This window comes from Chitinophaga sp., assembly GCF_017745275.1.
In the GTDB taxonomy this organism is placed as follows: domain Bacteria; phylum Bacteroidota; class Bacteroidia; order Chitinophagales; family Chitinophagaceae; genus Chitinophaga.
The window spans coordinates 312,422-370,092 of record NZ_JAGHZS010000007.1 but is presented as its reverse complement, the minus strand read 5'-3'; the positions used below and the strand labels follow the sequence as shown (position 1 = coordinate 370,092).

General features: G+C 45.2%; 54 protein-coding genes (2 of these 54 running past the window's edge). 21 read left to right on the top strand and 33 right to left on the bottom strand.

Going from position 1 to position 57,671, the window contains the following annotated elements:
- Positions 1 to 137, bottom strand: the 5' portion of a protein-coding gene (locus tag J7623_RS20990; RefSeq protein WP_291924058.1) for a hypothetical protein. 112 nt of this gene lie to the left of the window's left edge; the window shows 137 of its 249 coding nt (coding positions 1–137); the start codon lies at positions 135 to 137; its stop codon lies off the left edge, out of view.
- Between the two features lie 70 nt (positions 138 to 207).
- Positions 208 to 405, bottom strand: a complete 198-nt coding sequence (locus J7623_RS20985) for a hypothetical protein (protein WP_291924057.1) — start codon at positions 403 to 405, stop codon at positions 208 to 210.
- A 134-nt stretch (positions 406 to 539) separates the two neighbouring features.
- Here J7623_RS20985 and J7623_RS20980 point away from each other — a divergent pair, with 134 nt between their 5' ends.
- Genes J7623_RS20980 through nfi form a run of 3 tightly spaced genes read left to right on the top strand, consistent with a single transcriptional unit; the run spans position 540 to position 3,148 of the window.
- Positions 540 to 1,205 (top strand): MgtC/SapB family protein, encoded by a 666-nt coding sequence (locus J7623_RS20980; protein ID WP_291924055.1) that lies wholly within the window; start codon positions 540 to 542, stop codon positions 1,203 to 1,205.
- 20 nt (positions 1,206 to 1,225) lie between these two features.
- Positions 1,226 to 2,434 carry a DUF763 domain-containing protein gene (locus J7623_RS20975; protein WP_291924053.1) on the top strand — a complete coding sequence of 403 codons (1,209 nt, stop codon included), beginning with the start codon at positions 1,226 to 1,228 and terminating at the stop codon, positions 2,432 to 2,434.
- A 24-nt stretch (positions 2,435 to 2,458) separates the two neighbouring features.
- Entirely contained in the window at positions 2,459 to 3,148 is a 690-nt protein-coding gene (nfi, locus tag J7623_RS20970; protein ID WP_291924051.1) for a deoxyribonuclease V, read from the top strand.
- 42 nt (positions 3,149 to 3,190) lie between these two features.
- Here the strand turns inward: nfi and J7623_RS20965 are convergent, their stop codons facing one another.
- From J7623_RS20965 to J7623_RS20945, 5 genes are all read right to left on the bottom strand, one after another.
- Complete coding sequence (locus J7623_RS20965) at positions 3,191 to 4,843, bottom strand: hypothetical protein (RefSeq protein ID WP_291924049.1); 1,653 nt, start codon at positions 4,841 to 4,843, stop codon at positions 3,191 to 3,193.
- Positions 4,844 to 4,887: 44 nt separating this feature from the next.
- The gene (locus tag J7623_RS20960) at positions 4,888 to 6,066 is read right to left on the bottom strand and encodes an efflux RND transporter periplasmic adaptor subunit (protein ID WP_291924047.1); all 1,179 of its coding nucleotides are present in this window, start codon (positions 6,064 to 6,066) and stop codon (positions 4,888 to 4,890) included.
- Positions 6,067 to 6,121: 55 nt separating this feature from the next.
- The gene (locus tag J7623_RS20955; RefSeq protein ID WP_291924045.1) at positions 6,122 to 7,354 is read right to left on the bottom strand and encodes a TolC family protein; all 1,233 of its coding nucleotides are present in this window, start codon (positions 7,352 to 7,354) and stop codon (positions 6,122 to 6,124) included.
- Entirely contained in the window at positions 7,351 to 10,455 is a 3,105-nt protein-coding gene (locus J7623_RS20950; protein ID WP_291924043.1) for a CusA/CzcA family heavy metal efflux RND transporter, read from the bottom strand. Before J7623_RS20950 ends, J7623_RS20955 begins: the two co-directional genes overlap by 4 nt.
- Positions 10,456 to 10,581: 126 nt before the next feature.
- Positions 10,582 to 10,899: a DUF6660 family protein gene (locus tag J7623_RS20945; protein WP_291924041.1), complete on the bottom strand. Its 318-nt coding sequence runs from the start codon at positions 10,897 to 10,899 to the stop codon at positions 10,582 to 10,584.
- Between the two features lie 103 nt (positions 10,900 to 11,002).
- Between J7623_RS20945 and J7623_RS20940 the strand changes: the two genes are divergently transcribed.
- From J7623_RS20940 to J7623_RS20925, 4 genes are all read left to right on the top strand, one after another.
- Positions 11,003 to 11,698: a LytTR family DNA-binding domain-containing protein gene (locus J7623_RS20940; RefSeq protein ID WP_291924039.1), complete on the top strand. Its 696-nt coding sequence runs from the start codon at positions 11,003 to 11,005 to the stop codon at positions 11,696 to 11,698.
- A gap of 127 nt (positions 11,699 to 11,825) precedes the next feature.
- Complete coding sequence (locus J7623_RS20935; protein WP_291924037.1) at positions 11,826 to 12,017, top strand: hypothetical protein; 192 nt, start codon at positions 11,826 to 11,828, stop codon at positions 12,015 to 12,017.
- A gap of 154 nt (positions 12,018 to 12,171) precedes the next feature.
- On the top strand, positions 12,172 to 14,364 hold the full coding sequence (locus J7623_RS20930; RefSeq protein WP_291924035.1) for a hybrid sensor histidine kinase/response regulator: 2,193 nt from the start codon (positions 12,172 to 12,174) through the stop codon (positions 14,362 to 14,364).
- 158 nt (positions 14,365 to 14,522) lie between these two features.
- Positions 14,523 to 14,726, top strand: coding sequence for a hypothetical protein (locus J7623_RS20925; protein ID WP_291924033.1), 204 nt, complete (start codon positions 14,523 to 14,525; stop codon positions 14,724 to 14,726).
- 230 nt (positions 14,727 to 14,956) lie between these two features.
- Here J7623_RS20925 and J7623_RS20920 read toward each other — a convergent pair whose 3' ends face one another.
- A complete protein-coding gene (locus J7623_RS20920) occupies positions 14,957 to 16,210 on the bottom strand; it encodes a hypothetical protein (protein ID WP_291924031.1) in 1,254 nt (417 codons plus the stop codon).
- 161 nt (positions 16,211 to 16,371) lie between these two features.
- Entirely contained in the window at positions 16,372 to 18,969 is a 2,598-nt protein-coding gene (gyrA, locus tag J7623_RS20915) for a DNA gyrase subunit A (RefSeq protein ID WP_291924030.1), read from the bottom strand.
- Between the two features lie 421 nt (positions 18,970 to 19,390).
- On the opposite strand from gyrA, the gene J7623_RS20910 reads away from it, so the two are divergent.
- The gene (locus tag J7623_RS20910) at positions 19,391 to 20,713 is read left to right on the top strand and encodes a saccharopine dehydrogenase C-terminal domain-containing protein (RefSeq protein WP_291924028.1); all 1,323 of its coding nucleotides are present in this window, start codon (positions 19,391 to 19,393) and stop codon (positions 20,711 to 20,713) included.
- An 85-nt stretch (positions 20,714 to 20,798) separates the two neighbouring features.
- Here J7623_RS20910 and J7623_RS20905 read toward each other — a convergent pair whose 3' ends face one another.
- From J7623_RS20905 to pdhA, 7 genes are all read right to left on the bottom strand, one after another.
- Positions 20,799 to 21,476 (bottom strand): NAD-dependent deacylase, encoded by a 678-nt coding sequence (locus J7623_RS20905; RefSeq protein ID WP_291924026.1) that lies wholly within the window; start codon positions 21,474 to 21,476, stop codon positions 20,799 to 20,801.
- Positions 21,477 to 21,486: 10 nt separating this feature from the next.
- Positions 21,487 to 22,398, bottom strand: coding sequence for a DUF4349 domain-containing protein (locus tag J7623_RS20900; RefSeq protein WP_291924024.1), 912 nt, complete (start codon positions 22,396 to 22,398; stop codon positions 21,487 to 21,489).
- 123 nt (positions 22,399 to 22,521) lie between these two features.
- Positions 22,522 to 22,935: an EVE domain-containing protein gene (locus tag J7623_RS20895; RefSeq protein ID WP_291924022.1), complete on the bottom strand. Its 414-nt coding sequence runs from the start codon at positions 22,933 to 22,935 to the stop codon at positions 22,522 to 22,524.
- Between the two features lie 48 nt (positions 22,936 to 22,983).
- Positions 22,984 to 23,703, bottom strand: a complete 720-nt coding sequence (locus J7623_RS20890; protein WP_291924021.1) for a (Fe-S)-binding protein — start codon at positions 23,701 to 23,703, stop codon at positions 22,984 to 22,986.
- Positions 23,704 to 23,717: 14 nt separating this feature from the next.
- On the bottom strand, positions 23,718 to 24,218 hold the full coding sequence (ribH, locus tag J7623_RS20885; RefSeq protein WP_291924019.1) for a 6,7-dimethyl-8-ribityllumazine synthase: 501 nt from the start codon (positions 24,216 to 24,218) through the stop codon (positions 23,718 to 23,720).
- Positions 24,219 to 24,298: 80 nt separating this feature from the next.
- The gene (locus tag J7623_RS20880; protein WP_291924017.1) at positions 24,299 to 25,000 is read right to left on the bottom strand and encodes a tetratricopeptide repeat protein; all 702 of its coding nucleotides are present in this window, start codon (positions 24,998 to 25,000) and stop codon (positions 24,299 to 24,301) included.
- A gap of 154 nt (positions 25,001 to 25,154) precedes the next feature.
- Positions 25,155 to 26,147 carry a pyruvate dehydrogenase (acetyl-transferring) E1 component subunit alpha gene (gene pdhA, locus J7623_RS20875; protein WP_291924014.1) on the bottom strand — a complete coding sequence of 331 codons (993 nt, stop codon included), beginning with the start codon at positions 26,145 to 26,147 and terminating at the stop codon, positions 25,155 to 25,157.
- Positions 26,148 to 26,375: 228 nt separating this feature from the next.
- Between pdhA and recF the strand changes: the two genes are divergently transcribed.
- Both recF and J7623_RS20865 read left to right on the top strand, forming a co-directional pair.
- Positions 26,376 to 27,497 carry a DNA replication/repair protein RecF gene (recF, locus tag J7623_RS20870; RefSeq protein ID WP_291924013.1) on the top strand — a complete coding sequence of 374 codons (1,122 nt, stop codon included), beginning with the start codon at positions 26,376 to 26,378 and terminating at the stop codon, positions 27,495 to 27,497.
- 51 nt (positions 27,498 to 27,548) lie between these two features.
- The gene (locus tag J7623_RS20865) at positions 27,549 to 27,836 is read left to right on the top strand and encodes a DUF721 domain-containing protein (protein ID WP_291924012.1); all 288 of its coding nucleotides are present in this window, start codon (positions 27,549 to 27,551) and stop codon (positions 27,834 to 27,836) included.
- A 6-nt stretch (positions 27,837 to 27,842) separates the two neighbouring features.
- On the opposite strand, the gene J7623_RS20860 is transcribed toward J7623_RS20865, so the two are convergent.
- From J7623_RS20860 to J7623_RS20835, 6 genes are all read right to left on the bottom strand, one after another.
- The gene (locus J7623_RS20860; RefSeq protein WP_291924010.1) at positions 27,843 to 28,352 is read right to left on the bottom strand and encodes a DUF4252 domain-containing protein; all 510 of its coding nucleotides are present in this window, start codon (positions 28,350 to 28,352) and stop codon (positions 27,843 to 27,845) included.
- A gap of 17 nt (positions 28,353 to 28,369) precedes the next feature.
- The gene (locus J7623_RS20855) at positions 28,370 to 28,891 is read right to left on the bottom strand and encodes a DUF4252 domain-containing protein (protein WP_291924009.1); all 522 of its coding nucleotides are present in this window, start codon (positions 28,889 to 28,891) and stop codon (positions 28,370 to 28,372) included.
- A gap of 25 nt (positions 28,892 to 28,916) precedes the next feature.
- Entirely contained in the window at positions 28,917 to 29,393 is a 477-nt protein-coding gene (locus J7623_RS20850; protein WP_291924008.1) for a hypothetical protein, read from the bottom strand.
- Positions 29,383 to 29,898 carry an RNA polymerase sigma factor gene (locus tag J7623_RS20845; protein ID WP_291924007.1) on the bottom strand — a complete coding sequence of 172 codons (516 nt, stop codon included), beginning with the start codon at positions 29,896 to 29,898 and terminating at the stop codon, positions 29,383 to 29,385. The genes J7623_RS20850 and J7623_RS20845 overlap by 11 nt, the downstream gene beginning before the upstream one ends.
- An 88-nt stretch (positions 29,899 to 29,986) precedes the next feature.
- Positions 29,987 to 31,042 (bottom strand): ABC transporter permease, encoded by a 1,056-nt coding sequence (locus J7623_RS20840; RefSeq protein ID WP_291924005.1) that lies wholly within the window; start codon positions 31,040 to 31,042, stop codon positions 29,987 to 29,989.
- A gap of 51 nt (positions 31,043 to 31,093) precedes the next feature.
- Positions 31,094 to 32,173: a BT_3928 family protein gene (locus tag J7623_RS20835; RefSeq protein ID WP_291924004.1), complete on the bottom strand. Its 1,080-nt coding sequence runs from the start codon at positions 32,171 to 32,173 to the stop codon at positions 31,094 to 31,096.
- A gap of 256 nt (positions 32,174 to 32,429) precedes the next feature.
- Here J7623_RS20835 and folP point away from each other — a divergent pair, with 256 nt between their 5' ends.
- The gene (gene folP, locus J7623_RS20830) at positions 32,430 to 33,290 is read left to right on the top strand and encodes a dihydropteroate synthase (protein WP_291924002.1); all 861 of its coding nucleotides are present in this window, start codon (positions 32,430 to 32,432) and stop codon (positions 33,288 to 33,290) included.
- 24 nt (positions 33,291 to 33,314) lie between these two features.
- The gene (locus tag J7623_RS20825) at positions 33,315 to 34,127 is read left to right on the top strand and encodes a diadenylate cyclase (RefSeq protein WP_291924001.1); all 813 of its coding nucleotides are present in this window, start codon (positions 33,315 to 33,317) and stop codon (positions 34,125 to 34,127) included.
- Between the two features lie 187 nt (positions 34,128 to 34,314).
- On the opposite strand, the gene J7623_RS20820 is transcribed toward J7623_RS20825, so the two are convergent.
- Both J7623_RS20820 and J7623_RS20815 read right to left on the bottom strand, forming a co-directional pair.
- Positions 34,315 to 35,202, bottom strand: coding sequence for an FKBP-type peptidyl-prolyl cis-trans isomerase (locus tag J7623_RS20820; protein WP_291924000.1), 888 nt, complete (start codon positions 35,200 to 35,202; stop codon positions 34,315 to 34,317).
- 38 nt (positions 35,203 to 35,240) lie between these two features.
- Entirely contained in the window at positions 35,241 to 36,245 is a 1,005-nt protein-coding gene (locus J7623_RS20815; RefSeq protein WP_291923999.1) for a DHH family phosphoesterase, read from the bottom strand.
- A gap of 165 nt (positions 36,246 to 36,410) precedes the next feature.
- Between J7623_RS20815 and J7623_RS20810 the strand changes: the two genes are divergently transcribed.
- Together J7623_RS20810 and xerD are read left to right on the top strand one after the other, a co-directional pair.
- Positions 36,411 to 36,827, top strand: coding sequence for a nucleoside-diphosphate kinase (locus J7623_RS20810; RefSeq protein WP_079471943.1), 417 nt, complete (start codon positions 36,411 to 36,413; stop codon positions 36,825 to 36,827).
- A gap of 400 nt (positions 36,828 to 37,227) precedes the next feature.
- On the top strand, positions 37,228 to 38,127 hold the full coding sequence (gene xerD, locus J7623_RS20805; protein ID WP_291923994.1) for a site-specific tyrosine recombinase XerD: 900 nt from the start codon (positions 37,228 to 37,230) through the stop codon (positions 38,125 to 38,127).
- Between the two features lie 133 nt (positions 38,128 to 38,260).
- Here the strand turns inward: xerD and J7623_RS20800 are convergent, their stop codons facing one another.
- A complete protein-coding gene (locus J7623_RS20800; protein WP_291923992.1) occupies positions 38,261 to 39,157 on the bottom strand; it encodes a hypothetical protein in 897 nt (298 codons plus the stop codon).
- 623 nt (positions 39,158 to 39,780) lie between these two features.
- On the opposite strand from J7623_RS20800, the gene J7623_RS20795 reads away from it, so the two are divergent.
- From J7623_RS20795 to J7623_RS20780, 4 genes are all read left to right on the top strand, one after another.
- Complete coding sequence (locus tag J7623_RS20795) at positions 39,781 to 40,203, top strand: hypothetical protein (RefSeq protein ID WP_291923990.1); 423 nt, start codon at positions 39,781 to 39,783, stop codon at positions 40,201 to 40,203.
- Between the two features lie 705 nt (positions 40,204 to 40,908).
- Positions 40,909 to 41,679 (top strand): histidine kinase, encoded by a 771-nt coding sequence (locus J7623_RS20790; RefSeq protein ID WP_291923988.1) that lies wholly within the window; start codon positions 40,909 to 40,911, stop codon positions 41,677 to 41,679.
- 109 nt (positions 41,680 to 41,788) lie between these two features.
- Positions 41,789 to 42,445, top strand: coding sequence for a response regulator transcription factor (locus J7623_RS20785; protein WP_291923986.1), 657 nt, complete (start codon positions 41,789 to 41,791; stop codon positions 42,443 to 42,445).
- Positions 42,446 to 42,465: 20 nt separating this feature from the next.
- Positions 42,466 to 43,317 carry a DUF2911 domain-containing protein gene (locus J7623_RS20780; RefSeq protein ID WP_291923984.1) on the top strand — a complete coding sequence of 284 codons (852 nt, stop codon included), beginning with the start codon at positions 42,466 to 42,468 and terminating at the stop codon, positions 43,315 to 43,317.
- A gap of 196 nt (positions 43,318 to 43,513) precedes the next feature.
- Here the strand turns inward: J7623_RS20780 and J7623_RS20775 are convergent, their stop codons facing one another.
- Together J7623_RS20775 and J7623_RS20770 are read right to left on the bottom strand one after the other, a co-directional pair.
- Positions 43,514 to 44,293, bottom strand: a complete 780-nt coding sequence (locus tag J7623_RS20775; protein WP_291923982.1) for an acyl-CoA desaturase — start codon at positions 44,291 to 44,293, stop codon at positions 43,514 to 43,516.
- A 113-nt stretch (positions 44,294 to 44,406) separates the two neighbouring features.
- Positions 44,407 to 46,050, bottom strand: coding sequence for an ABC transporter substrate-binding protein (locus tag J7623_RS20770; protein WP_291923980.1), 1,644 nt, complete (start codon positions 46,048 to 46,050; stop codon positions 44,407 to 44,409).
- Positions 46,051 to 46,095: 45 nt separating this feature from the next.
- Between J7623_RS20770 and J7623_RS20765 the strand changes: the two genes are divergently transcribed.
- The gene (locus J7623_RS20765; RefSeq protein WP_291923979.1) at positions 46,096 to 47,730 is read left to right on the top strand and encodes a M1 family metallopeptidase; all 1,635 of its coding nucleotides are present in this window, start codon (positions 46,096 to 46,098) and stop codon (positions 47,728 to 47,730) included.
- A gap of 65 nt (positions 47,731 to 47,795) precedes the next feature.
- Here the strand turns inward: J7623_RS20765 and J7623_RS20760 are convergent, their stop codons facing one another.
- Together J7623_RS20760 and J7623_RS20755 are read right to left on the bottom strand one after the other, a co-directional pair.
- Positions 47,796 to 48,455 carry an NAD(P)-binding domain-containing protein gene (locus J7623_RS20760; protein ID WP_291923977.1) on the bottom strand — a complete coding sequence of 220 codons (660 nt, stop codon included), beginning with the start codon at positions 48,453 to 48,455 and terminating at the stop codon, positions 47,796 to 47,798.
- A 166-nt stretch (positions 48,456 to 48,621) separates the two neighbouring features.
- Positions 48,622 to 49,374, bottom strand: coding sequence for a menaquinone biosynthetic enzyme MqnA/MqnD family protein (locus J7623_RS20755; protein WP_291923975.1), 753 nt, complete (start codon positions 49,372 to 49,374; stop codon positions 48,622 to 48,624).
- Positions 49,375 to 49,515: 141 nt separating this feature from the next.
- Between J7623_RS20755 and purB the strand changes: the two genes are divergently transcribed.
- Positions 49,516 to 50,853 carry an adenylosuccinate lyase gene (gene purB, locus J7623_RS20750; protein ID WP_291923973.1) on the top strand — a complete coding sequence of 446 codons (1,338 nt, stop codon included), beginning with the start codon at positions 49,516 to 49,518 and terminating at the stop codon, positions 50,851 to 50,853.
- A 155-nt stretch (positions 50,854 to 51,008) separates the two neighbouring features.
- On the opposite strand, the gene J7623_RS20745 is transcribed toward purB, so the two are convergent.
- Positions 51,009 to 52,190, bottom strand: a complete 1,182-nt coding sequence (locus J7623_RS20745; protein ID WP_291923971.1) for an epoxide hydrolase family protein — start codon at positions 52,188 to 52,190, stop codon at positions 51,009 to 51,011.
- 846 nt (positions 52,191 to 53,036) lie between these two features.
- The gene (locus tag J7623_RS20740) at positions 53,037 to 53,387 is read right to left on the bottom strand and encodes a YraN family protein (RefSeq protein ID WP_291923969.1); all 351 of its coding nucleotides are present in this window, start codon (positions 53,385 to 53,387) and stop codon (positions 53,037 to 53,039) included.
- Positions 53,388 to 53,548: 161 nt separating this feature from the next.
- Between J7623_RS20740 and manA the strand changes: the two genes are divergently transcribed.
- Positions 53,549 to 54,751: a mannose-6-phosphate isomerase, class I gene (manA, locus tag J7623_RS20735; protein WP_291923967.1), complete on the top strand. Its 1,203-nt coding sequence runs from the start codon at positions 53,549 to 53,551 to the stop codon at positions 54,749 to 54,751.
- Positions 54,752 to 54,796: 45 nt separating this feature from the next.
- On the opposite strand, the gene J7623_RS20730 is transcribed toward manA, so the two are convergent.
- Positions 54,797 to 55,750 (bottom strand): NADP-dependent oxidoreductase, encoded by a 954-nt coding sequence (locus tag J7623_RS20730; RefSeq protein ID WP_291923965.1) that lies wholly within the window; start codon positions 55,748 to 55,750, stop codon positions 54,797 to 54,799.
- A 45-nt stretch (positions 55,751 to 55,795) separates the two neighbouring features.
- Positions 55,796 to 57,671, bottom strand: partial view of a polynucleotide kinase-phosphatase gene (locus J7623_RS20725; protein ID WP_291923963.1) — the 3' portion only. Its footprint extends 728 nt past the window's final position; the window shows 1,876 of its 2,604 coding nt (coding positions 729–2,604); the start codon falls outside the window, past its right edge; its stop codon occupies positions 55,796 to 55,798.

Here is a 57,671-nt window from a genome sequence, read left to right as displayed (position 1 = left end):
TCGGGTACCAGGGGCGTAGCCGCTGTGTCCATTGTATTGACCGTAGAATCTGAATTCGGGTGTCTCCCGTTGCCGCATGCCGCCAGTAATAAGATACCTGCTCCGGCCAACATGAAGATGTTCGTGACTTTTTTCATAATACCATTGTTTAAGGGTGAAGTAATCAGGTTAGCGTAGTTAACAAACTCACTCCTTAAACAGGCTCACTTATAAATGGGCGGTATCGGGTTTTGTTTTGGTGGTATCCACCGGGATTACGCTGGTGCTATCCACTTTAGGCATGGACACAGCCGCTGAATCAGCTTCACGACCAGCTTCTTTTGAACCACTGCATGAAAAAAGAAAGATACTCAATACACCGGCGATGCATAACACGATACAGGTTTTATAAAAAATGGGTTCCATGGCGAAAGAAATTTATGATTACTAAACGTTGTATTTTATCTTTTTCGTACAAACACTTTAATTGCTTGTTATTTTTTTGTTACTGGAAAGAATTGTGCCAACCCTTACATTTGTAACAATATATTTTCCGCCGCATGAAACATGTTTTGCAAATCATAGAAGAAGATCAATTGCTGAAAATATTGATCGCATTGGTGATGGGAGCATTACTTGGACTTGAAAGGGAATACAAGCGGAAGGCTGCCGGTATGCGCACCATGACGCTGATATGTATGAGTAGTGCCGTATTTACAATCCTTTCTGCAGAACTGGGTTTTCCAAATTCTGCAGACCGGGTAGCCTCCAATATCCTTACTGGTGTGGGATTCATTGGCGCGGGCGTCATTTTCAAAGGCGACTATACCATAGATGGAATTACCACTGCAGCAGCCATCTGGATTGCGGCAGCCATTGGCATGGCGGTAGGTATGAGTCAATACTGGCTGGCAGCGGCAGCGCTGGCGGGCTCACTGATGGTACTGTTTCTGCTGGAGTTTGTTGAAAGTAGTATTGCCAATGCAAATGATAAACGACAGTATACTATATATTTTTATGAAGAGAAATTTCCACACACCGATGTTGAAAATATCCTACAGGGTTTTCAACTGAAGTACCGGAAATTACTGGTGGTGAGAAAGGAAAACATGATTGAGGTAAATTATGCCGTGCGGGGCCGGCGCAGCAACATGGAACTACTGGACGACTTTTTGCTGCACAACAAAAGTATCTTCCAATACCAGGTGCAGTCGAATCCATTATAAAGATCTTTTAATGAAATAATATGCCATCATATGCAGATCTGCCTTTACATTATGGCCAGGTACCACCCTGGCTGACAAAGCGCATGAGCCTTTTAGGCGGCGCCATTGTAGAGGCTATTGTAACCGATTATGGAAAAGGTGAAGTGATAAAGCGGCTGAGTGATCCCTGTTGGTTTCAGGCATTGGGCTGTGTATTGGGAATGGACTGGCATTCCTCCGGTATCACCACCAGCGTCATGGGCGCACTTAAAAAGGCCATCAATCCCCGCTCTTCCGAACTGGGTATTTATATCTGTGGTGGCAAAGGCCGCCATAGTAAACAAACCCCGGCAGAACTGACCGCCATCGCACACAAAACCGGCCTTCCCGGTGATCAGCTGGTGTATAGCAGTAAGCTCACCGCAAAGGTTGATAACACCGCTATCCAGGATGGCTTCCAGTTGTACCTCCATTCTTTTATTTTATCTGACGAAGGCGAATGGGCCGTGGTACAACAAGGCATGAATGACGCCAGTAGCATGGCGAGGCGCTATCACTGGCATTCTGCCTCGTTTAGTTCTTTTACCACCGCACCGCACACTTTTATCTACGGGCGTAACCAGGGACAAATCCTCAACCTGACAGACCTCCTGGCCGACAGCACCAAAGCAGGGATACTACAACTCACCAGCGAGAAGCCTGCACACCTGCTGCCGGAGATTAAACACCTTATTATGCCTTCTCACCATGAGGTGAGAGCAGAGAATGTTAATCTGAAACGACTGGGCAGCGTGCTTGCATTGGCGCATGATACCCATCCGGCCGACTTTGAAGCCCTCCTGCTGCTGGAAGGCGTAGGTCCGAGAACGTTACAATCATTAACCCTCGTTAGTGAAGTTATTCATGGCACCCCTTCCCGCTTTGAAGACCCGGCCCGGTTTTCGTTTGCCCATGGAGGTAAGGATGGTCATCCTTTTCCGGTGCCCACGCGCATTTATGATGAAACCATCCAAACACTCAAAGATGCCCTGCACAAGGCTAAAGTGGGTGAGTCAGAAAAGAAAGATGCTATCCGGAAATTATCTGTGCTCTCCCGGCAAATAGAAGCAGACTTTGAGCCGAATACCAATTTTGAAAAAGTCATTGAACAGGAACGTCAAAACTCCTGGCAATATGGTGGCAGAACCGTTTTTGGGAAAGCTGTAAAACCTGCTGCACCTAAAGGCGGAGATCAGCTTACCCTATTCTGAGTAGCCTCTTAAATAACGGTATCCATGATTAACTACAATGAACTCACTGTACCGGAAGCCACGCGCATTCAACGGGAGATGCAAAACGAGATACAGATAGTTCCGCATACTGACCCTGTTAATTATATCGCCGGCGCGGATATTTCTTTCAATAAATTCAGTACTACTGTATACGCCGGTATTGTGTTGTTACAATTCCCTTCGCTGCTGCCAGTGGGTTACAGTCTCGTAAAAAAGGAAGTGCTGTTTCCCTATGTGCCGGGCTTTCTGGCCTTCCGCGAGGTCCCTGCCCTACTGGATGCCTGGGAGCAACTTCCCATCAAACCAGATATCCTGGTGGTAGATGGCCATGGCATTGCGCATCCGCGCCGACTGGGTATTGCCACGCATTTCGGGGTGTTAACAAACCAGCCCACTATTGGCAGCGCCAAGAAAAAACTGTTTGGCAATTATGAAGAACCGGCACCGGAGAGAGGCAGCTATACACCTCTCACCGATAAACAGGGACAAGTGCTGGGAAGTGTATTGAGAAGTAAAAATAACGTGAAACCAATTTTTGTATCACCCGGTCATCTCACCGATGTTCCGGGGAGCTTACATATTATACAACAATGCCTGAAGGGTTATCGTTTGCCAGAGCCTACACGGCTGGCGCATAATGCAGTGAACCAGTTCCGCCTGGGAGAAATACCAGTGGGATGGAGTGAGTTGTAACCACTCCTGCACCACCATATCAGGCAACGCAGGAGTGGTCCGTTAAAATTTTATCCAGGCAATTTGGGCGGTTCTCTCTGTTCCTTTACGGGACACCAATACGGTAGCATAACTACCGCTCCGGGCGTTATAATCGGCCGCTCCCATCATACAGGCATAGCCCTTTGTTACTTCCGGCATGCCAAACAAATAAAGCCTTTCCATTTTACCATTATAAAAACGATAACATACAAAGTTAGCATCTGTGGCAAATTTCAGCGGTTTACGCACCCTGTCCGAGCCGCCGGTATCCAGGTATTGCAGGTAGTCATTAAACAGCACAAAAGAAGCAGATGGTCGCGAAATATAATCATACGACAACCAGGTATTGGTATTCAGCGCTGCAATTTTGTTGCGGAATATCCATTCACTCTTGGCCCGGCGTTGCAGTTGAAACGGCTCACAAACACCGGTAATTACCTGGTACTTGGAAACCGCCATGGTCGTATTTTCCCGGCCCGCGGTATCCAACTGGGCAATGCCGATATCACCAAGGTTGGTATGGAGCTTATTGATCTGTGAATTACCCTGTTTAAAGAAAGAAAGATTTTCCATGAGCAGGGTACTGCTGCCATCTTCGTTTAGGAGTAACCGTTGTGGTGTGCCTTTATATGGCTCTTTATAGCCCAGGTTGATTTCCATATTGCGGGCCAGTTCCGGGAAAGTCAGCTGCACATGCTTCTTCAGCTTACCATTGGCAGCCTGAAAAGTATTGAGGATAATACCGCTGCCCCCCTCTTTCTGCTTCGCAGGAATATAAAGTAACATACGCACCAATGCAGCGTCAGGTACGGTTTGAATGTATCCACCTACGTTGCCAGCGCCGGCCGTGTAATCCAGCACATGATGGGAAAAGCTGGCAGAATCCGGGGAGAGTATGGAAAACAGCACTTTGGGACCTGCTATGCCATCGCCATGTTTGACGTTGAAAGCAACCGTTCCCAGGTATACATGCTCCCTGCCGGTAACAGCCATATGGATATAACTGAAATAGCTATACGAAGTATCAGCTACATACAACCAGCCCTGGTGAATCATCTCGTGAGCAGGTGAGAAATGCAGCACTTGTATACGTTCGTGGATACTGTCGTTTTTTTGAATAGCCGCGCCGGAAAACAGGGCTACGGCGTAATAGTCACTGTTGGGATCTTTCTCTACATAAATATCATGTGAGGCCAGGTTATCATCTACAAACACACTACGATGTTGTACAGAAGGCAGTTCCCCCAGTTTATCTTCCCGCAGCAATTTGCCCGTTTCTGCATCGAGTACCAACCGGTATAAAACCGGGTTATACTTTACTAATTGCTGCAGGAAGATCACTGGTTGCCCGTTTATTTCATAGATGCCATCTATTTCGGTGGACTCAAGATCGCCGCTATTCCACTGTTGCGTATGCACAGTATCGGTGACTATTAACTCACGCTGTGCATTATACATGGCCACCGACAGCCCACCTTTCTTAGAGAAATGCAGGTACACGGTATTGCCATTCTTCAACTGCATTAACTTGTCCCAACCATCACCCGGCTCTTCAAACGCAGGTCCGAGTGTTACTACAGGCACCTGGGCCACCGCAAACCGGCAGCACAACAGTGTAACTACCAGTATAGGCCATCTTAAATAGGTCATCTTCTTATCAATTAATAATTTCAAATATATGAAATTATTTAAATTTTAAGAAGATGGAACCCTGCGTATTAATGACCTTCGTGTTCCCCGCTATTTTTCATCTTGGCCAACAGGTCATAGGCCCCTGTTACTACTATTGTTGCATCTAACGCATCGGCAGGTAATGTCACTTCCGTGTATCCTTGTTCTGTGTTGCCTTTCTGCACTTCCTGCATCTTGAAATGGAACGTGCTGTCGTTCCCCGGTTGTTTTAAAAATACGTAGGACTTGTTCTCAAAGGTCACGATAGCAGCATCGGGTAACGCTTTTACATTACCACCACCAGTTTCAATCAGCGCCTGTAAATAAGTACCCGGTAATAACTGGGTATCTTCCTGCTCCAGGTGGCAATGTACGCGCACAGTTCTTTCCAGGCTGATTTCCCGGCCAATCAGGTGGATAGTGGCCTCCCGCTGCTTCGTTTCATTGGCCAGCGTAAAACGCACCAACTGCCCTATTTTAAGCTTGGGAATATCTTTTTCAAACACCGTCAGCTCAGCATGTAAATGTTCCGTATTCACAATACGAAACAGGATATCCGCCGGCGTTACAAACTGGCCCAGGTTTACATTTACCTGGGTAACGTAGCCACTGATGGGACTTGGCACATTCACCGTCCGCTGAATATTCCCCTTTTCAAGTGCAGGCATGTTCACGTTCAGCATGGCCAGTTTTTGCCTTAGTCCATTTTCTTTTGCCTGCAGGGTTTGCCAGGTGGCCCTGGCCTGTTGAAAGGTTTTCAGCGCGTTTACGTTTTCCTTCGACAGCTCCTGTTGACGCTCATATTCCCTGGTGGCATATTCCAACTGGCTTTTGGTTTCGAGGTAATCCTGCTGTAACTGTATATAATCCAGGTTCTCCAGTACGGCTATCACTTGTCCCTGCTTTACCCGCATTCCCTGCAAAAGCTCCGTCTGTTTTACAAATCCGCCCATTGGTACAGCAATACTCACCTGTTGCTGCGGAGGAACATCCAGCAGGCCATTCACTTTCAGTGCACCGCTGATCTGGCGGTTTTCCGGTTTACCGTAGGTAATTCCCACGGTCTTAAATTGCTCAGCGGTCAGCTCAACCACACCGCTTTCCTCTTCGTGATCATGCCCATCAGCGACTTCGCCGGCAGAGGGCTTACTGCCACAGGAAACTACCAGCATAGCTGCGGCTAAGGTGATGACAGGGAGGACGATATATTTCTTTACTAATTGCATAATGGATCGTTTTAATAAATGGAACATGGCCCTTAAAGACCTTATTCAGCAAGGTTTACGGCTGTCCCGCCAGGAAAGCCATGTATAATTCTGCTTGTTTTACATCGTTCCTGGCCAGCAGGTACCCTTGCTGTGCAGCGAGGGCCTGTTCCAGGTTCAGAAAATATTCGGCATAGCCAATGTCGCCGCTGCTGTACGATTTTTCTGATTGCTTCAGTAATAATTCCACATTCGGCAAAGAAGTACGCTGATAAAACTCCAGGCTGTTGCGGTTTTTGATGAACTGCTGGACGGCCTGCTCATACTGCGACCGGAGCTGCGTGGCATTATTTTCATAATGCAGGCTGGCCGCCTGTTGCAGCTTTTCTTCTGCCTTTACTTTAGCCTTCATAGGTCCCATCCACAGCGGAAGCGCCAGTCCTACCTGGAATCCCTGGAAACGGTTGCTATTGGTTGCCAATGGTGAGCCGGATGCATTTAACGGGTTACCAATAAATGATTGGTTAAAATAACCCACTGTAATATCCGGTAGTATCGCTGCCTTGAACACTTTCTGTTGCTTCTCCGCAATGGCAATTTCCTGTTTCAGGTATTGCAACTGCGGATTGGCAGTTACCGCTGCAGAGTCGCTGCTCAACAACAGGCTGGCTTCTGGAATCGAGCGTTCCGTAATAGTCAGCGGTGTGGTGGTGCCCAACAACGCCTGTAAACGTGCCATATAGATCTTTGTATCTGCTTCATTCTGCCGCAGGGAATTACGCACTTCGTTTAAACGTCCCTCTGCTGCTATCTTTTCGAGCATCCTGCTTTCCCCTGTTCTGTAACGGAGATCAGCGGTACGTACGAAATTGGCAAACAGGCTATCCTGGTGTACCATTAACGCCCTCACTTCCTGCAGATACAGCAATTGTACATATACCTGCTTTACCTGGTAGATCAGCTCATTCTGTGTAGCTGCTTTCAGCCACACGGCTTTATCCACCTGCGCATTGTTGAGTTGGCGCTTTGCACCAAACAGGGAAGGAAACGGAATCGTTTGGGACACCGTGTAGTTATTGTCGTAAGACACATAACTATTGGTTTGCCCATATTGCAGGCTCACTTCCGTTTTCGGCAACTCACCGCTGGTGCTCACCAGTTTACGGTAATAATCAATGGAGGCGCCGGCAGATTTCAATCCTTTGTTTTGCTGCAACGCCTGCTGCACAGCCGTTTCCATCGTGAGTGGCGATGTTTGCGCCCACACAGAAAACGGCAGCAGTAAAAAGAAAAATATTCTGATCATCATAATTTTTGTTTTGAAAAACCTTTTTCAAAATAGAGGTATAAACAAGGCAATACCAGTAAAGTGAGCAAGGTAGAAGTAATCAATCCCCCAATTACCACGGTGGCCAGCGGACGCTGTACCTCCGCACCCGCACTGGTGGCCAGCGCCATCGGCAGAAAGCCAAGCGAGGCTACGAAGGCGGTCATCAATACCGGTCGTAAGCGTGTAGCCGTTCCATTTAGTACAATACTGTTCAGATCAGCCAAACCGGATTGCTTCAACCGGTTAAACTCTCCTATCAATACAATACCATTCAATACCGCTACGCCAAACAAGGCAATGAAGCCCACCCCTGCGGATATACTGAATGGCAATCCTCTCAGGTAAAGCGCAAACACCCCGCCTATGGCCGACATAGGGATGGCTGTAAAAATGAGTAACGATTGTTTTATAGAATGGAAAGTGAAATACAACAGTCCAAAAATCAGCAGCAACGCCACGGGCACGGCCACGGATAAACGCTGATTGGCCACTTTCAGATTTTCGAATTGTCCGCCGTAACGGATGAAGTAACCCGCAGGTAATTTTATTTCTTTGGCAATCGCTTTTTCAATGTCAGCCACCACACTGGTAATATCGCGGCCACGAACGTTAAAGCCCACAATGGTTCTACGTTTGGCATCTTCCCGTTGTACCTGGTTAGGACCAGTGGTCATACTCACATCCGCCACCTCAGCCAATGGTACCTGGTTGCCGGAAGGCGTGGTGATATAAAGATTCTGGACATCCGTCAGTTGTTGACGGCTCTCCTTTTCCAGGCGGAGCACCAGCTCGAAACGTTTCTCGCCTTCATATACCATTCCCGCGCTCTGGCCGGCAAATGCCGTGTTGATAGCCTGGTTGATAGTGGCAATGTCCAGCCCGTAACGGGCTATTTTATCCCTGTTGGCTGTCACCACAATTTGTGGCAACCCATCGGTTTGTTCTACATAAAGGTCCTTGGCGCCAGGTGTACGGCTTACAATGGCACCAATTTTTTCTGCCAGACCTGCCAGCGTGGGCAGATCTTCTCCAAATATCTTGATTCCCACATCCTGCCGCACACCAGAAATCAGCTCATTAAACCGAAGCTGAATAGGCTGGCTAAAGCCAAAGCTCACACCAGGAATCGCTTCCAGCGCTTCCTGCATTTTATTTGCCAGCTCTTCCCGCGAGCGGGCGCTGGTCCATTCCTTTTTTGGCCTGAGTAAAATAGTAAGGTCGCAGGCTTCCATAGGCATAGGATCCGTAGGAATTTCTGCTGCCCCAATCTTACCAATCACCTCTTTTACTTCCGGGAACTTCTTCATTAATATCCCAGAAGCCAGGCTTACTTTATCAACGGTTTCCGACAAAGAGCTACCCGTGAGCAAACGGGTTTCCACGGCGAAATCGCCCTCCTCCAGGGTAGGAATAAATTCTCCCCCCATCTTACTAAATACAAATAACGCTATTACAAACAGCAGGATGGCCGTACCTGTTACTACTGCCTTTGCACGTAAAGCACCCCGGATAACGGGATCGTATATACGCTGAAAGAAGTGCATCATCCGGTCTGAAATCGTTACTTTATCCTTCAGGTTTTTACTAAGGAATAAGGCCGACATCATTGGCACATAAGTAAGCGATAGTATAAAGGCGCCCAGGATGGCGAAAGAAACGGTTTGCGCCATGGGGCGGAACATTTTTCCTTCAATCCCGGTCAAAGCCAGGATAGGCAGGTATACAATGAGGATAATGATTTCGCCGAAAGCCGCCGTACTGCGTATTTTGGTAGCGGAGTCATACACCTCTTCATCCATTTCGGCCTGCGACAATCGCAGCAAGCCCTTTGTTTTATTTCTGCCTGCCAGGTGATGCAGCGTGGCTTCCACTATAATGACCGCTCCGTCTACAATGAGCCCAAAGTCAATGGCACCAAGGCTCATCAGGTTACCGGATACACCAAACAGGTACATCATGGAAATGGCAAACAACATCGATAAAGGAATAACAGAAGCTACAATCAGCCCTGCCCGCAGGTTACCGAGGAATAGTACCAACACAAAAATCACGATCAGCGCACCTTCTACCAGGTTCTTCTGTACGGTACCCACCGCCCTGCCCACAAATTCACTCCGGTCCAGGAAAGGCTCAACCACTACACCGGGAGGCAACGTTTTCTGGATTTGTGCGATACGCACTTTCACAGCCTCCACTACTTCCTTGGAGTTCTTTCCCTTCAGCATCATCACAATGCCGCCTACTGCTTCTCCACTGGCATTACGGGTAAGCGCCCCGTAACGCACGGCATCACCGATTTGTACCGTGGCCACATCTCTCACCAATACCGGCAGCCCATTAGGGATATTTTTAATGACAATCTTTTCTATGTCTGCCAGGCTTCCAATTAGTCCTTCGCTGCGAATAAAATAAGCGTTCGGCTTTTTATCAATATAAGCACCACCGGTATTCTGGTTATTGCGCTCCAGCGCATTAAAGACATCGGTAATACTCAACTGGTAGCTACGCAGTTTGTCCGGGTTCAGGGTTACCTGGTATTGTTTCAGCAAGCCGCCGAAACTGTTGACTTCCGCTACACCCGGTGTACCGAGCAACTGCCGCCGTACGTACCAGTCCTGTATTGTACGCAGGTCCCGGGCATTGAATTTATCTTCATAGCCTTTCTGCGGGTGCAGTACATACTGGTATACTTCTCCCAATCCACTGGAAATCGGCGACATTTCAGGTGTGCCTATCCCCGGCGGAATATTACTTTTAGCTTCTCCTAGTTTTTCGTTGACCTGTTGCCTGGCCCAATAAATATCTACGTCGTCGTGAAATACGATCGTCACCACCGACAGCCCAAACCTGGATATAGAGCGTACTTCCGTCAGCTCCGGGATGACCGCCATCGTTTGTTCAATAGGAAAAGTAATAAGCCTTTCTACTTCCTGCGCAGCCAGGGAAGGCGATTGCGTGATGACCTGTACCTGGTTATTGGTGATATCCGGCACTGCATCTACGGGTAGGCGTAACAGTGAGTAGGTACCGCAAGCTGCCAATATGAGCGTAAGGATACCTATAACTAATTTGTTCCTCACAGAGAAACGAATAATCTTATCCAGCATGATTGATTCAATGAGTAATAAAAATGAAGTACCTGAACCATATCTGCATCTGATAACGATGCGGATATGCTCATAGCAAAAACATTCCGTAAAACAGCATTAAACCAGCTGGGGCGGCTGCCAGATCTTATCGAAAGAAGAAGGAAGTGGATTCACCGGCATCACAGGATAATCGATGACGGCCTGTTGTACATGAAAATAAACAGTAAGGGGAGCGCCCGGCGTTACCTGTACATTGCAGCAGCTGCATATACATAAAGGAGAGCAAAAATCCGGTTGTGATGATTCGTGGTTGTGCGAGGTACTCAGTAGTGCGGAAGGCACTCCGGAGCTGCCGGCCATACCGTTGTTGTCGGTGCAGGGCATGCACGACAGCAACAACAGGTAACAGCTAAATATATAAAGCAACCACTTCATGTGTACAAATGTAAAAATTAAAAGTAAAACGCTCCCGAAAAAAACTGCATCATAGTTGCGGCTGAGATGATTTTATATTATGATTTGTACTTAAATTAGCCGCATGAATTGCCTGATAGTAGATGATAATAAGCTGGCCCGCACGGCCATGCGGCAGCTTGCCAGCCATGTAGAGCAACTGCATGTAGTGGGCGAATGCAGCAGTGCCATGGAAGCTTATAATCTTTTGCAGAAAGAAAAAATAGACCTGCTGCTGCTGGATATTGAAATGCCGGGCATGAGTGGCCTGGAACTCACCCGCAATCTTGGCAAAAAACGCCCCGTCATCATTTTTACTACGGTAAAAACGGAATACGCCGTAGAAGCTTTTGAATTAAATGTAGCCGACTACCTGATCAAACCGGTACTACCCGCCCGTTTTATCCAGGCCATCGAAAAAGCCAGGGAACTCACAGATAGCACCAGCCGGGAAATACAGGTATCTGATACCGAGTTTGTTTTTATCCGGGATAACGGCGTGCTAAAGAGGATCCGTACAGAAGATATCCTGTTCCTGGAAGCTATGGGCGATTATGTAAAACTCAATACACCACAGAAATTCCATGCCATCCATACCACTTTAAAGGCGCTGGAGGAAAAGCTGCCAGCTGGCAAGTTTATGCGGGTACACCGCTCTTATATTGTAGCGCTTGACAAAATTGAATCTATAGAAGACGGTACCATTCTTATTCAGAAGCATGCTATCCCCGTGGCGGATGCATACCGTTCTGCACTGAATAATAAATTGAACCTGTTATAGTTCAACGACACTTTCTCCTTTTTGACCGATAGCTGTCGCCTGTTGGGCCATAAGTTATTTAACGGCGGGTTAGGTGGGTGTATCTTTAGGTCGTCAAACAATTGATCACTAATTAAAGTATACAACCATGAAAAAGTTTGGTATTATCATCGCTGCAGCTATGTTGTTTATGAGTGCATCATCTTTTGCCCAGACAACAACACCTAAAAAAGAAGAAAAGAAAGAAGCGGCTGCGAAAGCACCTGCGCATAAAAAACATCATCATCATCACCATGCAGCAAAACCTGCTGCTGCTCCAGCTGCACCAAAAGCAAAATAATCGCAATTCGTTACTGAATTGTTTAGATCTTTAGCCTCAGAGTAGTGATGCTCTGAGGCTAAATGTCTGAAGAACTACGGAATAATTTCCTACTTTTATTCCTTCGTTAATGAACCGGCATTCCTATATCAGCGTTTATATGTACTAAACTGTCATGCAGCCAAAAAGAATCAAATATTACCTACTCGGCCTGTTCATTACCGGAATGGTGTTATTTGTTGTGCTGCAGTTCAATTCTTCCAACAACATCCGCAAGCTGATCAAAGGCAATGAGCAACTCCTGCAGGAGCTGAATGTAAAAAATGAACTGCAGAAGCTGCAAACCAATATGGCCAAGACCGACAGCAAAGTACGCGGGGCCGTTATTTCCCAGGATACTACCCACATTACCGGCATCGAAGCAGAAATTGCTATCATCAAAGCCGACCTCAAAGAGATCAATAAAATCATTAAAAACGACAGCACCGAAAAACTCCTCACCCAACTTAATTACCTGGTGGATGAGAAGAATAACTTTAACCTGATGGTATTGGATACCTTTTACAGCAATGGGAAATGGGCTGCAGAAAGGATGATCAACAACCAGAAAGGAAAACGGCTCGGGGAAGCCATTACCAGTATTATCCGCCAGCTGGATACCACCCGGCAAACCGAAGTAAACCGTACTACCCACCTGATCGACAGTAGCGGCCAAAAAGCGCAAAGCTGGGGAACCGTACTCGTATTTTTTGCCTGCTTAACCAGCCTGCTGGCTTTCCTATATATTACCAGCCGTATTCACCGGCAGGAACAACTCATTGAAGCCCTCGACGCCTCACAGCAACAGGAGAAGAAGCTGGCCGCCGTAAAAGACCAATTCCTCGCCAATATGAGCCATGAAATCCGTACGCCTATGAATGCCGTGCTGGGTTTCACACATCTGTTAAAAGCACAACCCCTCAACGATAAATCGAAAGAATATGTTGGCGCCATCGATAATGCCGGGCAAAGCCTGCTGGAAATTATCAACGACATATTGGATATCTCTAAAATAGAATCTGGTATGATGCGCATAGAAGCTACGTCCTTTAGCTTACGCAGCGTACTGCATGGCGTTAATACCATGTTCAAACCAAAGGCCGAAGAAAAACATCTGCAGCTATCAGTAACTATTGATGAAGAGGTGCCGGATATTTTATACGGAGATGTTATGCGACTGACCCAGGTACTCATTAACCTCACCAGCAACGCCGTAAAATTCACGAGCGAGGGAGAAGTACGCATTCACGTAACGAAGATCTGGGCAGAAGAAAATGCCGTACGTATATTGTTTACCGTTAGTGACACCGGTATTGGTATAGATGCCTCCAAACTGCATAGTATTTTCGACCGCTTTAACCAGGCAGAAGCCTCTACCACGCGCAAATTCGGCGGTACCGGCTTAGGTCTCACCATCGTAAAACAACTCATAGAATTACAGAATGGTTTTATATCAGTAGAAAGCAAACCCGGAGAAGGCGCTACTTTCAAAGTAGAATTACCCTACACTTTAGGAGAATCGCTTTCGGAAGAAGTGAATACCTACTTTACAGATAACGATCAGCTGCCCCTGCACCCGGATGTACGTTTGTTGGTAGCAGAAGATAATAAAATGAACCAGAACCTGCTGCGCCATTTGCTCAGTAGCTGGCAATTACAGTTTAAAATTGTCAATACCGGCAGAGAGGTATTACAGGCCCTTGAAAAGCAACATTTCGACCTGGTGCTCATGGATATTCAAATGCCGGAAATGGACGGCTATTCAGCGGTACAGGCGATTCGCAATGAACTGCATTCCACTATCCCGGTGATTGCTATGACCGCCCACGCCATGGCTGGAGAAAGAGAGAAATGTTTGCAGATGGGAATGAATGAATACATTTCCAAGCCGATTGTAGAAGATGAATTATACCGGATGATCCAGGTATATATCGGTAAACTTCCTCCACGGGAGCTTCCGGTACATACGCATGAAAATGGCACTTCCCAGCAACTGCTGAATATGCACTATCTCCACGATCTTTCAAATGGCAACCTGAACTTCGAAAGAACGATGCTGGAACAATTCATTGCACAACTGCCGGAAGAGCTGTCTCTCCTTAAAAAAGCAGTAGTAGCAGAAGACATCCCCGCTATTCGTGCCAATGCTCATAACTTAAAGACAACAGTGTCTTTTATAGGACTGGAAACCCACCTCTATCCTATCCTGGAGCCACTTGAAAAACTACAGGAAAACAACTACCATCCACAGGTAGTAGCCGGACAGTTTAATACCCTGAAACACCTGTGTATACAGGCCGTACAGGAGGCTATCAATATTCTGCTCTAGCTCTCGGTTTACATATTACCGTACATTTTTCCCTGTTCAACGACAGTAATTCCCGATTCACCGAAACCTCCCGTTAACACCTGCCTGGCTGATGTATTTTTACAACAGAAATTATAACAATAACATTCATCATCTAATCATTTAAAAAGACAATCATCATGAAAAAAAGCCTGATCGCCGCTGTACTGGTAATGAGCATTTCTGCTGCTGCTTTCGCACAAGCACCTGCTGCTAAACCAGCTAAGAAAGAAAAAGCTAAAACTGAAGCTAAAGCTGAAGCAAAACCTGCTGCTGATACTACTAAGAAAGCTGCTAAACCTGCTAAGAAAGCTGAAGCAAAACCTGCTGCTAAAAAAGCATAATTTAAGCCATACAGCGTTTGAGTTATTTGTCCCGTCTGCCTTAGGTAGACGGGATTTTTTTTAGCAGAAAGCATAAGGCACAAAGCTATTTTAGCGAATGATTAAAGCATAGAATAACTATCCGCTCTGATCATTCGCTAAAATAGCTTTGTGCTTTCTGCCTTATGCTTTCTGCTAAAAAAAAGAGTCCACCTTACGGCGGACTCTTTTCAATATGTATAGCGGAGCTACTATTTCAGCGCATCCAGTTTCTTTTTCACTTCTTCTACTTTGGCAGTGTTGTTTTTGATCGCATAGATCTTTTGCAAAGCATACAAGCAGCTTTCGTAGGTTTGTTTATCGCTTTGTTCCAGGCTGCTACCTTTAGATGTAAAACCAGCATCTGCTTTTTCAAAGAAAGGTAATGCCTGGTTCATCAGGCCTTCTACTTTTCCTTGTAATTCTTTGGCTTTAGGAGAAGACTGTTGTTTGCTATCCAGTGCGTTCAGTTCTTTGTTGAACACAACAGCGCGGTTGAAATACAGTGCACCCAGCTGGAAGTTAGCAGTAGCGTCTGAAGCGTTCATTTCGATCGCTTTCTTATAAGCTGCTTCTGCTTTACCGATCAGCTCATCGTAGTTAGCTGGTTTGGGAGCGTCATTACCTTTCTCATCGCGTGGATTAGCCAGGTTATCTACGCGGATAGCGTAGTCCAGTACAGCCGCTTCGTCGTTTGGATTATCAGCGATTTTCTTTTCCAGCATACCGAGTAATTCGTTGGTCTTACCGGTTTTGCTGTAGAACGCCATTTCCATATCGTTAAAACGTTTATCCTTAGGGAATACTGTTTTAGCGGTTTCGATAGTTTTCAGCCAGTTTGCCTGGTCTCCTTTTTCTTCGTACAGTTGGCCCAGGATAACGTAGAGTGCCGGTTCACCTTTGAATTGCAGGTCTGCTGCTTTTTTCAGGTAAGTGAAAGCATCATCTTTTTTGCCTGCCTGGTTAGCGGCGTAACCTACGTAGAAAGTGAGGGCCGTATCGGTAGGAATAGAACCACCTAAGTTTTTGCTGTTGTAGAAGTCAGCTACTTCGAAGGCGTGTTTGAAGTTGATGAGAGAAGAATCCCATTTCTGCTCATTCAGGTTAGCATAACCAGCATTAGCGATGGTAGCATATACGTTGAACAGTGGTTGGTTCATTTCCAGAACCGCCTCTTTCATTTTAGGATCTATTTCCAGTGCTTTTTTGAAAGCGGAAAAAGCTTCACCAGCGAGTGCGGCGCTTTTTTGCTTGGTACCCATTGCCTCGAGGATCTTACCGTCTACCAGCCATGTTTTAGCGTCGTTTTTGGTTTTATCATTCTGTAATGCTGCGTCAATATCCGCTTTGGCTTTTTCCAGATCCTGCTTCTTCAGGTTCTCATCCGCACTGCTAACTTTTGCCCGTTGTGCCATTACCGATACACCGGCCGTGCAAAAGAGAAGAGATACCAATAATTTTTTCATGCTTTTGTTTTTTTAGTTGCTGATTACAATAAGAGTATGGTGCTCCTAATAAATAATAATACAACCAGCAGTTGGGTTACCACTAGAGCCGGCTATATTTTTTATTAGAAACAGGCAACCACTTGTTTATCAAGGTAGGTTGCCTGCTGCTTTTTTTTTAGTTATTCGTTTGTTGCTGCATCATTGCTGTCCGTTTCTTCAGGAGCAGCTTCATTGCCTTCAGATGCCTGATCTTCTGCAGCTACAGCGGCATTTTCGCTACCTTCTTCGCCTTCCAGGATTTCTTCTTCTTCTTCCTGTTCATCCAGACGTGCTACAGCAGCTATTTCATCATTGTTATCCAGTCGGATCAGACGCACACCTTGTGTGGCACGTCCTGCTTCACGGATATCGGCAACCGCCATACGAATGGTGATGCCTGACTTACAGGTGATCATCAGGTCGTGTTTTTCCGTTACATCGAGGATGGCAATCAGGTTACCGGTTTTTTCCGTGATGTTAATGGTTTTCACCCCTTTACCGCCACGGTTGGTAATCCGATATTCTTCGATGTTGGTACGTTTACCGAAACCTTTTTCGGACACTACCAGGATGGTTTTTTGATCGTCGTCTTTATTAACACAAACCATACCAACCACTTCATCATTGTCGCTATCCACCTCAATTCCTCTTACACCAATAGCACCACGACCGGTGTCGCGTACGGTGGCTTCAGGGAAGCGGATGGCGCGACCGCTCTGAATGGCCATCATGATCTGGCTGTCGCCGGTAGTCAGTTTGGCTTCCAGCAGCTGATCGCCTTCATTGATGGTGATAGCATTTACACCATTCTGACGTGGGCGGGAGAATTCTTCCACCAATGTCTTCTTGATGATGCCTTTCTTGGTACAAAGTACAATATAATGATTGTTGATAAAGTCTTTATCGCTCAGATCTTTGATATCAATGATAGCGCGGATTTTATCATCAGCGGGCAATTGAATCATATTCTGAATAGCACGTCCCTTACCGCTCTTTTCTCCATCCGGAATTTCGTATACTTTCAGCCAGTAGCAACGGCCTTTTTCCGTGAAGAACAGCATGGTATGGTGCGTTGAGGCCACAAACAGGTGTTCGATGTAATCCTCATCACGTGTTTTACCACCAATGGCGCCACGTCCGCCACGTTTCTGCTGACGATAGTCATATGCAGAAGTACGTTTGATATAACCCAGGTGAGAAATGGTGATCACCACATCTTCTTCTGCAATGATATCTTCAATTCTCATTTCGCTGGCGAGGTACTGGATTTCGGTTTTACGTTCGTCACCGAATTTCTTCTTTACTTCTTCCAGCTCTTCGCGGATGATCTTCATACGTAAAGACTCATCGTTCAGTACATCTTTCAGGTAAGCAATCAGTCGCATGATATCATCATACTCTGCGCGGATTTTATCGCGTTCCATACCGGTTAAACGTTGTAAACGCAGTTCCAGTATAGCTTTCGCCTGTATTTCAGACAAACCGAATTCGCTCATCAATCCATCTTTTGCTACTTCCGGTGTGGCTGCAGCGCGGATCAGGGCAATGACCTGGTCCAGGTGATCCAGTGCAATCAGGTAGCCGGCGAGGATATGCGCTTTTTCTTCTGCTTTACGCAGGTCAAAACGCGTTCTTCTTACCACTACTTCATGACGGAAATCGATGAATTCCGCAATCATCTCTTTCAGGTTCAGGATACGCGGACGGCCTTTTACCAGCGCCACGTTGTTGATACCGTAAGAGGTTTGCAGTTCTGAATATTTGAATAACTGGTTGATGATTACACTGGAGATAGCTTCTCTCTTCAGATCAATCACCAGTCGCATTCCTTCACGGTCACTTTCATCACGTACATCGGAAATGCCTTCAATAATTTTATCGTTAACCAGTTGTGCAATTTTCTGGTGCAGCACTGCTTTGTTGATCTGGTAAGGCAGTTCGTAAATCACCAGTTTTTCACGGCCGTTTTTAGCTGTTTCTGAGGAGATTTTACCTCTTACCACTACTCTGCCCCTACCGGTCTCAAAACCCTGTTTAACGCCTTCAAAACCGTAAATAACACCACCTGTCGGGAAGTCGGGTGCTTTTACGAATTTGATCAGTTCTTCAACAGTGATTTCTCTGTTTTCGATGTAAGCAATGGCACCATCCACTACCTCGTTGAGGTTATGCGGCATAATGTTGGTGGCCATACCTACGGCGATACCGGAAGCACCATTTACCAACAGGTTTGGAATACGGGTTGGTAATACAGTAGGTTCTTCGAGGGTATCATCGAAGTTATTGGTAAAGTCTACTGTTTCTTTTTCAATGTCTTCCAGCATGGCTTCTGCAATCTTCTGCAGACGGATTTCCGTATAACGCATCGCTGCCGGCATGTCGCCATCCACCGAACCGAAGTTACCCTGACCATCCACCATCGGATAACGCATACTCCAGGGCTGCGCCAAACGTACAATGGTGTCGTAAATGGAAGCATCACCATGCGGGTGATATTTACCCATTACTTCACCCACAATACGCGCTGATTTCTTGTAGGGTTTGTTACTGTGGTTCCCCAGTTCATTCATTCCGAATAAAACACGGCGGTGTACAGGCTTCAAACCATCTCTCACATCGGGTAAGGCACGACCAACGATCACGGACATAGAGTAATCTATGTAAGCCGTTTTCATCTGCTCCTCGATGTTTATCTGGACAATTCTCCCTTCCTGCTGATTTTCCGTATGCTCTGTCATTTTGTGTGTTGATTTACAGTTTTTTCTGCTCAAAACAGATAAAGGCAAATATAGCCATTTCAGCCCTTATTTTGACCTAAAAATCAAGAAATGTGAATAAAAAGGACCATAGGGATTAACGATTATATTGCAAGATCGATATATGATTGATTTACTCAATGAATGACAACCATTTATATTCCATTTACGTTATAGATAATTACCCTGATTTTAATTTATCCGCAATATGTTAAGCCGGTTTAATATATTAGAATATAAATATTGGCAAAGTATTTGTTTCTAACCTACTGAAAATCAATACGTCGAATCAACGGAAAACATATATATAATAAGAATAAATCCGAATGGGCTTTCAAATTCGAACATTAGTATCAAAAAAGCTGTTATTCCCCTGATTCTTAATCACTTTCTAAAGAACACCATGAAGAACATACTGTTGTTTGGCGCCGGAAAATCGGCCACCAGTCTGATTGATTATCTGTTAACAAACGCGCCCAGACAGAAATGGCATGTTACCGTAGCTGATCACGACCTGTCGCTTATCAAGTCCAAAACAGGAAAATCATATTATGCAACGCCTACGGCACTTGATATTAAAGACCATGCTGCCAGGCTACAACTGATCCGGGAAACGGATCTTGTCATTTCCTTACTACCCGCATCCCTGCATATCCTCGTGGCAAAAGATTGCCTGGAAGCTAAAAAAAACCTGCTCACCGCCTCCTATATAGATCCGGAAGTACGTAAACTGCAACCCGAAATAGAAAAAGCCGGATTACTTTTTATGTACGAAATGGGCCTGGATCCCGGTATAGATCACATGTCCGCCATGAAACTCATTCATTCCATTGAGAAAAAAGGCGGCCAGATATTTTCTTTTAAATCTTACTGTGGTGGCCTGATTTCACCAGACAGCAACGACAATCCATGGCAGTATAAAGTGTCCTGGAATGCCCGCAATATTGTACTGGCAGGCAGTTCCGGCGCCACCTATAAGGAAAAAGGAAAGGTGAAAGAGGTAACGTATGAACAGCTCTTTGACCATACCAAAACCATACAGGTACCCGGTTTGGGGAAACTGGCCTTCTACCCTAACCGCGACTCCCTCGGTTATATGGAAGTCTATAAACTGGAAGAACTGGCAACCTTTATGCGTGCCACCCTCCGCTTCCCTGATTTCTGCGAAGGCTGGAATGCCCTGGTAAAGCTGGGCTTAACGGAAGACACTACTAAAATTGTTACCGATCAACTGACCTGGGCCCAATGGACCACCAACCGCATTACAGAACAGGCAGGTACTCCCGAAGAAAGTATTGCCCAGTATCTGAGTGTCAGTACCAAGTCGAAAGTGCTCCGCCAGCTAAAATTTATGGGGTTATTAAGCACAGATGTCATAAATTTAGGGGAACAAACTAATGCGGACATCCTCCAGTTCCTTGTAGAGAACAAATTAAAAATGGAACCTGCCGACAAGGACATGATTGTAATGATGCATGAAATTGAGTTTGAACGCCGCAATATGGCCACCAGGATGCATAGTTACATGATTGCACAGGGAGAAGACAACATACATACTGCCATGGCGAAAACAGTGGGCCTGCCACTCGGTATCATGGCAAAACTTATACTCCAGGAAAAAGTAACACTTACAGGCTTACAAATACCGGTGATGCCGGAAATTTATAACCCCGTTCTAAAAGAATTAGAAGAGTACGATATCAGGTTTGAGGAAAGCTTTGAATAAAGCAAAAGTTATTGTTTTCCTATGATGGACTCTATCGGGCACCAAGGACTTGTGATACCTCCCCAGAGCGGGGAGGTTTTTATTTTTATAAAATGCTGAGCAGTTCCTTCACCCCTTCTGTAGCGGGCTTTTCAATGCGGAACTGGTTCACGCCGGATTCAATCATTGGAATCTTACGGTCAATGAAATAGGTAGGCGTTCTGAACTTCACATATTGTAAAAGATTCGCAGCAGGATACACCTGTAAAGACGTACCAATCACTACAAAAATATCCGCCGCCTGTACTTCAGCTACCGCCTTTTCTATCATCGGAACCGCTTCACCGAACCACACAATATGCGGCCGTAGTTGCCCGCCGTCAGCAGCCAGATCACCCATTTTGATATCACCGCGTATATCGTAGATTAGCTCTTCGTTGATCACACTACGCATTTTGAATATTTCTCCATGTAGGTGTAATACGCTGCTGGAGCCGCCGCGCTCGTGCAGGTCGTCTATATTCTGGGTAATAATCCGTACATCGAATTTTTCTTCCAGTTGCGCCAACCCGGTATGAGCCGCGTTAGGCAGGGCCGCCATCACATCTTTACGGCGGCTGTTATAAAATTCCTGTACCAGTGCCGGGTTGTTTTGCCAGCCTTTGGGGGAGGCCACTTCATATACATCATAGCCTTCCCACAATCCATCTGAGTCGCGGAAGGTCCGGAGGCCGCTTTCTGCACTGATGCCGGCTCCGGTCAGCACCACCAATCTTGGTTTCATGTTAATTCGTTTATAGGTTTACGTTAGTTGGGGTTTGGGCAATGGTCTTTTTCAGGTTCCATTTTCTTATTCCTCGTCTTATAAAAATAATAAGAAAAACAATACCAAGCAGCAAAGGCCATGCACTTAATATACCCAGCGCAAACGATAAAGTACCATTCCAGCCTTCCTGTAACGATAACCACGACTGCCGGAAAAACCCTGGCGCCTGCGGATCGGTATTAGCGATCGTCTGGTAATAAGTGAGCTGTATGCTGCTATAGGCCACATGGTGATCCATGTATTGCAGGCGGCCTTTGGCCGCTTCTATATCTTCCCGGATACTTTTCAACTGCGCTTCTACGGCTAATATATCTTCTACTTTTCTGGCCTGTTGTAATATCTGCAGATAACGTTGTTCTACTGCCATCCGCGCCTTCATACGGGCATCAAGGTCTACATATTCTGCCGTAATATCCTGCGTGGTAATACTCTTCTCATCCATCCGCGATGCGCCGCCTGTCAGCGCTTCCAGGCATTGTTCAAATACCGCCGCAGGGACTTTTATTTCCAGCTCATTGCGTAATTGTAAACGCCCGTTTGCCTGATTTTCGTTGGCAATATAACCACCGTATTTTTTAACGGTATCGGCTATACGACTTCTGCATGCATCAAAATCTTCTGTAGAAAAAGCGAGCTTACCATTTTTTATTATTTTTTGGGAGATGGGTACTGCAGCACTATAGTCTTTATCATCAGGTGCAGCCGGGGCGTTTTCGGCCGGTATTGCTTTTCCTTCATCAGCAGATAAAAGACCTTCAGCTTTGGAGTCGGCGGCAATAACAGGAGGTGTAAAACTAACAACTGGCGTAGTTGCTTTGTGGCCGCATCCGGATAAAATCAACACAGTAGTGCTGAACATGAGCAAAAAGGAATAATTCATATGGCGCAGTTTTGGGATAAGATGTTTGTGAGCTTAAAATTCCATAACCGGCTTCCCTAAAAACACCAAAGGGTATCTTCCTGTAAGAAAGATACCCTTCGTGTTTATAATACTATAAAATACTTACTTTTTCATGCCGCCCATTTCCATGATGGCTTCAAATTCATCCGGCTTCACATCGCATACAGATAAGCGTCCCTGGCGGATCAGCGACAGGTTTGCCAGCCTTTTATCGGCTTTCATTTCAGCCAGTGTAACAAACTTTTTGAAAGCTTTCAGCGGCTTCAGGTCTACTACTACCCAGTTTGGATCAGGCGTGGTGGGATCCTGGTAAGCTTCTTTGGCTACGGTAGCCAGGCCTACGATTTCCATGCCTTCATTACTATGATAAAACAATACCTGGTCGCCCTTCTTCATGCCTCTGAGGTTGTTGCGCGCCTGGTAGTTACGTACGCCATCCCAGAAAGTCACTTTATCTTTTACAAACTGCTCCCAGGAATATTTAAATGGTTCAGACTTCACCAGCCAATAGTTCATATCATTTAGAATTTTCGGGTGATAATAAATAGCGTTTAGCTGTTAACGTTACCAGCCGCTGGCCAGTACATCTGCAATGTGCATTACCTTCACATTGGACCCATGCTTCCGGATATAACCATCCAGGTGCATGAGGCACGACAGATCCGTAGAAATCAGGTAGTCGGCGCCACTGTTCAATGCGTTGTTAACTTTCTGTTCTCCCATACCCATAGAAATGGGTTCAAACTTCACGGAGAAAGTACCGCCAAACCCGCAACACACCTCGCTATCATTCATTTCTTTCAATTCCAGTCCCCGCACCTTTTCCAGTAGTTTACGCGGTCCTTCCTTGATACCACATTCCCGCAGCGCACCACAGGCATCGTGATAAGTGCCTACACCGTTGAGCGTAGCCCCCAGGTCAGTTACATGTAATACGTCTGTAAGGAATTCAGTGAATTCGAAAAGATTTTTCTTTAGCAGTTTTACATCATTGTGAGCAGCAGAATTATCAAACAACTTTCCGTAGTAGTTCCGCACAAAACCAGTGCAGGAGCCACTGGGGGCAACGATGTAATCAAAGGTTTTAAAATCCTTTACAAACTTGGTTGCTATTGTTCTGCACTCGTCCTGGTATCCGGCATTGTAGGCCGGTTGACCACAACAGGTTTGTTCCGTGTTATACATCACATTACAACCCAGTTTCTCCAGTACTTTCACCATATTGAAGGCGGTTTCCGGAAACAACTGGTCTACAAAACACGGTATAAATAGCTGTACATTCATATGGCCTTTAGCTTTTAGCTGTTAGCTAACTTTCTTTGCAATGCAATCATTTTCAACGCTGTGATAGCGGCTTCTTCTCCTTTGTGACCATGAGCGCCTCCGAGTCTGTCCAGTGCCTGCTGTTCATTGTCAACTGTCAGTATGCCAAATATAACAGGAACGGGTAACTGAAGGTTCAATTGAAGAATACCTTCTGTTACGGCTTTGCACACATAATCAAAATGAGGGGTTTCGCCGCGGATCACGCAACCGAAAGCAATAATAGCGCCAGGCTGTTTTCCGGTGCCTTTGGTGGCTTCCCAATATTGTTTGCAGGCGTAAGGTAATTCGAAAGCACCTGGTACGATTACTTTCTCTGTTTTAGTAACACGATACTGGTCGAGGGCTTTATCGCAACCTGCTACCAGTTCATTCACGATGGTATCATTCCATTCGGTATACACCATAACAACACTGGCATCCTCCAGGTTGAGAATGCCAGCGTCATTTAGTAAGCTCTTATTGTGATCGGACATATTCTTTTAGCTTTAAGCTTCCGGCTATTCACCTTTAGCAGTCAGCTAAGCACTCACTGCTAAAGGCTGAAAGCCAACTGCTAGTTCTTTACTTCACCCAGTCTTGCCAGGTACTTGTCCATTTCGCGACCTTCGTTAGTCTGCGGAAATTTCTCTTTAATTTCTTTATAGATAGCGATAGCATCCTGTGCTTTACCTGCTTTTTCCAGGGCCAAACCGGCACGGAACAGGTAAACGGGGGCAGTCAGCTCATTATCATTGTAGTGACCGGCTTTCTTATAAGATTCGATGCCGTCGTTAGTTTTGTTCAGTTCCATGTAAGCATCTCCCATCAAACCATAAGCGGTTGGTTGGAGCAACAAATCGTTGGAGCTAAAGGATTTCAGCATGTCGATACCTTTCTGGAATTCACCCAGGCGGATATAGCATACGCCTGCACTGTATTTAGCCAGGTTACCAGCTTGGGTGCTACCATATTTCTCCGCTACCTGCAAGAAACCATAGTTATTACCATCGCCGTTCAGTGCCAGTTTGAATGAATCTACTGCAAAGTAGTTTTGCGCATGGAAAACCATTTCCTGTGCTTTATTTTCATTAGGCTGTTTAACGAAACGGTTATAGGCGAAGAAACCGCCTACCACTACTACTACTGCTAATACTGCAATAGAAATAACGTTTTTGTTTTTATAGAAGAAGTCTTCTGCCTTGTGCATGGATTTCTCCAGGTCAAAATCATTTTTTGCAGGTTGAGGCACGGTGGCTTTATCTTTAGTTTCTGCCATTGTAAAGGTGTAATTGTGATTGATTGCTTAGTTATTAAATAGGTATCGAAACAGCCGTTAGCCATTAACGTTAGCTTTTAGCTAATGCAGCGAAGAACAGTAGATGTTATTTCTGCTGCATTAGCTAAAAGCTAACTGCTAATGGCTAAAAGCTTTAGTCAACGATGAATGGATAATCTTCCTGAATGTAAACGTCTTTCAGTAATTCATCATCGCTTGGCCATGGAGACTCTTCTGCGAAAGTTACGCACTCATCAACTTCTACTTTTACGCGTTCGTTGATAGCTTCAATTTCAGCTTCGGTAGCCCATTTATTTTTCTGAATCACTCTGAGTACTTCGTTGATTGGATCTTTCTCTTTGTACTCTTCCAGCTCTTCTTTAGTACGATATTTAGCAGGATCACTCATGGAGTGACCACGGTAGCGGTAAGTTTTGATTTCCAGTAAAGTAGGACCGCCTTTTTCACGGGCACGCTTTACAGCTCTTTCCACACCATCATGTACCGCTTCGCAGCTCATACCGTCGATTGAATCGGCAGGCATTTCGTAAGCGTCGGCCAACTTATAGATATCCAATACGTTGGAGGTACGTTCTACGGAAGTACCCATCGCGTACATGTTATTTTCACAAATGAAAATTACAGGGAGCTTCCAGGTCATAGCCATGTTAAAGGTTTCATGGAGCATCCCCTGACGGGCAGCACCATCACCGAAGAAACACAACACTACGTTATCTGTTCCTCTGTATTGCTCCGCAAGCGCCAGTCCGGCACCTGTACCTATCTGAGCTCCAACAATACCATGGCCACCGAAGAACCCATGTTCCTTGGAGAAAAAGTGCATACTGCCTCCCTTTCCTTTCGAACAACCGGTTGCTTTACCATACAGTTCTGCCATACAAGCTTTAGCGGAAATTCCTTTCGCAATTGCCAGCGCATGATCACGATAAGCTGTGATGAATTTATCCTCCGGCTTGGTAGCTGTCATCGCACCTGCAGCAATTGCTTCCTGTCCTATGTACAAATGACAAAAGCCACGGATTTTCTGCATCCCGTACAATTGGCCTGTCTTTTCTTCAAAGCGGCGCAGCAAAAGCATCAATTCATACCAGTACAGATATGTCTCTTTGGTGAATTTCGTCTTCACGTCTGTTTTAGTTTGCACTCTTTCTAAATTTGTTCGCAAATATAACAGGAAAATCCTAAAATATAAATATGAATTCCAATTCCCATTAAATTATGCAAATTCATCAATTTCAAACAGTTTTGCATTTATTTGCAAGGGAATCACAGCGAAGTTCCCATTAGTGCGGTTTTTTATCAGTTATACAATTGATAATTTTCGCATATTATTATTTACAAATAACCTTTTTCTTTGTTTTATATTAATAAAATATCACTCGTTCAATTCAAAAATTACACGCAGGAGACCTTTTCCTTTGGTCACCGCATCGTTGGCATCACCGGCAGAAATGGCGCCGGCAAAACCAACCTGCTGGACGCCATTTATTACCTTTGCTTCACCCGCAGCTATTTTACCAGCAATGAAAGCCAGAATGTACGCTACCAAACCAATGGATTCCGGCTTGAAGGCTATCTCGAAAGAAACCAGCAGGCAGAAAAAATCATTTGCACCGTAAAAGAAGGGAAAAAAGAAATCAGCCTCAACGACGATAAGTACGACCGCTTCTCCCGGCATATCGGGCAGTTCCCCGCCGTGATGATTGCCCCCGATGATGCAGAAATCATCCTGGGCGGCAGTGAAGAAAGACGCAAATGGCTCGATAGCCTGCTCTCCCAACTGTATCCTGACTACCTCGATCATCTCATCATCTACCAAAAAATATTATTACAACGGAATACCCTCCTGAAAAACATGGCAGCCACCGGCCAAAACCAGGATAGCCTCCTCGATGTATTTGATCTGCAACTCGTGATGCACGGGGTGCCCGTATATGAAACCCGGAAAGCCTTCCTCCAGACCTTCATTCCTAAAGTACAGGAGCTATACGATTATATCTCCGGCACCCACGAAGTAGTCAATATACAGTACCAGTGCACGCTGCAGGAAGAAGACTATGCCATACAACTGAATAATGCCCGTTACCGCGACATGCAGTTGCAACGCACAAGTACCGGCATTCACCGCGATGATCTCTCCTTTCTGCTAAACGATCACCTCATGAAAACCAGTGCCTCACAGGGACAGCGTAAGAGTTTCCTGTTTGCCTTGAAGCTGGCCCAATATGATGTGATCAGGCAAAATAAAAAATTCCCCCCGCTCCTGCTGCTCGACGATGTGTTTGAAAAACTGGACCAGGAACGCGTTACCCGATTGATTGCCCTGGTAGCCAGTGAAAACTACGGACAGGTATTTATTACAGATACCCATGCCGATCGCCTGCGGCAAGCCTTTTCGGGTATCGGCCAGGCACTGCAGCTCATTGAAGTGGACAGACACGCAGAAATGCAAAGCAGCAAAGACACTAAGGAATAAAACACCCTTTGCGTCTTTGCTGCTTTGCGTGAAAAAACTTAGCTTTGCCGGATGCGCCACGGAACAACGAGTATTGGAGATGCACTCCGGGAATTTATGAATAAAAGCAGGATGAAACCCCGCCTGATGGAGGTACGCATCCAGGATAACTGGGAACAATTAATGGGTAAAACCATTGCGCGCTACACACAGAGCATCCAGCTTATTGATCATAAACTGATTGTTACCACTACAGTGGCGCCATTAAAACAGGAATTGACTTATTCTAAAGACAAGATCATCAAGTTGGTGAATGAAATGCTTGGAGAGAGCATTGTTAAAGAGGTGATGATCAGGTAAAAGGGATCAGTTGGAGGCAAACTGACGAATCAGGCTATTAACGTCGGACATTTTTAAAGTGGTTTGCAGGTTGACGATCACAAAGTCTGACTGATCCTGCACCAGCATTACTACATCGCCCAACTCATCGTCGTTGCCCCGGTTGAGTACATGTACCAGGTTTCCCTTCTCTCTCACTTCCATCAGCAGATCGAAATGTTCATTGCGTTGCAGGTTGCTTTTCAGTTCTGCAATATCTTCCCCGCTTACCGTATTACCGTTCACGTTAGAGATAGTATAGATCTTTACCTTCCGCACATTTTTCAGCGCATGCTTCACACTTTTAGCATCGGCATCATCATCTGCAAAAGATAAACACCAGCCGGCCAGTTTCAGGCTGACGCCTCCCATAGATACAGTATGCACTTCTGAGCCTGCCCTGTGCTTGTTACGGAATTCACGTAAACATCTGTCTTGTGCACTCACAGCAGAGGCGGATAACAGGAAACAACCGGCAGCAATAATAAATGATTTCATGGCAGTTAATTTTGACATTATTTCTTCTTAATATTTTTCAGCTTATCCATGCCCTGGATATTTACAGATCCGGCAATCAGTGAAATTTCGTTAAGGTCAATATCGCCTACCAGGCTCATTGCCATGAACTCGCTGGAACTACCTACCAGCATCACCAACTCACTGATGGTGCCTTTGGCATTTTCCTTCACCATAAATTTCAGGTCGCTGTCTTTATCGCGCACCGTCATCAGTTCTTCGAAATCGCTGCCGAGAAAAGCAGCGGCTTCCCTGTATAGCCGTGCCCCATCTTTCGTATTTTCTTTGGCCAGGATGCGCAATCCTTTTAATTTCTGAATCACACGCATCATGTTTTTAGCGTCGGCATCCCCGGGATCTACTTTAGCAAACATGCTGAACATTTTGGGGGTAATGCTGACCACCGTGAAATTGCGGTCGCTTTCGTACTTCTGGAAAAAGCGGTCAATCACGCTTCCCTGCTGCGCCGAGAGGTGGAAACTGGCAAAGACCGCCATCAATAATAAAAGGTATCGTTTCATCTTTTCTGTATTTATAATGGTGTGGTTATTCTTTTCCTTCGATCAATGTGGCGGCATCATTGAAATAAGAGAGTTTTTGCATTTTGGCAGTACCCTTGTTCAGGTTCTTTGCCAGCAACTGTAATGCCTTCTTGGTTTCATCCAGTGCTCTTTGCGGATCATTCAGTTCCTCTTGTTTCATGGCAATGGTCACTTGCTCCTGCCGGTGCCCCTGTTGTTTTAAGGCATAGCCAATGCCCACAGCTACCAGTAGTACGGCGGCATATTTCATCCAGTGGCGGAATGGCGAGGCCGACAGTGGGACTACCTTTGCCGGCGGCTCCTCCAAAACCTTTACGGCTTCCTGCTGGAAATACCGGAACATAGGTGCCGCTTCCAGCAACGCTTCCGGTAAATCAGGATGAGGTGTACTGAAAAACTCCCGTAACAATGCTTCTTCCTCCAGGGTGGTTTCTCCCTCCCAGTACTTTTCCACGATGGCAGTGATCCTGTTATAATCCATATACCTGCTGATTTTGTAGTTTCTCCCGTACCGTTTTACGGGCCCGGTGCAAATTCACTTTAACATCATTCATGTCTATATCCAGTATGTCGGCTATTTCCTGGTAAGAATGCCCGTCTATATCCCGCAATTGCAGAATAGTACGGTATTTCTCAGGCAGGCCATTAATGGCCACATGCACTTTTACCATTACATCGTTTTGTTCGGCGGCGGCATGCGGACTTTGTTGCGGTGAGGCGGGCAGCTCCCCTGCCCGGTCCAGCTCATCTGCCAGCCGATACTTCCTGGACTTGATTTTGTCCAGTGCCAGGTTGCGGGTGATTCGCATGCACCAGGCTTCCATATTTTGCAACTCCGCCATTTTCTCTTGCATACCCCACACCTTCATAAGGGCATCCTGGGTGATATCCTGTGCATCTTCCTCATTACCCAACAGGCGGAATGCAAAGCGGTAAAGCTTTTGCCGGACGGGAACCACCTGTGTGAGAAATCGGTCTAGTGACATGCAGAATAGTGCGTTTGAAAAGAAGACGACTGTAAAATGCAGATGTTACAAGAAATTAAAAAAATATTTTGGGGAGATGGGAAAGTGCTTAATCCAGTTTAATTCTCGGATCAATGAGCGTGTAGAGCAGATCCGCCAACAGGTTCACCAATACAAAGATAGCTGCTGTAAGTAATATGGCTCCCATCACTACAGGGAAATCGAATTTGTCGAGGGCATCTACGGTGACCTTACCAATGCCTTTCCAACCAAAAATGTATTCTACGAAGAAAGCGCCTGCCAGTAATTCGGCAAACCACCCGGTAATAGCAGTAACAACAGGATTGAGAGCGTTCGGCAACGCATGCTGCCAGATCACCCTGGATTTAGACAACCCTTTGGCATAAGCTGTCCGGATATAATCCTGGTGCAACACATCCAGCATGGCACTGCGCGTGAGCTGCACAATAATGGCCAGCGGCCGGATGCCCAGGGTAATGGCCGGCAACACCAGGTTGCGCAGGTTTAACACCCGGCCTTTGAACGGATCAATATCAAACAGGCTACCTGTCATATGTAGCCCGGTATAATCGCTCCATACAAAACCAAAGAGATAAGCCAATACAATCCCTGCAAAAAAAGATGGCGCCGAAATACCGGCTACACTGGCGAATACGGCGCCCGTATCCATCCAGGTATTTTGTTTTACGGCCGACAATACGCCAAGTGCCACTCCTATAACAGTAGCAAACAACATTGCCGCCACCGCCAGCAATAAGGTACCGGGCAAAGCTTCCATCAGGATATCTCCAACAGGCTTCTTCCCCTGGTAGGAACGCCTGAGATATGGTGTTTTCAGCACCAGTATTTTCTCTTTTGATATATGCGCTAACGTTACATAATGCAGGTTTTCTGTTGCCTGCGTGGTAGTATGTATCCCGATGGGCAACAAATCATTCAGGTAAAACAGGAATTGCACCCCCACCGGCTGGTCGAGATGCAATTCCTTTCTTACATTTTCCAGTGACGCCACATCGGCCCGCTGCCCAAGCGTCAACCGGGCAGGATCGCCGGGCAACACATTGAACAGGAAGAACACCAGCACTACTACACCGAATAGTACAAGTATGCCATAACCGGATTTGCGTAACAGGAAACGAAGCATAGTTAGCTTTTAGCAGTCAGCGTTTAGCAATCAGCCAATAATTATTGGCTGTTAAGGAATATCGTTATAATGCCATTTTCCTTTGATGGTACCTTTCTCCAGCAGCATAAGGCATGGATTACTTCTGCCTGCTGTTTTAATGGCCACACCATCCATTTGCACGAAAGGAAACTCCAGTCCGTGTTGTTGTTTAAAGGCAGCAATTTCTTCTTTTGTTGAAGCGGTTACACCATATATCACCACTTCCTGGTTTTTCAATTTTTGCTGGAGTGCCTTCATTTTTTCATCCCAGCCACTACCCGCTTTTTGTACATTTTGTACGAGGAACAGGTATACCGGTTTTGTTTCTGAAAGAATGGCCTGCGTTTGATTTACACCATCCAGATCAGTAAGGATGAAATCCTTGATAGCTGGTTCAGCATTACCTTTCTTTATCAGTTTATCTTTACGATCTACAAACTTCCAGGTGCTATCTGACCAGGGATAGTTGTCGGCAGTGAATTCTTTCTTCTGGCCATCTTTTTCATAAATAAACACCATCTCAAATACGTCTGGCGTAGCGCCAGGAGGCAGCTTCATCTTCTCCGGAATATTATTACCTATTTTATAAGGCAGGCAATCAAAAACAGGAAGATGCTGCAGCGTATACCGTTGAACACCGAGGGAGAAGATGGTAGCCAACAGTACTACGATGCCGGCGCCTTTCAGTGGTTCGATCTGCTTGCGGAAAATGAAAATCACGAGGATCATTACCAGCAGGGCTACGTCTTTCCAGAAAGTTTCAGTGGCGGTAAGTTTGATACAGTCGCCGAAGCAGCCGCATTCGCGGATGGTACCGCTGAACAATGCATACCCGGTGAGGAAGGTAAAGAAGATGATGAGCAGTAGCAACAGAACGGAGAAGATACGCATGCGGTATCCTACCAGCAATGCCACACCGGCAATTATTTCGAAGCTATTCATTAATATTGAATATGCCAGGGAATAGGGAGATAGAAAGGTCAGGTGTAATACCTCGAAAAATTCGTCCATCTTATAACTCAGGCCCAACGGATCATTCGCCTTAATAAGGCCAGAGAAGATGAACAACACCCCAACGATTACGCGCAACAGGTTCAGGATAATCTTCATAAAATAGTTTAATGGTTAATGGTAATCTGTGAAGATAAGGACAATCCCGTTCCCTCTTTTGTAAAAGTGATGAACGTGAAACACAGTGCTGTTGCCGTTAAATTGGCAGCCGGATTAAAGCACTAAATTTCTAAATTCGAAAATGATTGATTTAACTTCATAGATTTGCAGGCAAAATAAAGAATTTCGGGTAAAAGGCCTGAACTATATGAGCATCAGGCATAATACCTGCATGCTAACTGCTTAATATCACCAGATGAAACCAGACCATATCCATACATTATCTGCTCCTGCTATTAATTGCAGGGGGCAATTACTATCACTTTCTACGCCTGTGGTAATGGGGATTATTAATGTTACCACCGATTCGTTTTATGAAGGTAACCGTATGCATGAGTTGCACCAGGTAGTAGAAAAAGCCAGACAACACCTGGAAGAAGGCGCTGCCATCCTGGATCTGGGCGCACAAAGCACGCGGCCCGGAGCGGAAGTCGTTGGCGCAGACGAAGAATTACATCGCTTATTACCAGCTATTCATGCTATATTGAACCGCTTTCCAACCGCCATTATTTCTATTGATACGTGGTACGCCGCTGTAGCAGAAAAAACGGTACATGCCGGCGCCGCTATTATTAATGATGTGAGCGCAGGCGATATGGACGAGCAAATGATCCCGGTAGTAGGACAATTGCAGGTACCCTATATTGCGATGCACATGCAGGGAAAGCCTGCAACCATGCAGCAGCAGCCACACTATGAGGATGTTGTCAGTGAAGTACTGGACTATCTAAAACAAAAGCTGGCCGTAGCGCGGGCGGCGGGCATCAAAGACTTCATCGCGGATCCCGGCTTTGGATTCGGAAAAACAATCGATCATAATTATACGCTGCTCAAAAATCTGCATCTTTTTAAAGACCTGCTCGGCATACCTGTACTGACGGGCATTTCCCGTAAGTCGATGATTTATAAACTTCTGAACATCACGCCGGTAGAAGCATTGAATGGCACCACGGTATTGAATACTATTGCCCTGCAACAGGGTACACATATATTAAGGGTACATGACGTTAAAGCTGCTGTAGAAGCAGTAAGGATTATGGAGAAAATGAAAGGCTAATTAAATCTTGCTATTTTTACAACTATGAAGGACGTAATACAATTTTATGGAGTTGAGTTTCGCTGGCTGAATATTTTGGACCTGGTGATTGTTGTTTTTTTAATCATTCAATTATATCGTTTATTAAAAGGTAGTCTTGCCTTCAATATTTTCGTTGGGTTGTTGATGGTATATGCCGCGTATTTCCTGGTCAGGGCATTACAGATGCCAATCCTGACCAGCATCTTACAAAACTTTATCAATGTAGGTATCATTGCGATCATTATCATTTTTCAACCGGAGATACGAAAGTTCCTGTTGGTACTGGGAAAGAAAACCCCGTTGAGTAAGGATAGTTTTCTGACCAAATTGTTCCTGCCTGATAAGTTTAAGAGTTATAAAGAAGAAGAAAATATTATTAATGAACTGATTGTGGCGGTAAGCCGGATGCAGAGTACTTCTACCGGTGCGTTGATCGTAATTGCCACTACTTACCGCCTGAAGTTCGATTCTGCCTCCAGCATTCCTATCGACGGGAATGTGAGCGCCAAGCTGATTGAAAGTATTTTTGAGAAACACAGCCCATTGCATGATGGCGCCCTGATTATAGTAGGTAATAAAATCCTGGCGGCCAAAGTAATACTGCCGGTATCTGAAAATCCTAATCTGCCTACCCGTATTGGTTTACGCCATCGGTCGGCAGTTGGAATTACAGAGCATAGTGATAACCTGGCGATTATTGTGTCGGAAGAACGGGGAACAGTGTCGTATGCGATGGATGGGGTGCTGACACAAGATGTATCGCTGGAAGACCTTAAAGTAAAGTTATATGAAGTGTTGATCGACGGATATGCATGAGGAATAGCTGTTAGCCATTAGCTGTTAGCTTTTAGTAAATGCAGCGGAGATCAATAAAAAAGAAATGTAGAAAAGGAGATCGGGTATTGATCTCCTTTTTTATAATTATTATAAAAAGAAAGGAGACCGGTATTGTACCGGTCTCCTTTTTTTAAAAGCTGATAGCTAAAAGCTAACGGCTGTTTTATTATTTCTTGCCTGGAACAGGAAGTGCAGCAGGAGCAGCAACTTCAGGGGCGCCAGCTTTAATATCTACCAATTGTACGTCAAATACCAGGACAGAGTTTCCAGGAATTACCGGAGGACTACCTTGTAAGCCGTAAGCTAATACAGAAGGAATTACCAGGGTAGCTTTGGAACCTTTTTTCAGACCGGCTAAACCAGCATCCCAACCTCTGATAACGAAACCACGACCGATAGGGAATTTAATTGGTTCTAACGGCATACCTGGGCGCATAGTTGAATCCTGGCTGGAATCAAATACTTTACCGCTGAGCAGTTTACCAGTGTAGTGTACATAAACGGTATCACCTGCATTAGGCACATTACCGGTACCTTCCTGGGTAACAGCTACGTATACGCCAGCAGCGTTTTTAGTAGCGTTGATCTTGTTTTTCTCCAGGTATTCTTTGATGAGCTTTTCATCTTTTTCTTTCTGAGCAGCAGCAGAGTATTTAGCTTCTACAGCGAAAGTAATTTTCAGCTTATCTCCTTTTTTACCGAATGGAGGACGTTCCTGAGCAGGTAATGAATCCCAGGGAATAACGAATGTAGCGCTATCGCCTTCGTGCAGGAGGGCAATACCTTCCATCAGGTCATACTTGTTCTGGGGCTTAGCCACCAACACCGGAATAGGAGCTCCAACCATTTTACGCGATTCGCCCAGCAGGGAGTCATTGATCCGCTGAGTTACGTTCAACAGGGCGGTATCACCCAATTTCAGTTGTGGACCGCTGCCGGATTTGTGAACGATATACTCAATACCGCCCGGTGTTTTTTTAACACCAGTACCACAGCTGGCTACCAGTAAGCCTAATGCTGCAGTTGCAACTAATAACTGATTGTTTTTTTTCATTTGATTGTATTAGTAGGTTGAAATACGTTGTGTACAGTTTATTGTAACAGGTCCTCGTTTTCCTCGACGGCTTTGATGAAGCGGTCAACGGTTTTTTCCAGTGAGTCTACACTGCGACCGCCGGAGGCGTTGAAGTGTCCGCCGCCATCAAAATATTTGCGGGCGAAGGTATTTACATCAAAGTCGCCTTTGGAGCGGAACGATAGTTTCACTTCTGAGTTCCTGTCGATGATCAGGGCCGCCATTTTGATCCCCTGAATAGACAGGAGGAAGTTCACCAGTCCTTCAGTATCTCCGGTTTGCAGGTCGAACCTTTTCAGATCTGAATAAGGAATAGCCAGCATAGCGGTGTTATATTCATAGAATACCTCCATGCGGTTCAGCAGGCTGTGGCCGAGAAAGCGCAGGCGGTTTTCCAGGAAGTTATCGTATATCGCCTGGTGGATTACCTCGTGGCGTAATCCTCTGTCCATCAAATCAGCCACCATACGGTGTACGGCAGCAGAGGTAGATGCAAAGCGGAATGAACCTGTATCGGTAACGGTACCGGCATAGATGCACTCGGCAATTTCGAGGTTAATATACTGCTCATCTCCCAATTTATATATAGTTTCATAAACTAATTGGGCGGTGGAGCTGGCACTGGTATCGCTCACCCCGTAGTCAAAATTGGGATGTGGCTCCAGGTGATGGTCTATCAGGATTTTGATACAATCCAGTTTTTCCAGGTGGGGCGCCAGGTTTTTGGTGCGGTAGAGGGCGTTGAAGTCCAGGCAAAACAGGAGATCAATGTCTTTCAGTGCATCAATAGCGCGGTCCATAGAAGATTCGTAGTCTATAACGAGATCTGCTGCGGGCATCCACTTTAAAAAATCAGGAAAGTTGGTGGGTGAGATTACAGTTACCTGGTGTCCTTTCTGCACTAAATAGTGATACATTGCTAAGGAAGATCCCATGGCATCCGCATCTGGCTTTTGATGCATCGTGATCACCACTTTCTTCGGGCTTTCCAGCAAAGGCTTAATTTCCTCGATCGGCTTCATTAAAAAACTGTAATGTTAAGAGTTGATTTCCAATCACAACAAGTGGTTGAAACAGAAAACGAAGTGCGAAGATCTTTATTTGAGCCAGAATTTCAAAATTTTTTACCACTAAAGAAAATGTAATTACTTTTGCGGCCTAATCTGTAATTCGGAATTAAACATTATATGAGCAACAGAACATTTACTATGATCAAGCCTGATGCAGTAGCAAACGGGCACATTGGCGGCATTTTAAACATGATCAACGCTGCAGGTTTCCGCATCGTAGCCATGAAAATGACGCAGTTATCTACTGCTAAAGCAGGTGAGTTTTATGCAGTACATGCGGAAAGACCATTTTACGGTGAACTGGTAGAATTCATGAGCAGCGGCCACATCGTAGCAGCTATCCTGGAGAAAGACAACGCCGTTGAAGATTTTCGCAAACTGATTGGTGCTACCAACCCTGCTAATGCAGAAGAAGGTACCATCCGTAAAAAATATGCAGAGTCAATTGGCCGTAACGCAGTTCACGGTTCCGACTCTGATGAGAACGCTGCTATTGAAGGTAATTTCTTCTTCAGCGGTCTGGAAAAATTCTAGTTCTCATCATTTTACTGATGAAAAAAGGCCGGCGCTTATAAACGCCGGCCTTTTTCATTTTATATCATTTCAATTCATTCATCTTCAAATATTTAGAACAGTTTATTTAAATCAACTCATTAAATAAATGTAATTTCCTGCCAAATCGTCGTAAACACATGATTTTTAATAAAAATATGAATGAGAAAAAGCCCATTTCCGGCGGTTTTTTCTATATAAAAACGATCATTTTTCATACCCAATATTCATCTCATTATCAATTATATATATCGTTTTATTAGCAGCAACACTTCAAATAAAAACCTCACTCCTCTTTTTAGCCCGAAAATACTGATAGAATATTATCATTTCAGATAGCCGTTGACGTTGTTTAGCTTAAATCTTTCTAACTTGCCCTCCTATGTGGCAATCATTCCGGAAGTTGTTTAAAGGGTATTTAAGATTAGAGCGGTCCATGTCCGACCACTCCATTGAAGCATATTTGCGGGATGTAGAGAAACTCGAGCAGTATCTCATGGCAGTGGGTAAAGACAAATTCCGCCCCCAGGATGTAACGCTGGAAGAACTGCAGGGATGTGTGCAATGGATCGCTCAACTGGGTATGACCGCTACCTCTCAAGCCCGTACCATTTCCGGTCTGAAAGCATTTTACAAATTCCTGCTGCTGGAAGACATGGCCCAGGAAGATCCTACCCAATTGCTGGAAGCACCCAAAGTATTGCGCAAACTCCCAGACGTTCTCACGTTTGAAGAAATAGAACGCATTATCGCCCAGATACCACTGGACACGGCCGAAGGACACCGCAACAAAGCCATCCTGGAAACGATGTATAGTTGTGGACTCCGGGTGAGTGAAGTCATTAACCTGCAAATCACCCAGCTACATATGGACGTAGGCTTTATCCGCGTAATAGGTAAAGGCAATAAGGAAAGGATGGTTCCAATTGGCAAAGATGCCATGCGGCAAATAGATATCTACCGGAGAAATGTTCGTATAGAGTTACCCGTTAAATACGGGCAGGAAGATACCCTGTTCCTGAACCGCCGCGGTGGCGCCCTGAGCCGTGTAATGATTTTCCTGGTCATCAAGGAGCTGACTAAAAAAGCCGGGATCAATAAGAATGTATCACCGCATACCTTCCGGCATTCCTTTGCCACGCACCTGGTGGAAGGCGGCGCCGATCTCCGGGCAGTGCAGGAAATGCTGGGTCATGAAAGCATTACCACCACGGAAATCTATACACACCTGGACCGGGAATATTTAAGGGACACGCTGCAACGTTTCCATCCCAGGTTTTAACGGGTAAAAAAGAAACAGCTATCCGGGGAAAGATAGCTGTATTCTGCCTTTTAAGTGGGTCAACCTCTCTGAACATATAAACTAACGAAGGGATTTACAAACAGTACAAAATCTTCGAACTTTCAATACACTTTTACAATAAGCTGTAATGGGTTAGCAAACGATATTTATCACTCTTCTTTTTTCGTGGGCCCGTGAGGGTGATCATGTCGCTTAACCAGCTACCAATCTGGCTGGAAGCTCTTCTCACCTTTGAGGGTTTATAAATAATGTTGACATTGCTGCAAGGTCCAAGATCCCGGCGATCGCGGGCCTGCGACATCCTTTCGTCTTCCGCCCACAGCATTTGCCCGTTCCTGTAAATTTTAAAATATACATCCGGTCCCAGGTTTTTGCGGCCTGGTATCGCGGTTTGCATCACACCAGTGGCCAGGTGCTGCCTGGAGAAATGCAGGAAGTAACGGCCTTCTTCATTGGTGTTGGCCTGCCCGATCATTTGACCGTTGAGGGCATTGTAGGCCTCAATTTTAAGTTGTGCCTGTCCGGCGCCGCCGAGATAGGGTTTTACCACACCGGTAATTACCCAGGCGCCGGCGTTGGCATATATATTATGCCAGGCCGCTGCAGGGATTACATACGCGTACGCCCCTACGTAGCCGTTACTGTTACGTTTCCAATGCAACACCACATTACTGAGGTGGAAGTTGCGGGGTTGCCTGCTGCCATTTTTTCCCGGTAACTGGTCGAGGCAAAGATCCAGCTCCAATGGCTCCGTAAAAAGATGTACTTCCTCCCAGGTCAATGTGAAATTCCCTTTATCATCCAGTGTGGCTTCTGCCAGCAGGCGATCTGCTTTCATGAGCACTTCTTTGGCCGACAAGGGCTTCATATCGTTAAAAATACCAGATGCCTGGTAAGCCTCCCGTTGCTGTATGTCCGGCAGATAAACCCGGATACGCGCATTGGCCAAAGGCTCAATACAATCATTACAAATTAGTGCAGAGATGTTTCCGATTAATAGGTAACTCATGATTTTATTTTTTAAGAAAAAAAAAGGGGTTAACGAGCATCACCCGATGAAATAATTCTGCATATACTAATCCAAAACGACAAACAAGGTAGAAAGGCCAATTTACTATTTAACTTTTCTGAGGACAATAGACTACTAAGCCGTTGACCATACAAAGATTAAGAAGTTTAGAGGAGCAGTCAAGCGTTTAAAAACTGAAAAAAGGGAATGCGTAGAAGTACGTATCTTCTTATAAAAAATACGTGAGCGGATTGACTGGCAAGGGGTTAGCAGCAAAGATCATATTGGAAAACTATTTGGAGCTAAAAATTAAAGGTGAAATTGATCATCTCCCAACAAACAATTATTTAAATTAATGGATACTATCCTGCCGGGATAAGTGAAAAGGTTGTCAACTCCTAATGGCATTGTTGCTTCTGAGAGGATACGTATTTATACGCATTTTCCCGCTAAGTCTACGTAATTGCTTCATTTACAGACACTCGATAAAATCGTTTAAACATAGCAGTGCATTGAGTTATCACATGTTTTACCGCGCATACAGATATGCAATCTGGTATGGGACGGTGCTTGTATATGTGATAAATTATAATAATTTTACCCAAAACTAAAACTTACCCACTATGAGCGATTCTAACAAAAGGCCCATTCCTTCGGATGCGGGCGCTTTCATTTCTCTGGATGAAATGAACATCCTAACTAAAAATCATGATGATGATCATGCGGCTGCGAGTGCACATCAAAAAACATTAAATCCTCACATTAAAGCGATCTGCTTTGGACGGGATAAGGTATTGGAATTACTTGATCAACCTGGAGCTACAGCATTAAGAATATATTTTGGATTAAAGATAGATACTGACGGCGATGGAATAAAAGAAAAGAAAATGGTATTGGTAGCAGTAGATGAAAAGGGAAATGATATCCTTCCATTACCTGAAGACCCTGCAGCGCTATCTTCTGGTATTCAGTCAAAAAGTATGCAAGCTAAAATATTGGACGCTGGTCTGCCATGTCCATCTTACTGCAACGGTAAACAACCTTAGAAAAAACAAATAAGTGGAAGTCTACAAAATCATCTTCTATATTATGTTGGGGATCGAATGCTTGCTTTTGATCCCCTTTACATTACATTATAGCTTTCTGGACAAAGCAGGAAGGAGTATCTATTATTACCTGGTTAGCAGCATTGTATTTGCTGTAGGGTCGTTCTGTATAGAATACATTATTCATAACAATATGTGGTTCTTTACACTAATGTACTTTATCCAATTCCTGATTTTATCTGTTTTCTATAGTACTGTCATTAAAAACCCCATTGTAAAAAAAACTATAAAAATATTACCTGGCCCCGTTCTTATCATTTTAATCCTGGATCTCTTCAAAATTGAAGGAATCGATAACTACAACTCCTTATTTACAAGTATACGTTCCTTTGTGTTGCTTGTATACGCTATTATCTTTTTTTTACAGTTATTGAATGATAATGAGCTGATTGAACAGTCAATTTTCATTAATAATCTGGCAGATTTCTGGTTCAATTCCGGATTATTCCTCTATCTATGTGGCTCGTTCATATTTTCACTCAGCTACAATTACCTGGAACGCCAAAATATAATTTCTACTGTTACCTTTACTATCACGCTTATTGCTGGCATTTTACAATTAATTCTTTTTTATATTGGGCTTAGGAATGTAACTAAAAAGAAATAATGAGTTTTATCGAAATAATGATAATCGGGACGGCCGCAATGCTTCTTCTGGGAGCCTTGGTAGTTGGCTTAGTGATTCTACAACAAAAACAGGTTATCCAACACAAACTGCGGATTCGCGATAAAGACCTGCAGCTCCAACGGGAACGCCTCATCGCAGTGCTCCAGGGCCAGGAACAGGAACGCAAACGTATTGCCGAAGACCTCCATGACGAGGTAGGTGCTCAGCTATCTGTATTGAAATTAAACCTCGGCGGGCTGCAACCTTTGCTCAAAACCGGTAACGGGGAAACGGAACGCCTGAAAGAAACCAAAGACTTTGCTGACATTATTATTCAGCAGCTGCGCTTTATCTCTCAAAGCCTCCACCCACAGGCATTGGAAAACCTGGGACTGGCGCATGCCCTGGATTCGTTCTGCAATTTGATGAACAAAAACAAACAGGTAAAGATCAGCTTTAAAACCGCTGGCAACGGGCAAACAGTAGACCGGGAGAAAGCCCTGAACGTATATCGCGTAGTACAGGAACTCATGAATAATATCCTGAAACATGCCCAGGCTACTGAAATACTGATTACTTACCAAACCACTCCTTCCCTGTTGACCATCAATGTGGAAGACGATGGTAATGGAGCCCTGATTGCGTCCATGGCCGATTCCCGCAAGAAAACCGGTAGCCTGGGACTCAAAAATATTGAAAGCCGTCTGAATATTATCGGTGGAAATATTACCTTCACTCCCAGAACACCACAAGGAACTATTGCTTCGATTAGTGTAGAGAATTATCAGGCGCCCACACAGAATAGTTGATACTTATGTTGTTTTATTACTAAATTGCCATCCGGTTGTGTTTGTAACGGCATGACTTATAGTAATTTATTCTCAATAAAATAATAGCAAATCTTCTAACTGTCCACCTATGGCACACATAAAAGTGGCTATTGCGGATGATCATAAAATCTTTCGCAGTGGAGTGATTAACACGCTTACTCCGTATGAAAATATCAGCTTCGTTTTTGAGGCAGATGATGGCTTACACCTGTTGCAAATCATGGAAACACAGCAACCGGACGTGATCCTGATGGATCTTAAAATGCCGAATATGGATGGCATTGAAGCCACCATTAAAGTAAAAGAGAAATATCCTGATGTAAAAATCATCATACTCACCATGTATGAAGACGACAACTTCATTGTCCATCTCGTGGAAAACGGCGCCAATGCCTATCTGCTGAAAAATGCCGAGCCTGAAGAAATATACGAAGCCATCTGTACTACCTTCGACAAAGGATTTTATTTCAATGAAAATGTAAACCTGGCACTTCTTAAAAAAGTATTACATAAAAATAAACAGCAGTTTAAGCCTACGCTAAAAAATGAAATACAATTAAACGACCGGGAACAGGAGGTGTTGAAGCTGATCTGTAATGAACTCACCACCCAGGAAATTTCTGAACAGATCTTCCTGAGTCCACGTACTGTAGAAGGTATCCGTCAAAAATTATTAGAAAAAATCAACGTTAAAAACAGCGTTGGATTAGTACTGTACGCATTCCGAAACGGATTAATAGAATAGACTTAAATACCCACCAAATCATGAGAACTATTAAAACCTTTGCTGCCACAGCAGGCGCGATGCTGCTACTGTATGCCGGCACTACGCTGGCTCAGGGCATTAAAATGCCTGCGCCCAGCCCTACTCAAACCATTAAACAAGACTTTGCTTTATCCAACATAGAGCTGAGCTATTCGCGTCCGCAGAAGAACGGCCGTGTGATCATGGGCGACCTCGTACCTTATGGTAAAGTATGGAGAACTGGTGCCAACAGCGCTACCACCATCACTTTCGGTGAAGATGTAAAATTCGGCGGCGTAGCCGTGAAAGCCGGTAAATATGGTTTACTGTCTATTCCCGGTGCACAATCCTGGACCATCATTCTGACCAGCAGCCTGGACGTCACCAGCCCTGCTGCCTACAAACCAGAAAATGACATTGCCCGCGTACAGGTAAAACCAATATCTGCTCCTTTCACCCAGGAAAGCTTCACCATCGGCTTTGAAAACGTACGTTCCAATTCTGTAGTGCTGGCACTCAGCTGGGACAAAACCAAGGTTCCCGTAACCATCACTGCCGACATCGATGATAAGATCACAGCTCAGATCAACGACGCGATGCAGTCGGCTGAGAAGAAGCCTTACTACCAGGCAGCGGTTTACTACTTTGAAAATGGTAAAGACCTGAACAAAGCTGTAGAATGGATCAATGAAGCAGCCACTCAAAGCCCCGAGGCATTCTGGGTTTGGTATCAGAAAGCACGTATCAATGCAAAAGCTAAAAACGTAGCAGTAGCAAAAGCAGCAGCACAGAAATCTATCGAACTGGCCACTACCGCTAAAAACGATGACTATGTAACGCTGAATAAAAAGTTACTGGCTACTATTAAGTAGCAGAAAGCAGAAAGCTTAAAGCAAAAAGCTATTGTAGCGAATGATTAGCACGAGTATTTAAATTACTCATCCGCTTATATCATTCGCTACAATAGCTTTTTGCTTTCTGCTTTCTGCTTTCTGCTCCAAAAGAAAATGCCTCACCAATTACGGTAAGGCACGTTCTTTTATTGTAACAGATTGATTGTACGGTGTACTATGCCGCTTTCGCGTTCTTCAACTGTGCAGGTGTAATCATGGCTGGCTTCAGCTTAATGATACCTACAAAGTTCAACAATTTCATTACCTGGTAGCTTGGATCAAATTCATACCATTTCTTCGCGAAATTTGGACTGTCTTTGAATTTGTGGTGGTTATTCTGGAACAATTCTCCCATCAGGATAATGCCCCATGGAGAAGTATTACGGGAGTGATCACTATTATCGAAATTCTGATAACCATATTTATGACCGCACCAGTTAACGATAGCACCCTGTACAGGTCCCATCAGGAAGTGGATAGGTAACAGTAAATAGAGGTACCACATACCTGCAGGTACAAACACTACATAAAATGCTACATAAGCAGCCATCCAAAGGAAACGGGTAATGTTGTGGTCGCCGAATTTATCCATGGCATCCCATTCTGGTAATGGTTCCGCGAGGAATTTAGGATCTACTTCGTTGGTACGTGTTACAAAACCATTGTAAATTCTGCGGGTTTGTACCATCATACCCCAAACATCTTTAAAGAAGTGTGGAGAATGCGGATCGTGTTCAGTATCACTGAACTCATGGTGCATGCGGTGCATAACGCCATAAGCTCTTGGAATCAGGTATGAAGAACCCTGGAAAAACCAGGTACTAAAATAAAAGAAACGTTCCCAGAATTTGCTGGTAGTATACATCTGGTGAGATGCATACCTGTGTAAATAGAATGTGTGGAAGAACAAGGAAAAGAACCAATGCACACAAAAGAATATCAGGATCGCCGTCATTTCTGTTTTTAATGTAAAGTGACAAATAAGCGCCAAAGGTAAGCTAAATAGACCGTAATAAAGACAAAAAAGAAACCCCTATGGCCAATGAAATGTTAAATTAATTTAAAATCTCAGCGTTTCTTTACCCAACGTAACTCCAACAAATTCATACCGTTACCCGGAAACCCGGATACGTTTGGCTGTACCAGACGCACCACTTCATCATAGAAAAGCGGTACCACAGCGGCATCTGAAGTAATCATGTTATCCATCGCCTGATAGGCTGCATAGCGGAGGCTGTCGTTGTTCTCCTCCAGCGATTTTTCATACAGGGCGTCAAAAGCAGGGTTCTTGTAGCGGGTGTAGTTGGGTGGCGCCGGGTTTTTACTATAAAACATCGCCAGGTAGCTTTCGGCATCCGGGTAATCAGCAATCCAGCTACCGCGGAAAAAGAGGGCCTGCGACTTCGCCGTTTGCTCCAGCAGCAAACTTTTCTGTACAATCTCTACCTGGATACGGATCCCCACTTCCTGCAACTGGCTGGCCACATAGTTAGCCAGGTCCGCATAAATGGGAATGGACAACAGCCTGATCACCGGTAACCCCTGCCCTTGCGGGTATCCCGCCTCTTTTAATAACTGCCGGCTCAGCGTTGGGTTAAACGGATACCCTTTTACTTTGCTGCTATCAAATGATGGCAGGCCTGCTGGCACAAAACCCGCCATGGCAGCAGTACCAATGCCGTTACGGAGGTAAGTCATCATTTTCGTACGGTCGATACCGTAATTGATAGCCTGTCGTATTTTTTTAAGGTGGATAGGCGATGCTGTCACCAACCGATTCCCGTCATCCACCAGGAATCCCAGGTATTCAGTATTCAGATATGGGTGTTTATTCAGTACCATTTTGCCCTCCCACTCTTTTCTAAGGCGGCCTTGTTTGGTGAGTACCTCGTCTTTAAATGAAGCATCAATATCATTCATGAAATCCAATTGACCCTGGCGGAACAACAGGAATTCCGCCGCTTTGCTTTCCAGGAAGCTCACCTGTACCGCTTCCAGGTAAGGCAACTGGTGGCCGGTACTGTCTTTCTCAAAATAATCCGGATGACGATGTAATACCAACGCCTGTCCTTCTTCCCAGAGGAAAAAGCGGAAAGGCCCGGTACCACAGGGATGACTGCGGAAATCCTTCCCATATTTTTCGATGGCTTCATGCGGTACAATGGAACAATATTGCATACTCAGTATGCCCAGTACCGGATGAAACGGGCGATACAGGGTCAGTTCAAAGGTGGAGTCATTCAATGCCCGAAAACCGCTGTCGGCGCTGAGTTTGCCATTAAAAATCCAGGCGCCCGGAGAAGCCGTGGCCGGGTCCATAATACGATGCAGGCTGTAAACTACATCCTGCGCCGTCATACGGCGACCTTTGCCCCCAGGAAACACCTCGCTGTCATGAAAATAAACATCCGTTCTCAGATCAAAAGTATAGGTGCGATGATCTGCTGATACCCGCCACTGCCTGGCCAGTGAAGGACGAATCACCAGGTTGCTGTCGGGTTCTACCAACGTATTATACAATTGCTTTACCGCCCATATGACCTCCTGGCTTTTGGCGAATGCCGGATCCAGGCTGGCAATACTATTGGTGCTGTTATAGCGGAATACAGACAACCGCTGTTTTTCCGGACTGCCACAGGACCACAGTAGCCAGCTTCCCAACAAGGCTACCCAACATCTGATTATAACCGCCTGACAATAACAACTTTTCATTTGGCAGTAAATTAATATCTTTCAGGCTAAAATATACGAATAAATATGCGCGGCATCACAATGCTTTGTATAGCCCTCCTGGTAACATTCACCGTAGCGGCCCAACATCAGTTCAGCAGAGCGGACACGCTCAGAGGTACCATTACTCCCGCCCGGGCCTGGTGGGATGTCATTACCTACGACCTGCACGTGCAGGTAAATATGGACGACAGTACCTTCTCAGGGTCCAACACCATCACTTATAAAATACTGAAACCGGATTCTGTGATGCAGATAGACCTGCAGTATCCGATGGTCATCGACAGTGTTTTACAGGATAAGAAGTCGTTATCGTTTACCCGTGACAGTAATGCGTGGTTTATCAGAATCACTACGCCACAAGCAAAAGATAAAAAGAAACAGATCACTGTTTTCTATAGTGGTAAACCACGCCGGGCAAAGAACGCTCCATGGGATGGTGGCGTGGTATGGGCTAAAGATGAAAAAGGTCGCCCATGGGTAGCCACAGCCGTGCAGGGCCTTGGCGCCAGCGCATGGTGGCCGAATAAAGATACCCAGAGTGATGAGCCGGAAGACATGACTATTAACGTGACCGTTCCCGGTGACCTTACAGATATTTCCAACGGACGGCTGAAGAAAACCGTTGACAATCCAGATGGCACGCATACCTATATATGGTATGTAAGCAACCCGATTAACAACTATGATGTAGCGCTGAACATCGGCAACTACACCGAGATTAAAGACAGCTACTCCGGTGAAGGTGGTAAACTGGACCTGAGCTATTGGGTGCTGGACTACAATGAAGAAAAAGCCCGGGAACATTTCAAGGTGGTAAAGCCTATGCTGAAATGCTTTGAATACTGGTTTGGTAAATACCCCTTTTATAAAGACAGCTACAAGCTGGTAGAAACTCCTTATCTCGGAATGGAACATCAAAGTGCCGTAGCCTATGGCAACAACTTCAGGATGGGATATAAAGGCACAGACCTCTCTGGCACCGGCTGGGGACTGAAATGGGACTTCCTGGTGATACATGAAAGCGGGCATGAATGGTTCGGTAACAGTATTACCAGCAAAGACATTGCAGATATGTGGATCCATGAATCCTTTACCAATTATTCAGAAACCCTGTTTACCGAATGCCAGTATGGTCTTAAAGCAGCCAACGAATATGTACAGGGTATCCGGAAGAATATTAAAAACGATGAGCCGATCATTGCACCTTACGGGGTAAACGCAGAAGGCAGCGGGGATATGTATTATAAAGGTGCCAACATGATCCACAACATCCGCCAGATCATGGAAAATGATGAGGCCTTCCGGCAAATGCTGAGAGGACTCAATAAAACATTCTATCATCAAACGGTGACAACCCGGCAGATAGAAGAGTATATGAGCCAGGCTGTGGGAATGAACCTGAACAAAGTATTTGATCAATACCTGCGTCATACCACCATTCCAACCCTGGAGTACCGTTTCGCAGGGCAACAACTGCAATACCGCTGGGTGTCTGATGTAAAGGATTTCAACATGCCGGTGAAAGTAAAACTGAGCGACAATGGCTTCAAATTAATATATCCGGGTACGTTATGGCATAGCTCTAACATCACGTTGAGTGATCCTAAGCTCTTTGAGGTAGATAAAAACTTTTATATCCGCACCAAAGAAGTAAAATAGTTACCTGTCCTTATAAAAGAGCGAAGACCGTTATCAGATAACGGTCTTCGCTCTTTTTATCACTATTATTTCTTAAGCAGCTTAAATGCGTGCCCGGTGCTATCATTTAAAAATCCATAGGCCGCCCATAAAATATTAAGGGGTTCTATACTCCGGCTCATTTCAATATTGCCCATGTCAACAATATCCGTCCATCCTATCTGATGCAGTAACTGCATCACTTCTTTTTTTGCTTCCCTATTGTTACCAGCGATGAACATAGTGGGAGATCCTTCCTGGAATTCAGGCAGCAACATTCTTTCATGACCAATACAGCTGAGAGCCTTTACCACGTTGGCATCTGGTGGCAGCCAGGCCTGTATTTGCTCACCTGCAGAATTATTATGGCCAATGGTGAAGGTCAGTCGCCCGTTTTCATCGGGCCCTTTGCCATCCAGCGGATTGGTGACATCTACTACTGTTTTGGTTTTAAAGTTCCAGATACCTGCAGCCTCAATGGCTTTCTTGGTGCCAATCCAACTGGTGCAGATCAACAATAGGTCACCGAATTCGGCGGCCTGCCTAAAAGTACCTGCCATGGCTTGTTTGCCTTGCTTTTTAATCCATTGCTGCAATGATTCCCTGAATGGGTTACGGGTGCCAATCGTTACTTCATGTCCCGTATCGATAAGGCCTTTGCCAAGGGTTAGTCCCACCGGACCACTTCCCAGGATACCAATTTTCATGAGCGTAGATATTATTAAGCAGAAAAGGTGCGAACCGTGAAGATACTTAAAAAAGCCTAAAGCATAAAGCAGAAGGCATAAAGCTATTGAAGCGACTAACCGGAGCGAATGAGTAATGTTAATATCCGCTCAGATCAATCGCTTCAATAGCTTTATGCCTTCTGCTTTATGCTTTAGGCTCTTCCAGCAGATATCCTAAAAACCGCTGCATTCCCTGCCGTTTGGCGGGCGTGAATGGGTAACTGATATTATGAATATAATAGGTAGCCAGATCGTAGATCTCGTAAGGGTTTTCCGCTACTACGGCTGGAATATTTTTAATCCCGATACCAGTGGCTTCATTAAATGCTGTAATAAAGGCGGCTGGCAGTTGTTTATTGCTGATCCAGGCGGCAAATACGAATGGCAAACTGGTAAAGCGTACCCAGTGCTCTGCCAGGTCATATATATATGGAGATACCTTCCGCTGAGCCAGCGCACGATCACCGATAACCAGACCGGCGTCTGTTCCTTTTATTTTATCCTGGTAATCCCCGCTGGTATTCACAAATTCCACATCCAGCTTCCAGTATTCATGCACCAGTACTTTGAGCAGCGCTACAGAAGTACGGCTCTGGTAGTCTAGGTAAATACGTTTAATCTCATTTAAGGGTACATCGCTATATAAACAAACAGATGCAACAGGGCCTTCCGCGCCAATACAATAATCTGCTATAATATGATATTCCTTTAATTTAGGTATAATAGCTACCGGCACCAGCGCCACGTCTACTTCCCCATCTATCAGCTGCTGGGCTATTTTAGCCGGATAATCCATTGATAATTCCATCATCTCCATCACCGGATGATTCCTGAATCCATACAATAAAGGCTTCGTATTCAAATAACTTACAGCCGCAACTTTTACTTTCCGTTCCAATTTCAGTAATTTTGAAGCTGCAAAAGTAACTAAATCCCGGTTAACAAGTTCCAAATGAATAATTGTTGTCCTGTAAACCGGGATTCAGAGAGCACTTGTAGCCGATAAACATGTTAATTGTAATACTGGAATACATACATTATGCAACTACAACCATTAACTGCCATTTCTCCGCTGGACGGGCGCTATCGCAAGCAACTGGACGAGCTGGCCAATTATTTTTCTGAATTTGCGTTGATCCGTTACCGTGTGATGGTAGAGGTGGAATATTTTATTGCGCTCTCTGAGCAGAAGCTGTTTACACTGCCCAAAGCCAAGTTCCCTGCCCTGCGTAAAATTTACCAGGACTTCACCATCGAGAACGCGCAACTGATCAAGGACACAGAAAAAATTACCAACCACGACGTGAAGGCAGTGGAATATTTTCTGAAGAATGAACTGAAAAATCTCGGTTTGGAAGACAAACTGGAATGGGTACACTTCGGCCTCACTTCACAAGACGTGAATAATACCGCCACCCCGCTCCTCTGGAAAGATGCAGTTGAACATGTGTACATGCCTGCACTGGCTAACATGATCCTGGAACTGAAAAAACTGGGACAAGGCTGGATGAAAGTGCCTATGCTGGCCCGTACTCACGGACAACCGGCTTCCCCTACCATTCTCGGTAAGGAAATCCTGGTGTTTGTAGAGCGACTGGAAGGACAGGTAAACCTGCTTGGACAAATTCCTTTCGCAGCCAAGTTTGGCGGTGCTACCGGTAACTTCAATGCTCACCACGTTGCTTTCCCTAAAATCAACTGGGAGAAATTCGGGGAGAAATTCGTGAATACCACGCTGGGCCTGCAACGGATGAAATATACCACGCAGATTGAGCATTATGATAACATCTCCGCTCAATTTGATGCACTGAAACGTATCAATACGATCTTACTGGACTTCTGCCGCGACATATGGACCTACATCTCCATGGATTACTTCAAACAGAAAATCAAAAAGAATGAAGTAGGTTCTTCTGCGATGCCACACAAAGTGAATCCTATTGATTTTGAAAACGCAGAAGGTAACCTGGGACTGGCCAATGCCCTGTTTGAGCACCTGAGCGCCAAACTGCCGGTATCCCGTTTACAACGCGATTTAACCGATTCCACCGTGTTACGTAACCTCGGTGTACCATTCGGTCATACACTCCTGGCCACCAAGTCCATCCAGAAAGGTTTGGGTAAACTGATCCTGAATGAAGCAAAATTAAAAGATGACCTGGAAAACAACTGGGCCGTAGTAGCGGAAGCGATTCAAACTGTTTTAAGACGGGAGAACTATCCACAGCCATATGAAGCCCTGAAAGAGCTGACCCGTGGCGGAGAACAGATCACGCAGAAAAGCATGCACAAATTTGTGGATGGTCTGAAAATCAGTGCTGCCCTCAAAAAAGAACTGAAAGCCATTACACCGCACAACTATACCGGTTTGTGGTAAGCCATATAATTGGGGCCAGCTTAAAAGCACTTCTACTTTTAGGCTGGCCCCAATTTTTTTGAATTTCCTGTTACGAATTCCCCTATTGATTTTGACCTACTTCACCCAACCCGCTCCCTCCGTAACTGTAATACTCTTCTAACTATAATAGGTACTTATTTTCCTACCGTACTTTTAAAGAATGTATCTACTTCCTTTGCCCATATTTCTGGTGCTTCCAGCGCCGCAAAGTGGCCGCCTTTTTCCATGGTGGTGAACCGCTTTACATTGGTTTTTCTTTGCGCCCATTCTATGGGAGTGGGAGCATCGCCAGGGAATATAGCCACGCCGGTAGGTACATTCACTTTTTGGGCGGAAGCCAGTTGCTGGAAGGCGCCAACAGCATAGCTGCGCATAGAGGAATTGATGGTTTGCGTGACCCAGTAGATCATGATATTGGTAAGCAATTCGTCTTTTGTAAAATGTTCCTCAATAGTGCCACCTGGTGTCCCCCAGGTATTAAACTTTTCAACGATCCAGGCGGCAAGCCCTGTAGGGGAATCATTTAAGCCATAGGCCTGGGTTTGCGGCTTGGTAGCGTGCAGCATGGCATAGGCTCCTTCCCGGTACCACCATTGCTGGATGAATTGTCCGAATTCCTGTTCCTTTTTTGATAGGGTACTCCAGTCCTCCGAACCGTTGGGATATCCCACATCTGTAAGATGAATGGCCAGTACATTTTCCGGGTACAAATTGGCCAGTGATTTAGTAATGCCGCTGCCCACGTCCCCACCGGCTGCAAAGAAAGTTTTGTAGCCCAGTACATCTTTCATGAGTGTAGCGAAAACTTTTGCTGAACCATCATCCGTAAGGGCTTTACGGCTTGAGAAACCAAAACCGGGGATAGAAGGGATCACCAGGTCGTAGTCGTTCGTTAGCAGGGGAATTACTTTATAAAAGCGGTAGAAACAATCCGGCCATCCGTGTGAAAGCAACAGGGGCTTCGCATTCGGGTTTTTACTTTTGATGTGCAGGAAGTGAATGGTAAGGCTGTCTATTTCCACCGTAAACTGTGGAAACTGATTCAACGCGGTTTCCTGCTTACGCCAGTTATAACCATTTTGCCAGTAGGACACCAGGCTTTGGAGGAAAACAGGGTCAGTACCGTATTGCCAGCCAATGTTTTCGGGGGCATCAGGCCAACGGGTCTGGCGGAGGCGGTTTTGAAGATCGTCCAGTACAGTTTGAGGAACGTCGATTTTAAAAGGTTTAACAGTGTACATGTTGTTGTTTTTGGTTTGTGCGTATATGGTTACGGTAATAAAAAAGGAAGTCAGTAAAAGAAGCAGCTTTTTCATATTTTCTGTGTTTGTTAAAGCAAAGTTCTATACCGCTTATGACAACAGTGTGTCAGTTGAGAACAAGGGTTTTCAAAAAAAAACGGATTTTATTTATTCCGGGTCATCATCCTTTACTGCTGATTCATTAATATCGGGTACACAAGTGACTAAATGGTATTTTCTTCCCGCTCTGGGCAAGGGCAACATTCACGGGCGCCGCATGGATTCCCTGGGCCCATATCCCAGGGCATAATATTCGTTGCAGGAGCAATGAATCTATCAAGACTACGCTAAGAATACGCTATCCCCTCTAATCCTTTATAACGAACAAAAAAATGGGACTAGCCTAAAAGTACTCATTTACTTTTGTGCCAGTCCCAAAATGTTGACTCCCGAAAGCAATTCTCTGCGTCTTGCATTTCAGTGGCGATAATGCCTTGGTTAAACAAACGCCGTATTTGTATTAATTTCTATTCCCTGCACTTCATTTGTTACTGGTATTGCCGGTGGCTCATTCTTCTGTTGTGCTATAAATAAACTGTCTTCTACATAGGTGAACACACCTGTGCATTAGTTTTTTCAGAGAAAAATGATAGCCTGAAATTTACCGGAATACCGGGGGTATATAACAACGCAGGGGCTGATTCTAAAAGCAGTGCAAAGATATAGCATATGATATTTATTAAAGAATAAATACAAGCGTTTTTTTGTTAATAACTGGTTAATGGAGCGGAAAGCATAAAGCAGAAAGCATAAAGCTATTTTAGCGAATGAAAGGAGCGAAAATTATCCTTTCACGCTATTCAATCGCTCCTTTCATTCGCTAAAATAGCTTTATGCTTTCTGCTTTATGCTTTCCGCTCCTCAAAACACGTCCCGGAAATGCATCAATTCATATGCATCTCCCGAAAAAGTAATCGCTATAATATCGAACCGGATGGCAACAGGATGTAAATGGAATTGCCATAAATAATCGCTGGCAGCGTCTTGTATATGTTCCTGCTTACGAAAGTTCACCGCGGTTTCCGGCCAGCCAAAGCGTGCGCTACGGCGGGTTTTTACTTCGATAAAATAAATGACATCATTTTTTGTAGCGATGATATCTATTTCCCGGCGACCCGATTTCCAGTTGACATGCAGTAAGGTGCAATGCTGTTGAACATAAGCCTGTGCTATGTTTTCTCCCTGATGCCCCAGGGTCAGATGGTTTTCCATAAACGATATGGGTTAGGTTAAAACAAACAATCAGTATGATAAATCAGGAGAAATATTTACTTTTCGGGGGGTACCTGAAATGTACCAGTTAACACCTATTTTTGCACGCATATAAATTTATCAATTCTCTGATAATTAACAAGTAAAACAGATAACCATATATGAACGTATTCAGACTGGAAGGGAAAGTACAGCACTATGCCTGGGGCGGATATAAATATATTCCGGAGTTGTTAGGTATTGCTCCTACAGATCAACCCAGTGCAGAATATTGGATGGGTGCGCATCCAAGTGCGCCTTCCCTTATTACTACTGCCAACGGAACATTACCCCTGAACCAACTCATACAACAAGACCCTGCTAATATTACCGGTCCTGCTGTATGGGAAAAATTCAAAGAACTACCTTTCCTGTTTAAAATACTGGATGTAAAAGATATGTTATCTATCCAGGTACATCCTACAAAAAGTGAAGCAGAGAAAGGATTTGCCAGAGAAAATGCAGAAGGTATTCCATTAAATGCTCCCAACCGCAATTATAAAGACGACAACCATAAACCGGAGATTATGGTGGCATTAAGTGAGTTTTACCTGCTGCATGGCTTCTTACCACATGAGCAACTGCATAAGGTATTAACGTCCATTCCGGAGTTCACCTCACTGGTAAGCATATACGAAAAAGAAGGTTATTATGGCCTGTATAAAAATGTTATGGAGATGCCACAATCGCTGGTAAATATTATTCTCCGGCCATTGACAGACCGCATGATCCCTGATTATAAAGCCAATCGTTTGTCGAAAACAGATCCGGGTTTCTGGGCAGCACGCGCTGTATTAAATGACCCGGCCAGCATTGACAAAATTGACAGGGGCATCTTCTCCATCTACTTCTTCAACATCATGCAGGTACAAGCCGGTGAGGCCGTGTTCCAGGACGCAGGCATTCCGCATGCTTACCTGGAAGGCCAGAACGTAGAGCTGATGGCTAATTCAGACAATGTACTGCGTGGAGGCTTAACACCCAAGCATGTGGATGTTCCTGAATTATTGAAACACACCCGCTTTGAAGGCGTACAACCGCATATCATTAAAGGAGATGTCAGTGCAGACGGACTGGAAAGAATCTATCCTTCTCCAGCACCGGACTTTGAAGTAAGTAAGATTGATATTCCTGCCGGAAAAGTATACCAGCACAAAGCAAAAGCAGCGGAAATATTAATTGTTATTAACGGTAGCGCTACTGTGAAAGGAGATGATACACTGACTTTACAAAAAGGACAGTGTGTATTCACCGTGTATGGCGCGTCTTATGAAGTCAGTACAGATAATGGCGCTGAGATATTCAAAGCGACGGTAAATATTTAAATTGATTGGTGCCGTAAGCACATGTTTACGGCACCAATTTATTGCTTATTGCAGAATGATAACAGTTTTCCCCTTGGCTCTTCCCTGCCGGCTCAATGCTACTGCCGCAGGTGCTTCATCCAGCGTTATTTTTGATTCTACCGGGATAGTCAATGCGCCCCGGTCTATCATCAGCGACAGCGTATCCAGTGAAGCTGCGCTGCCCTGAGTTTCGAAGTTTCCACCGCGAATATTCCTTGATTTAAGCGCTTCTTCATCGGCCACAAAAACGGTGGTTAATGCGACTGCACCTGGTTTTAAGAGATCCAGGTTAGCTGTAAAACCGGCACCATCGCTCACCATATCAATCAGGCCATCCAACCCACCGGGGAATTTTGCTTTTACCTGCTCTGCCAGTGGCGCTTCTTTATAATTAATGGTTACCGTGGCGCCCAATTTCTTCATGCGTGCTGCGCCTGCTTCATCGCCAACAGTGGCTATGACAACTATGCCCTGTGCAGCGGCAATTTGCGTGGCAAAGGAACCTACGCCGCCAGTAGCGCCGTTGATCAGCAATGTATCGCCTTCCTGCAGATCCAGTTTGTCGATCATTTGCTGCGCCGTCATACCGGAAGTAGGTACTGCGGCAGCTTCCGCGGCCGAAAGGCTGGCTGGCGCCAGTGTCAGGCCTGATTTTTCCGGCACAATGGCGTATTCTGCATAAGAGCCTTCACCAATAGGCATATGAATAAATTGACCGTATACTTTATCGCCCTTCTTAAAGCGGGTAACGCCCTCACCTACTTCTTCCACCGTGCCGGCTCCATCTACGCCCATGATTAATGGAAACTGGTGAGGCGTTTTTCCATTATCCATAATACCATCAATCATTTTCCAGTCGAAGGGATTCATCCCGGCAGCGGCTACTTTGACCAGGACAGTTCCTGGTCTCACAGCCGGTTTCGGCAGGTCCATGACCACGGGGATGTCTTTGAATTTTGATACGGCTACGGCTTTCATAGTTTTATTTTTAAATGTAGAAAGATGTTTAATCGCTGTTATTACTTATAAACGCGGGTCTACCGGTTCACTCTCCAACGCTAAAATACCAAATACACATTGATGTACCAGCTGTAATGGATCTTTATTTACAAATCGCTCCAGGGCTTCCAGTCCCAGTGAAAACTCGCGCAAAGCCAGGGAACGTTTACCAGACAGCTTGCGCACCCGCAACCGCTCCAGGTTTTTGGCTGCATCATATTCCGGTCCATAGATGATACGGAGGTATTCTTTTCCGCGAATTTTGATGGCTGGCTGTATCAGCCCTTTATCGTCTTTGCTGAGGAAGGTATATGGCTTTACCACCATCCCTTCTCCTCCGGCAGCCGTTAGTTGTTTCCACCAGTTAATGGCGGCCTGCTCACTTTCCTCATTACCGATGTTCACCAACAAATAAGGTGTAGCAAGCAATAATTGTTCATCACCGGCACATAAATTTTTTATGGCCGACATATGCCATTCATGGTCTTTGTCAAACCAGGTTTTCCCTTCTGTGGCCATGATGTGAAAAGGTGCCAGCTTATAGTCGTTAAGAGACTCCACGGGCCAGCAATACTGGCGATAAGCCTTTACATAGCTGGTGGTTTGTTCCAGGCGTTGCATATATTTTTCCAGCAACACCTGCGCAGGTGCTCCATTGCTGATGGCCTGGTTCAGCGCCGATACTACTTCCGGCAAAGCCCTACCGGCGGCCGTTCCTACAGCGGCATACTGATCGCGCAGCAAAGCCTGGGCTTTGGCGCTCCAGGGCATCAACTCCGCATCCAGGCATACCCAGTCGGTATCAAAAGTTTCATAAAAGCCAGTGCTGATCAATGCCGCATTGATACGCGCCACGAAATCCTGTTCGGTTTGTTTATCTGCAAAGAAGGCACGGCCTGTTCTGGTATAAATAACACCGTTCCCTTCTCCCGTAACGCCAAATCTCCGCTCTGCTACTTGTTCATCTTTACAAACAATCACCACTGCGCGGGAGCCCATATGCTTTTCCTCACAAATCACCCTGGTTACACCAGCTTCCCGGTAGTACTGCAATCCTTCTGCCGGATGTTCCAGCAAACCCTCCTCCTGGCTGGTTTCCGCCGGCGACATCGTTGGTGGCAGATAGATAAGCCATTTAGGATTAATCGTAAAACGACTCATCACTTCCAACGCCGCAATGCTATTCTCTTCCCGGATAGTGATGTTATGGCTATAGCGCGTTTGCAATATGCACTTACCAAGGAAGTCTTCAATATTTAACACGCTATCATACTGCTGCTGTACACTCAATACACTATTGGCATTGTAGCCTATAGGGCGCGCAGGCACAGCGTATTGTTCGAGAGCCGGTACAGATACCAGGGTTCTTTCCGGATAGCGCAGCGCTGTCAGAGATGCCCCAAATACGCAACCGGTATCGATATCAATGGTGTTATTGAGCCACTGTGCTTCCGGCACGGGGGTATGCCCGTATACCACCATAGCGCGACCGCCGTATTCCAGCGCCCAGTTATAGCGCACCGGCAGTCCGAATTCATCTGTTTCTCCGGTTGTTTCTCCATACAAACAGAATTCCCTTACAGCCCCGGAACCGCGGCCCTGCATGCTTTCCTTCAAACCGGCATGTGCTACTACCAGCTTACCATCATCCAGTAAATAGTGGCTGATCAGCCCATCTATAAATGTTTTTACAGACTCCAGGAATTCCGGTGTTTCGCTGGCCAACTGCGTTACAGTTTGTTCCAGCCCATGTCTGAGCTGCACATTTTTACCATTCAGGTAGCGCAGCAACTTTGCATCGTGGTTACCCGGCACACATAAGCCTAATCCGTTATTGACCATGTGCATCACCAAACGCAGCACTTGCGGCGATTTGGGGCCACGGTCTACCAGGTCGCCC

What these genes read in the sequence shown, in the direction of transcription:
- J7623_RS20985 (WP_291924057.1), bottom strand. Translation starts at nt 405, where the DNA reads ATGGAACCCATTTTTTATAAAACCTGTATCGTGTTATGCATCGCCGGT.
- J7623_RS20980 (WP_291924055.1), top strand. Translation starts at nt 540, where the DNA reads ATGAAACATGTTTTGCAAATCATAGAAGAAGATCAATTGCTGAAAATA.
- J7623_RS20975 (WP_291924053.1), top strand. Translation starts at nt 1,226, where the DNA reads ATGCCATCATATGCAGATCTGCCTTTACATTATGGCCAGGTACCACCC.
- nfi (WP_291924051.1), top strand. Translation starts at nt 2,459, where the DNA reads ATGATTAACTACAATGAACTCACTGTACCGGAAGCCACGCGCATTCAA.
- J7623_RS20960 (WP_291924047.1), bottom strand. Translation starts at nt 6,066, where the DNA reads ATGCAATTAGTAAAGAAATATATCGTCCTCCCTGTCATCACCTTAGCC.
- J7623_RS20955 (WP_291924045.1), bottom strand. Translation starts at nt 7,354, where the DNA reads ATGATGATCAGAATATTTTTCTTTTTACTGCTGCCGTTTTCTGTGTGG.
- J7623_RS20945 (WP_291924041.1), bottom strand. Translation starts at nt 10,899, where the DNA reads ATGAAGTGGTTGCTTTATATATTTAGCTGTTACCTGTTGTTGCTGTCG.
- J7623_RS20940 (WP_291924039.1), top strand. Translation starts at nt 11,003, where the DNA reads ATGAATTGCCTGATAGTAGATGATAATAAGCTGGCCCGCACGGCCATG.
- J7623_RS20935 (WP_291924037.1), top strand. Translation starts at nt 11,826, where the DNA reads ATGAAAAAGTTTGGTATTATCATCGCTGCAGCTATGTTGTTTATGAGT.
- J7623_RS20930 (WP_291924035.1), top strand. Translation starts at nt 12,172, where the DNA reads ATGCAGCCAAAAAGAATCAAATATTACCTACTCGGCCTGTTCATTACC.
- J7623_RS20925 (WP_291924033.1), top strand. Translation starts at nt 14,523, where the DNA reads ATGAAAAAAAGCCTGATCGCCGCTGTACTGGTAATGAGCATTTCTGCT.
- J7623_RS20920 (WP_291924031.1), bottom strand. Translation starts at nt 16,210, where the DNA reads ATGAAAAAATTATTGGTATCTCTTCTCTTTTGCACGGCCGGTGTATCG.
- gyrA (WP_291924030.1), bottom strand. Translation starts at nt 18,969, where the DNA reads ATGACAGAGCATACGGAAAATCAGCAGGAAGGGAGAATTGTCCAGATA.
- J7623_RS20910 (WP_291924028.1), top strand. Translation starts at nt 19,391, where the DNA reads ATGAAGAACATACTGTTGTTTGGCGCCGGAAAATCGGCCACCAGTCTG.
- J7623_RS20905 (WP_291924026.1), bottom strand. Translation starts at nt 21,476, where the DNA reads ATGAAACCAAGATTGGTGGTGCTGACCGGAGCCGGCATCAGTGCAGAA.
- J7623_RS20900 (WP_291924024.1), bottom strand. Translation starts at nt 22,398, where the DNA reads ATGAATTATTCCTTTTTGCTCATGTTCAGCACTACTGTGTTGATTTTA.
- J7623_RS20895 (WP_291924022.1), bottom strand. Translation starts at nt 22,935, where the DNA reads ATGAACTATTGGCTGGTGAAGTCTGAACCATTTAAATATTCCTGGGAG.
- J7623_RS20890 (WP_291924021.1), bottom strand. Translation starts at nt 23,703, where the DNA reads ATGAATGTACAGCTATTTATACCGTGTTTTGTAGACCAGTTGTTTCCG.
- ribH (WP_291924019.1), bottom strand. Translation starts at nt 24,218, where the DNA reads ATGTCCGATCACAATAAGAGCTTACTAAATGACGCTGGCATTCTCAAC.
- J7623_RS20880 (WP_291924017.1), bottom strand. Translation starts at nt 25,000, where the DNA reads ATGGCAGAAACTAAAGATAAAGCCACCGTGCCTCAACCTGCAAAAAAT.
- J7623_RS20865 (WP_291924012.1), top strand. Translation starts at nt 27,549, where the DNA reads ATGCGCCACGGAACAACGAGTATTGGAGATGCACTCCGGGAATTTATG.
- J7623_RS20860 (WP_291924010.1), bottom strand. Translation starts at nt 28,352, where the DNA reads ATGAAATCATTTATTATTGCTGCCGGTTGTTTCCTGTTATCCGCCTCT.
- J7623_RS20855 (WP_291924009.1), bottom strand. Translation starts at nt 28,891, where the DNA reads ATGAAACGATACCTTTTATTATTGATGGCGGTCTTTGCCAGTTTCCAC.
- J7623_RS20850 (WP_291924008.1), bottom strand. Translation starts at nt 29,393, where the DNA reads ATGGATTATAACAGGATCACTGCCATCGTGGAAAAGTACTGGGAGGGA.
- J7623_RS20845 (WP_291924007.1), bottom strand. Translation starts at nt 29,898, where the DNA reads ATGTCACTAGACCGATTTCTCACACAGGTGGTTCCCGTCCGGCAAAAG.
- J7623_RS20840 (WP_291924005.1), bottom strand. Translation starts at nt 31,042, where the DNA reads ATGCTTCGTTTCCTGTTACGCAAATCCGGTTATGGCATACTTGTACTA.
- J7623_RS20835 (WP_291924004.1), bottom strand. Translation starts at nt 32,173, where the DNA reads ATGAAGATTATCCTGAACCTGTTGCGCGTAATCGTTGGGGTGTTGTTC.
- folP (WP_291924002.1), top strand. Translation starts at nt 32,430, where the DNA reads ATGAAACCAGACCATATCCATACATTATCTGCTCCTGCTATTAATTGC.
- J7623_RS20825 (WP_291924001.1), top strand. Translation starts at nt 33,315, where the DNA reads ATGAAGGACGTAATACAATTTTATGGAGTTGAGTTTCGCTGGCTGAAT.
- J7623_RS20820 (WP_291924000.1), bottom strand. Translation starts at nt 35,202, where the DNA reads ATGAAAAAAAACAATCAGTTATTAGTTGCAACTGCAGCATTAGGCTTA.
- J7623_RS20815 (WP_291923999.1), bottom strand. Translation starts at nt 36,245, where the DNA reads ATGAAGCCGATCGAGGAAATTAAGCCTTTGCTGGAAAGCCCGAAGAAA.
- J7623_RS20810 (WP_079471943.1), top strand. Translation starts at nt 36,411, where the DNA reads ATGAGCAACAGAACATTTACTATGATCAAGCCTGATGCAGTAGCAAAC.
- xerD (WP_291923994.1), top strand. Translation starts at nt 37,228, where the DNA reads ATGTGGCAATCATTCCGGAAGTTGTTTAAAGGGTATTTAAGATTAGAG.
- J7623_RS20800 (WP_291923992.1), bottom strand. Translation starts at nt 39,157, where the DNA reads ATGAGTTACCTATTAATCGGAAACATCTCTGCACTAATTTGTAATGAT.
- J7623_RS20795 (WP_291923990.1), top strand. Translation starts at nt 39,781, where the DNA reads ATGAGCGATTCTAACAAAAGGCCCATTCCTTCGGATGCGGGCGCTTTC.
- J7623_RS20790 (WP_291923988.1), top strand. Translation starts at nt 40,909, where the DNA reads ATGCTTCTTCTGGGAGCCTTGGTAGTTGGCTTAGTGATTCTACAACAA.
- J7623_RS20785 (WP_291923986.1), top strand. Translation starts at nt 41,789, where the DNA reads ATGGCACACATAAAAGTGGCTATTGCGGATGATCATAAAATCTTTCGC.
- J7623_RS20780 (WP_291923984.1), top strand. Translation starts at nt 42,466, where the DNA reads ATGAGAACTATTAAAACCTTTGCTGCCACAGCAGGCGCGATGCTGCTA.
- J7623_RS20775 (WP_291923982.1), bottom strand. Translation starts at nt 44,293, where the DNA reads ATGACGGCGATCCTGATATTCTTTTGTGTGCATTGGTTCTTTTCCTTG.
- J7623_RS20770 (WP_291923980.1), bottom strand. Translation starts at nt 46,050, where the DNA reads ATGAAAAGTTGTTATTGTCAGGCGGTTATAATCAGATGTTGGGTAGCC.
- J7623_RS20765 (WP_291923979.1), top strand. Translation starts at nt 46,096, where the DNA reads ATGCGCGGCATCACAATGCTTTGTATAGCCCTCCTGGTAACATTCACC.
- J7623_RS20760 (WP_291923977.1), bottom strand. Translation starts at nt 48,455, where the DNA reads ATGAAAATTGGTATCCTGGGAAGTGGTCCGGTGGGACTAACCCTTGGC.
- purB (WP_291923973.1), top strand. Translation starts at nt 49,516, where the DNA reads ATGCAACTACAACCATTAACTGCCATTTCTCCGCTGGACGGGCGCTAT.
- J7623_RS20745 (WP_291923971.1), bottom strand. Translation starts at nt 52,190, where the DNA reads ATGAAAAAGCTGCTTCTTTTACTGACTTCCTTTTTTATTACCGTAACC.
- J7623_RS20740 (WP_291923969.1), bottom strand. Translation starts at nt 53,387, where the DNA reads ATGGAAAACCATCTGACCCTGGGGCATCAGGGAGAAAACATAGCACAG.
- manA (WP_291923967.1), top strand. Translation starts at nt 53,549, where the DNA reads ATGAACGTATTCAGACTGGAAGGGAAAGTACAGCACTATGCCTGGGGC.
- J7623_RS20730 (WP_291923965.1), bottom strand. Translation starts at nt 55,750, where the DNA reads ATGAAAGCCGTAGCCGTATCAAAATTCAAAGACATCCCCGTGGTCATG.